Origin of the sequence: Streptomyces sp. NPDC098101, assembly GCF_044760185.1 — a bacterium.
Lineage (GTDB): Bacteria > Actinomycetota > Actinomycetes > Streptomycetales > Streptomycetaceae > Streptomyces.
In genome coordinates this window covers 954,476-1,012,146 of sequence record NZ_JBIWAS010000001.1, presented here as the reverse complement: position 1 = coordinate 1,012,146, position 57,671 = coordinate 954,476, and the positions used below count along the sequence as shown (strand labels likewise).

The following is a 57,671-nucleotide window of genomic DNA, read 5'->3' as shown; positions in this document are numbered from 1 at the left end:
ACACCCATGACACGATCGACCTGCGGACACGTGCTGAACGCGGCGCGCGCCGCCGTGCTGTCCCTCGCGCTGGTCCTGGGCCTGACGGGCCTGGGCCTGGCCGCCGCGCCCGAGGCCACCGCCCTGAACGGCAAGGGGACGGCCGGACCCTGCCCGACCGCCACCGGCGTCACCGTGGTCGTCGACTTCCAGGAGCTCGGCGGCGGCACGGTCGTCCGCTGCGCCCCCGGCGACCAGGCCACCGGTCTCGCCGCCCTGAAGAACGCGGGCTTCGAGATCGCCGGCACCCAGCGCTGGGGCGAGGCGTTCGTCTGCCGGATCGAGGGCAAGCCCACCGCCGCCACCGAGGCCTGCGTGAACACTCCCCCGGCCTCCGCCTACTGGTCGTACTGGCACGCGCCCAACGGCGGCACCTGGGGCTACAGCCAGTCCGGCGCCTCGGGCCGCAAGCCCGCGCAGGGCAGCTTCGAGGGCTGGTCGTTCTCGCTGAACAAGACCTCCTCGACCAACCCGGCGCCGCGCGTCGCCCCCGTCCGCCCGTAACGGACACCGGGTCCGGCGGACGAGGCGCCCTCCGGAGTGCCTCGTCCGTGCCGGGCAGACCCTAGGCTCGAACCATGCGCATCGTCTCCCTGCTGCCCGCAGCGACCGACATCGTGGCCGAACTCGGTCTGGCCGCCGACCTGGTGGGAAGGACCCACGAGTGCGACTGGCCACCGGAGGACGTGGCCGGGGTGCCGGTGGTGACCTCCGCCGAGTTCTCCTCGGACGACCTGACCAGCCGTGAGATCTCCGCCGCGGTCGGCGGCGCCGCGCACGGCGGCTCCTCGCTCTACACCCTGGACGCCGAAGCGCTCGGCGCCCTCGCGCCCGAGGTCGTGCTCACCCAGGACCTGTGCGACGTGTGCGCGGTCTCGTACGAGGCCGTCTCCCGCGCGGTGCGCGTCCTCGACGGCGGGCCCCGGGTCCTCAGCCTGGAGCCCCGCACCCTCGACGACGTGCTGGACTGCCTGGTCACGGTGGGCGAGCTGCTCGGCGTACGGGAGCGGGCCGAGCGGCGGCGGGCGAACCTGCTCGACCGGCTGGCGGTGGTACGGCGCCTCACGGCGGGGCGGACCCGGCCCCGGGTCGTGGCCGTCGAATGGCTCGACCCGCTGTGGCCCGCCGGGCACTGGGTCCCCGAGCAGATCGACGCCGCCGGGGGCGAGCCGCTCCTCGCGGCGCCGGGCGAGCACACCGGCCCGATGGCCTGGGAGGCCGTCCGCGCCGCCCGCCCCGACGTCCTGCTGGTCCTGCCGTGCGGCTTCCCGCCCGGGCGGACCCTCCGGGAGCGGGAACTGCTCACCTCCCTCCCCGGCTGGGAGGATCTGCCGGCCGTCCGCGCCGGAGCGGTCTGGGTGCTCGACGGACCCGCCCACTTCAACCGGCCCGGTCCCCGCGTGGTGCGCGGGGCGGAGGTCCTGGCGCACGTCCTGCACGGCGTCCGGGCCGGGCCGCCGGTGACGGAGGCCGAGGCCTTCCCACTGGGCTGACCCGCGAAGCCTCCGCGCCCGGCCGGTCCATCCGATCCACGACGTACCCGATTCAAGGAGCAGCACGGCGTTGAGCGACACGACCAGGCACATCACGGTCATCGGCATCGGATCCGGGGATCCCGGACAGCTGACCCTCGCGGCGGTGAGGGCCATGCGCGGGACCGACGTGTTCTTCCTCCTCGACAAGGGGCAGGAGAAGTCCTCCCTCGTCCGGCTCCGGCGGGACATGCTCGACGAGCACGTCACCGGGCCCTACCGGGTCGTCGAGGCGGAGGACCCGTGGCGCGACCGCTCCCTGAACGGGTCCGCCCCGTACGCGGAGGCCGTCCACGACTGGCGCAGGCGGCGCGCCGACGTCTGCGAGCGGCTGATCCGCGACGAGTTGGCCCCCGGGCAGCGCGGGGCGTTCCTGGTGTGGGGCGACCCGTCCCTGTACGACAGCACGCTGGCGATCCTGGAGGACATCACGGCCCGGGGGAACGTGACGTTCGCGTACGAGGTGGTCCCGGGGATCAGCAGCGTCTCCGCCCTCGCCGCACGTCACCGCATCGGCCTGAACCGGGTCGGCCGACCGGTCCGCATCACCCCCGGACGGCGGCTCACCGAGACCGCCGGCAACGAGGACGGCGACATCGTCGTCATGCTCGACGCCCACGAGTCCTTCCGGCACCTCTCCGGCGACTCCACGTGGATCTACTGGGGCGCCTACATCGGCACCCCGGACGAGATCCTGATCTCGGGCCCGCTGTCCGAGGTCGCCGACGAGATCCACCGCGCGCGGACGGAGGCCAGGGAGCAGCACGGCTGGATCATGGACACCTATCTGCTGCGTCCCCGCTCCGGGGACGACACCCCCTAGGGGGTGTCGTGCCGGGACCCTCCCGTGAGGTCGTCCCACAGGGCTCGTTCCCCGGGAGTCGGCGGGAGGTGGGGGCACAGGCGTTCCGGGTGGCCGGGGGGCGGGCCGGTGGAGGGTGGGGGGTCCGGGACGTGGACCCAGAGGTGGCCGAAGGAGATGAGGGACTCCCACAGGCCCCTCAGGCAGCGCAGGGCGAACGGTGGCATCCCCGCACTGTCGGGTGGGGCGCCAAAGCGGGGCCAAAGGCGGAGGCCGCGGGGCCGGTCGGCGGCCGGGCGGGCGGCGGATCGGGGGGCGCGCGGACGGCGGAACAGGGGGCGCGCGGGCGGCGGATCGGCGGCCGCGCGGGCGGTGGGTCAGGGTTCGCGCGGTACGTACGTACTTTCCCCGATGCGTGGACCCCGGTGCGGAGGTGACAGTGAATCACCGCTCTTCACCCACACGCCTGTTCCCCTACTGGACGAGGACTCGATGCGCTACGAACTCCTTGGGCCCCTCCGCGTTCGCCACGCCGGGCGGAGCCATTCGCTGTCCGCCCCGAAGGTGGAGACGACGCTGGCCACCCTGCTGATCGGGAGCGGCCGGGTCATCACCAAGGAACAGCTCGTCACGGAGCTGTGGGGGGACAGACCGCCGCGCAGGGCCTCGGCCGCGGTCCACGTGTACATATCCCAGCTGCGCAAGTTCCTGGCGGTTTCGGGGGCTCCGGAGGGCCGGGCCATCGTCACCCGGCCGCTCGGGTACGAACTGCGGCTGGACGGGGCCGGCTGGGACGTCGAGGAGTTCAAGTCGGCCATGCGGCTCGGCCGCGAGCTGCGGGCGGCCGGACGGCACGAGGAGGCGCTGGAGTGCTTCGAACGGGTCCTGGGGCTGTTCCGGGGCCCGGTGCTCGACGGGATCGCGGAGGGGCCGGTCCTCACCTCGTTCGCGACCTGGGCGGAGGAGGAGCGGCTGCAGAGCCTGGAGCTGTCGGTCGAGGCGCGCACGGCGCTCGGCCGGCACCGCGAGGTGATCGGGCTGCTGAGCACGCTGACCGCGCAGCATCCGCTGCGGGAGTCGTTCTACCGGCAGTTGATGCTGGTGCTGTACCGCTCGGAGCGGCAGGCCGAGGCACTGCAGGTCTACCGCTCGGCGCAGCGGGTGCTGCGGGCCGAGCTGGGGCTCGAACCGCACCGCTCGCTGCGCCGGCTGCACCAGGCGATCCTCACCTCCGACCGGGTGCTCGACCTGCCGACGGCGAGCTGAGGGCGCGCTCGGGCCGCGCTCAGGCCGCGCGTGCCATCAACCGGACCAGTGCGGCACGGGTGTGGACGCCGAGCTTGCTGTAGATCCGGGTGAGGTGGACGTCGACCGTGCGGGGGCTCACGAGGAGCCGGGCGGCGATGTCCCGGGTCTTCAGGCCCTCGCCCGCGAGCTCCGCGACCTGCCGCTCCCGCAGGGTGAGGTCGGCCAGCGCGTCGCCGTCCGGGCCCGTACGGGCGCAGGCCGCCACGGCGGCGGCGCGGGCGAGGTCGCGGGCGCGCATCCCCGCCGCCGTCTCGCCGAGCAGTCCGTACGCCTCGTCGTAGCAGCGCGCGGCCTGCTCCGGGAGCGAGCGCGCCCGCAGGTCGTGGCCCCGGGCCAGCAGGGCGTGGCCGCGCTGTTCGGCCACGTTGACCACGGCCGCGACGGACTCGGCGCGGTGCGCCCACTCGCCGGCCTCGGCGCCGGTGGCCGCGCAGGCCGCCGCGAGGAGTTCGTAGACGCGCGGCGCGAGGATGGCGGGCGGCTCGGGCATCCGCCGGGTGTCGGCCGGGAACAGCAGCGCCAGCGCGCCCGCGCCGTCGCCGGCCGCGAGCGCCGCCTCGGCGTGCAGCAGGGCGACGACGGAGGTCCGGGGCAGGTCGCCGCCCGGCGCGTCCGGCGGGGTGCGGCGCGACCGGAGGGGTCCGGTGTCCCCGAGCCAGGCCCAGGCGGCGGTCGTGACGGCGTCGGCGAGCGTCACGAGGTGGGGGCGGCCGGCGGCGAGGGCGACGGCGCGGGCCTCCTGCGCGGTCTCCAGCGCCTCGGCCATCCGTCCCGTCTGGTAGGTGACGTAGGCGAGGACGTTGAGCAGCGCGGGCAGCAGGGGGACGTCGCCGCGCAGCCGGGCGGCGGCGAGTGCCCGCTCCACGTGGGCCTGCGCGGGGCCGTACCAGCCCATCGCGGACTCGCCGCAGGCGAGGACGAGGAGGTAGCCGGCGAAGGCGTCGGGGGCGTCGTGGGTCCCCGGTTCGAGGCCGTCGAGGAGTTGGGCGCTGGCGTCCAGGGCGCTCTCGGCGGCGTTCAGGTCCCCGGCGAAGACGGTGCTCAGTCCCTGGAGGGCCAGCGCGCCGCCGGCGGTGAGCGGGGTGGCCTCCCCCATGTGCCGGGTCAGCGCCTCCACGTCCGCGCGGGGCGGGAGCTGTCCGGCGAGCACCCACAGGAGCTGGGACTGGACGTGCAGCGCGGCCTCCTGCTCCGGGTTCGCGTGGCGGGCCGAGAGCAGCGGGGTGAGCAGGGCCTGCGCCTCCTCGACCAGGCCCGCGGCGGCCTGGGCGAGGGCGAGCGGGACGGCGGCGGGCACCCGGTCGGCGGCGGGCCGGTCGGCGAACGCCGCGAGGATCTCGCGGGCCACGCAGCGCAGCCGGGTGACGTCGCCCCCGGCCGCCAGGGCGCGGACGACGGGCAGCCACACGTCGCGTCCGACGAGGTCGGGCCCGGATCCGTGCGGCGCGGCCCGCTGGAGGCGCAGGGCGAAGGTCGTCCACCGGGCCGCGCGGGCCGCGCGTCCGGCGGGCAGGGCGTCCTTGGCGGCGGCGACGAGGACGGTCCGGTCCTCGGGGGTGGCGAGGGCGCCGGAGCGCACGACGTGCGGGGCGAGGTCCACCGGCGGGGCGCCGCGGAGGGTGAGGTGGGCGAGGGCGCGGCGGTGCGCGGCCACCCGCCAGCAGGCGTCGGCCTCGGCGTACAGGAAGTCCCGCAGCAGGGTGTCGCGGAAGGCCAGGGTGCCGGGGCGGCGGGCGGTGCGGACGAGGTCGCGGGCTTCGAGGGTGCCGAGGGCACGGCAGACGCCGGTGTGGGGCGACCGGGTGACGGCGGCGATCGATTCGACGTCGAAGGCCTCGCCGAGGACGGCCGCGGCGTGCGCGACGAGGCGTTCCTCCTCGGTCAGGGGGGCGCATTCGGCGAGCAGCCGGGTCTCCAGGTCCCGGCGGACGTCGAGGTGGACGGGGTCGTCGGGTCCGCCGTCGGCGGCGGCGAGGGCGATGAGGCGGAGCGGGTTGCCGCCGCTGCGGGTGTGGAGCCGGCGCAGTCGCGGCGTGTCGGGCGCGGCGCCCAGGAGTTCGGCGCTCTGGGCGGGGGTGAGGGGGCCGAGGCCGACCTCGTCGACGGTGCCGAGTTCCACGCCGTGCCGGACCGCGAGGCGCAGTCCGACGGAGGCCTGGCGCGGGCGGTGGGCGACGACGGTGACGAGCCCGCCGCCCACGGGCCTGCGGATGAGGGTCTCCAGGAGGCGTACGGAGCAGGGGTCGGCCCAGTGGAAGTCGTCGAGGACCAGCAGGAGTCCGCGCGGCGCGGCGGCCACGCAGTCGGCGAGCAGGCCGCGCAGTTCGGCGTAGTACCGGCAGTCGGAGGTGGGTCCGTCGCCGGCCGGGACGGGGGCGTCGGGGTCCCGGGGCGGCCGGGCGAGCCGGTGCAGCAGGCGGGTGATGGCCGGCGGGGGGCCGTCGGCGCCGAGCGCGCCCGGGGAGTCCAGGCCGCCGAGGGCCTCCGTGAACGGTCCGAAGGACGTCGGTTCCCCGGCGTTCGCGACGCAGAGGCCGCGCAGGGTCACGAGGCCTTCGCGCCGGGCGTCCGCGGCGAGGGCGGCGAGCAGGGCCGTCTTGCCCGAGCCGGGGTCGCCGGTGAGCTCCACGACGGTGTCGCGGCCGATCGCGGCCGACCGGACGAGCTGCCTGAGGGCGTCCCGTTCGGTGTGGCGGACGGTGGTGCGGGTGTGTCTCGATTCGGGGGCGGTGACCATGGCGGCCGGTCTCCTTCCGCGGTCTGAACTGCGGTCCGGACGCCCCGCGGGGCGGCTGGAAACCGCGGGGCGGACAGCAGCATAGGAGAGCACGGGGAGGGAGGTTTGTCCCGCAACAAAACCTTCATGCAACTGCGTGGGGGCGGGCCGGCGGGCCGGGAGGGTAAAGTCCCGGCCCGCCGGTGGGCGGTTCACGCCCCGGTTCGCGCCCCGGTTCAGATCGCGGTTCAGGCCTCGGTTCGCTCCTCGGTCCGCTCCTCGGGCGCGGTGGCCGTTTTCCGTGCCCCCGGGCCGTACCAGAAGAGGACGGCGACGAGCAGCGCGAGGACGGTCAGCGCCGAGGCCCAGACGAACACGGAGGAGATCGTGTCGGCGACCACGCCGTTCCCGGCGGTGAAGGGGACGAGCAGCACCGCGAGGCCGACCGAGCCACCGATGGTCAGGGCGGTCTGGAGGACTCCGGCGGTCACTCCGGCGTACTCGGGCGGGGCCGTCGTCAGGATGATCAGGTTGAACGGGATGATGGCCACGCCGACCCCGACGCCGATGAGCACGATCTGCGGCAGGACTCCGGTGACGTACGCGCTGTCGCCGTCGAGCAGGCTCAGCCAGGCCACTCCGGCGAGGACGACGACCAGGCCGCCGATCGCGCGGAGCTTGAGGTCGATCGCGGCGAGGCGCTTGGTGAGGACCTGGGTGGTGAACAGCAGGGCGGCGCCGAAGGGAAGGATGGCGAGGCCGCTCTGCAGGGCGTTCAGGCCGAGCACGTTCTGCAGGTACTGGACCAGGTAGATCAGGTAGCTGGTGAGGACGGCGGCGAGCAGCAGCAGGTTGAGGAAGGATCCGGCGCGCACCCGGTCGGTGAAGATCCGGGCGGGCAGGAGGGGTTCGGCGCTGCGGGTGTCGACGGCGAGCAGCGCGATCCACAGCACGGCGGAGACGGCGAGCGGGACGACGGTCCCGGTGTCGCCCCAGCCCTTCTCGGCGGCGTGCACGAATCCGTACACGAGGGTGGTCACGGCTCCGCCGACGAGGACGGCGCTGGGCAGGCCGAGGGAGCGGCGCCGCGTGGGGCCGTCGTCGGTGCCGAGCGCCTTGACGGCGACGAGCACGAGGGCGAGGCCGACGGGGACGTTGACGAGGAGGCTCCAGCGCCAGTCCCCGACCCAGGTCAGGAGGCCGCCGAGGACCATGCCGGCGGAGGCGCCGAGGCCGGTGACGGTGGAGTAGAGGCCGAAGGCGCGCTGGCGGCGTTCGCCCTCGAAGACGAGGGCGAGGAGGGCGAGTCCGGTCGGTCCGGCGACGGCGGCGCCGGCGCCCTGGAGGGCGCGTCCGACCAGCAGGACCTCCAGGTTGGGAGCGAGGCCGGCGATCAGGGAGGCCGCGACGACGAGCAGGATGCCGCCGAGGAAGACCTTGCGGTGGCCGAGGACGTCGCCGAGCCGGCCGGCCAGGAGCAGCAGGCCGCCGAAGGCGAGGAGGAAGGCGTTGGGCACCCAGGAGGCCGCGGCGACGCCGACGTCGAGGTCCTCCTGGAGGGCGGGCAGGGCGACGTTCACGATGGTGCCGTCGAGCTGGAGCATGAACTCGGCGCCGACGATGGCGGTGAGGGCGAGGCCCCAGGGGGCGCGTGCGGGGGCGGCGTCCTTCGGGATGCCGTCGGGGACGGTTTCTGCGGTCACGGGTGGGTCCTCCACGGTCGGCGACCGTCCGCCGGGATGCGGATCGGGCGGGACGGGTCGGGTGGGACGGGTCGGGTGGGACGGGTCGGGTGGGACGGGTCGGGGCGGGTGAGATGGGTCGCGCGGGGGTGATCGGGCGGTGCGGGTCGGGCCCGTACGGGCCGGGCTGATCGGGCGGTGCAGATCGGACCGATCGGGCAGGGCCGGACTGACGGGGCAGGCTGACGGGGCGGTACGGATCGGAGCGGGCCGGGCCGATAGGGCGGTACGGGTCGGGCCGGGCCGACCGCGCGGGCGGGGCCGCCGGGTCGACCGGGCGGTACGGGTCGAGTGCTGCGGGTCGGATCGAGCGGTACGGGTCGGGCCGGGCCGATCGGCGGTGCGGGGCGGGCGGTACGGGGCGAGCGGTACGGACCGGGCGCGGCGGTGCCGCCCGGAGCGGAACGTCCGGCGGGGTCGCCGGAGTGGTGGAGCCGTCGGTGCGCGGTCGACCGGCTCGGGCTACTATCGTGAGACAGCCTCAGGTTAACTGGCCGCAGTTAACCTGAGGCGACCTCAGGTAGTCAAGTGGAGGCCCCGTGGCAGACAACCCGCCCTACATCGCGCAGCGCCCGAAGCGGGCCGACGGCGCCCGCAACTACGACGCGATCCTGGCCTCGGCGCGCAAGGCCTTCGAGGCGGAGGGCGCCGACGCCTCCCTGGAGGACATCGCCGCCCGGGCCGGCGTCGCGATCGGCACCCTCTACCGGCACTTCCCGACCCGCGCCGCGCTGGTCGAGGCGGCCACCCGGGACGGCCTCGCCGACCTGGTCGCGCGCGCCGAGAGCCTGGCCGGGGACGGCGATCCGCTGGAGGCCCTGGCCGCGTGGATGAGCCGGGCCGTCCGGCACTTCAGCACGTTCCGCGGCCTGGTCGGCATCCTCACCCGGAGCATGTACGACGAGGGCACGCCCTCGCACGCCGCGTGCGCCGCGATGCACAGCGGCGGCGCGGACCTGCTGCGCGCCGCCCAGCGGTCCGGGCAGGTGCGCCCCGACGTCACGCCCGACGAGCTGTTCGACCTGCTCAGCGGGGCGGCCTGGGTGCGGGAGAACGCGCTGCCCGACGGAGCGGACCGCGGCGAGCGGTACCTCCGGCTGGTCCTGGAGGGCATCGTGGCACACCCCGGGGCGGGGTGAGTCCGGGGCGGGCGGCCCCGCCCCGCCCCCTTTAGCGCCGCTTGAGCGGGCCCTCCTAGCGTCGGCGGGAATCGGCACATCCCGCATCTGGAGGGCTCATCGTGGTGCTGCAGGTCCTGTCCGACTGGCTCACGCCGCTGGTCGCCACACCCCCGAAGACCGTCTCCCCGGAGGTCGGCGCACTCCGCGACACCGGAAGGTCCCTGATCCTGCGCGACCTCACCGAGAAGGTCGTCGCGTACGAGTCGAACAACCCGGACCCCACCGGCACCACGCCCACCGAGAAGGACTTCGCCACCGTACGGCTGGAGATCTTCGGCCCCGACGGCACCCGGATCGGGCGGACCGAGGGCGCCGGCCGGATGCTCTACCGCCAGGAGGAGGACGGCCACTTCATCGCGTACTTCGGCGAGGAGATCACGCTCGACGACGGCAACGTCGTCCGGGCGGGCGGGCTCGTCGACGACGCCCGGCTGACCGCCGGCGAGTACGCGACGTTCCCCGCCGTCGTGGTCGGCGGGCCGCTGCGCGGCGCGATCGGCTTCCGGCAGTTCCGTCCCCTGGCCAAGGAGTCGCACACCACGTACGAGTCCTCGATCGTCCTGTACCGGAGGTGACGCGCGCCATGCCACCGGCCTCCGCCGCGCGCCCCGCCGTCCCCCCGGCCGCTCCCCCGGCGCCGCTGCCCACCCGCCGCGTCGGCTCGCTGACGGTGGGCGCCCAGGGGCTCGGCTGCCTGGGCCTGTCCGAGTTCTACGGTCCGGTCGCCCCCGACACCGCGGTCGCCACGATCCGCCGCGCCCTCGACCTGGGCGTCACCCTCCTCGACACCGCCGACGTGTACGGGCACGGCGCGAACGAGGAGCTGGTCGGCCGGGCGGTCGCCGGGCGCCGCGACGAGGCGGTGATCTCCACGAAGTTCGGCGTCGTCCGGCCCGGTCCGGGCGTCGGCACGGGCATCCGGGGCGACGCGGCCCACGTCCGGGAGAGCTGCGAGGCCTCGCTGCGCCGGCTCGGCGTCGACCACATCGACCTGTTCACGCTCACCCGCCTCGACCGGAACGTCCCCGTCGAGGAGACCGTCGGGGCCCTGGCCGAGCTGCAGAAGGCGGGGAAGATACGGGAGTTCGGGCTGAGCGAGGCGGGGCCCCGGACCCTGGAGCGGGCGCACGCCGTCGCCCCGGTGGCCGCGCTGCAGACCGAGTGGTCGCTGTGGTCGCGGGGCATCGAGCGCGAGGTGGTGGAGGTGTGCCGGCGGCTCGGCATCGCGATCGTCCCGTACGCGCCGCTCGGACGCGGGTTCCTGACCGGCACGGTCCGCTCCGCCGACGCGTTCGGCGAGGGCGACTTCCGCGGCTTCGGGCTGCCCCGGTTCACCCGGGACAACCTCGCCGCGAACCTGCCGCTGGCCGACCGGCTGACCGCGCTCGCGGCGGAGTTCGGCACGACGGCGGCCCGGTTGGCGCTGGCCTGGCTGCACCACCGGGGTCCGGACGTCGTCCCCGTCCCCGGGACCGGTGACCCGGAGCACCTGGCGGAGAACGCCTCGGCGGTCGGCCTCCGGCTCACCCCGTCCCAGCTCGCGGCGATCGAGGCGGCGGTCCCGGCGGACGAGGTCCACGGCGCCCGCTGGAACGAGCAGAGCCTGGCGTACGTCGAGGAATGACGGACGGGACGGGTCCCGGGCGTTCCGGGGCGCGCACGGCGAAGCGGGGCGGCCTCCCTGGTCAGGGGGGCCGCCCCGCCGCCTTTCGCGTGGCGCCGTATGCGGTGGTGTCCGTACGGAGCGGCGCCCGTACGGAATGGCGCCCGTACGGAGTGGCGCCCGTGCGCCGCGGCGCCCGCCCGTTACCGGAGGGCCTCCTCGTCCCGCGACAGCGACAGCGCGCGGGACGGGCAGAGGTCCACGGCCAGTTCGAGCTCCTCCAGGAAGTCCTCGCCCGGCTTCTCGTCCACGACCACCACCAGGCCGTCGTCGCCGTGGTCGAAGACCCCGGGGACGGTGACCGCGCAGTGTCCGGCCGCCATGCAGCGGTTCCGGTCGGCGTGCACCCGCATCGTCGTCCCCTCCCTCACCACTCGACCGGCAGGCGGTGCACGCCCTGCATGGTTCCGCCGCTGCGGGACGGGAGTTCGGCGACCGGGGTCGCCGTCCGCAGTCCCGGTATCCGGGCGAAAAGGGTGGTGAAGGCCACCTCCAGCTCCATCCGCGCGAGGTTCTGGCCCAGGCACTGGTGGATGCCGAAGCCGAACGTGAGGTGCTGCCGGGCCGACGCGGCGCCACCGCGGCCGTCGGACCGGTGGATGTCGAAGGCGTACGGGTCCTCGTAGACCGCGGGGTCGCGGTTGGTCATCGAGGAGGAGACCAGTACGCCCTCCCCCGCCCTGATGACCTCGCCGTCGACCTCGATGTCCTCCTTCGCGACCCGGACCCCGGAGACGTCCGTCACCGAGACCATCCGCAGCAGCTCGTCCACGGCCGCCGGCACCGCTTCCGGCGGCGCCGCGCGGAACGCGGCCAGCTGGTCCGGGTGTTCGAGGAGGGTGACCACGCCGAGGGCGATCATCTGCGAGGTCGTGTCGTGGCCGCCGATCAGCAGGGCCAGCGCGATCCGCAGCAGGTCCTCCCGGGTGAGGTCCTCGCCGTCGACCCGGCCGGCGAGCCGGCCGAGCACGCCGTCCCCGCCGCCCGGCGTGCGCTCCTTCGCGGTGATGAGCTCGTCGAGGTAGTCCCACAGCGCCCGGCCCGCGGCCTCGGCGCCCTCGGCGTCCTTCGCCTGGAGCAGGCCCACGGTCTTCTCCTCGAAGAAGGCGTGGTCCTCGTACGGGACGCCGAGGAGCTGGGAGATCACCATCGACGGGATCGGCAGGGCGAAGTCCTCGACCAGGTCCGCGGGCGGCCCCTTGCGGAGGATGTCGTCCACCAGCTTCCCGGCCAGCTCCTCGACCCCGGGGCGCATCTCGCGGACGTGCTTGAGGCTGAAGTCGGGGGCGAGCAGGCGCCGGTGCACGTCGTGGACCGGCGGGTCGAAGCCGATGATGGCGATCGGTTTGAAGATGGGCGCCTCGAAGCGCGGCAGCACCACGGGGAAGTCGTCCCGGGACCGGTCGGCGGAGAGCCTCGGGTCGGCGAGGAGCTTCCGTCCGGTGGCGTGTCCGGTGACCATCCAGAGGGACGAGCCGTCCCACAGGGTCACCCGGTGCAGCGGTCCGCCGCGCCCGAGCTCCTGGTAGCCCGGGGAGGGTTGGTAGGGGCAGGTCCTGTCCTGGGGATAGGAGAGCGCCATACGGGTTCCTTCCGTCGTGTCGGGTCAGTCCGACGCCGCCGGCGCGGTGGGCGCCGCCGGGGTCCTTCCGTCCGCCGCGGCCGACGGCGGGACGGCGTGCGGGACGGCGTGCGGGGCGGGGAGCGGCTTCGGGCGCCCCCAGCGGCGCATTCCCGGTTCCTCCACCAGCCGGTACAGCGCCCAGGCGAGCAGGGTGGTGACGGCGAACAGTGCGGCCAGCAGGGCGGTGGCCGGCACCGCGTCCCAGGTCCGGCCCGCGCCGAGGACCGTGTGGCCGTACACCAGGACCAGGAAGTGCACGAGGTACGAGGCGTACGAGACGGCTCCCAGCCACTGCAGGACGCGTCCCCGGAACGGCGAGAAGCCGCCGCGCACGTCCGCCGTGGCCACCGCCGGGATCAGCAGGGCGAGCGGCGCCACGATCGGCGCGGTGAGGCTGTAGACGCCGGGGAACTGGGAGACCTGGACGGCGAAGCCGAGGACGAGCAGGGCCAGCGCCGGCACCGGACCGAAACGGATCCAGCCGCCGGTGCGGACGATCCGGGCCATGACGATGCCGAGCGTGAAGTCCAGCGCGCGCACCGGCGGGAAGGAGACCAGGAGCCAGTTCTGGGTGAGCGTCATGTCCTGCCCCGGCAGCTTCGGCTCGCCCGGGAGCCAGGCCTGCGCGACGGCGGGCAGCAGCATGATCACCGCGACGACGGCGGCCGCGGCCCACCACAGGCGACGGGCCGGGATGCGCCGGACGAGGGCGTACAGCAGCGGGAACGCGAGGTAGAACAGCAGGTCGCAGGCGAGGGACCAGGTGACCACGTTGAGCGACAGGATGACGTCGAGCCGCGGGTACCAGGTGTGCACCAGGAACAGGCTCGGCAGCAGTTTCACCAGGTCGAGCGTCTGGCCGGCCCAGAGCGCGAGGGCGAGGGCGGCGAACCAGGTGACGACGTGGTTCGGGTAGACCTTGGCGAGCCGGCGGCGCCAGAAGCGGCGGGCCGGCTGCCCCTCCCGCACCGACCAGGTGAGGACGAAGCCGCTGAGGACGAAGAAGAACTCCACCCCGAGCCACCCGATCGCGAAGGCGTAGGGCCGCAGGACCGCCTCGGTCTCCGGATGGTAGAAGCCGAGGACGAAGGAGTGGCAGAGGAAGACCAGGAAGGCCGCGGCGAAGCGCATTCCGGTGAGCGAGGGGAGTCTGGAGGGCTCCGTCGGCTGGGAGGACATGTGTCTCTTCTCGTCGGGGGTTCTCGTGCGGGGGCTCGCGTGGGGGCGCCCGTACGGGGGCTCGTGCGGGGGGCCGTACGGAGGCTCGTGCGGGGGCTCGTGCGACTGGGGGCCGTCGCCGGGTCAGTGCGGGGACGGGCGTTCGGTGACGTCGATGGCCCGCGCCGGGCACAGGTAGGCGGCCTTGCGGGCGCGGTCGTGGTGCTCGGGGGCGGGCTCCGGGGTCAGGAGGACGACGATGCCCTCGTCGTCCTGGTCGAAGACCTCGGGGAGGGTGGCCATGCAGCGGCCGCCGCTGATGCAGGACTCCCGGTCGGCGTGCAGCAGCATGGCGGTCACCACTCGACGGGCAGGGACAGCACGCGCTGCACCGTGCCCGCGCCGAGGATCGGCAGCTCGTCCACGCCGACGGCCAGCCGCATGTCGGGGATGCGGGTGAGCAGCTCCCGGAAGGCGACCTCCAGTTCGAGGCGGGCGAGGTTCTGGCCGAGGCACTGGTGGATGCCGAAGCCGAAGGTGACGTGGTGGGTGTCGGAGCGCAGGACGTCGAACTCGTCGGGCCGCTCGTGGAAGTTCTCGTCGCGGTTGGCGAGGGTCCCGGAGACGAGGACGCCCTCGCCCGCGCGGATGAGGTGGCCGGCGATCTCGATGTCGCCCTTGGCGATCCGGGTGGCGACGAGGTCGGTGGTGGCGATGAAGCGCAGCAGCTCCTCGACGGCGCCGGGCAGCCGGCTGCGGTCCTCGTGGAGCCTGGCGAGCTGGTCGGGGTGTTCGAGGAGGGTGATGAGGCCGAGGGCCAGGGACGAGGAGGTGGTCTCGTGGGCGGCGATGAGGAGGACGAGCGCGATGGAGACGAGCTCCTCGTGGCCGATGTCGCCGGTGAGCACCCGCTCGGTGACGAGCTGTCCGAGCAGGCCGTCCGTGGGGGACTTGATCTGCTCGGTGACCAGGCCGTCGATGTAGTCGACGAGGTTCTGCGCGGCGGTCGCCGACTCCTCCTCGGTGCCCAGCATGACCTTGCCGCTGGCGTCCTGGAAGAACTCGTGGTCCTCGTAGGGGACGCCGAGGTGGCGGCAGATGACGAGGGACGGCAGCGGCACGGCGAGCAGCGGCACCAGGTCCGCCGGCGGGCCGTGGGCGATGATCCGGTCGACGAAGCCGGAGACGATCTTCTCGATCTCCGGCCGCATCCGCCGGACCTGCTTGAGGCTGAAGTGCGGGTTGAGGTAGCGCCGGTAGATGTCGTGCTCCGGCGGGTCCATCGCGATCAGGGCGAGGCTGCGGGCGATGGCGGACCGGAAGCGGGGCGCGACGATGGGGAAGTCGGGGTGGGTGCGCAGCGAGGAGAGGTTCGGGTGGGTGAGGATCTCCCGGGACTCCTTGTAGCCGGTGACCATCCAGGCCTCGCGGCCGTCGAACAGGGTCACCTTGAGGACCGGTCCCGCCTCGCCGATCGCGCGGTATCCGGCGGGCGGCTGGTAGGGGCACGTGCGCGGCTGCGGGTACGGCGGTGCTTCTGCCATTGCCTTCTCGTCCTTCGAACGGGGGCGGAACGCCGGGGTGCGGGTGACGGGGCGGCCCCGTGGACCGGGGCCGGAATCGGGAGGCGCCGGCCTCGGGGCCCCGGGGGGCCGGAGAGCGACCCGGGTGCCGGGGACCGAAGCCGGGGCTGTCGAGCTGTCGAGCCGTCCGGCCCCCGGGACCGGAGCCGCAGGAGCCAGGGCCGTGGGGCCCTGGGGCCGTGAGCCGTGGATCCTGGGACGGTCGGACCGTCGGGGCCGGAGTCGTAGGAGCCGGACGTGTACGGAGCGGACGTGTACGGACCGGACTTGTAGGGACCGGAGCCGTAAGGACCGGAACCGTCGGGATCCGGTCGTCGGGAGGGGTGCCGCCGTGGAGGCTTCGGCACCGTGCACGGTGACGCTATTGAGCCGCGGGACGCCGGGCAAGCGCGGTTAAGCGCCGCTTCAGAACCCCTTTCGTCCGGTGCCGGGCGGACGCGGTACGGCCGCCAGGAGGGCGCGGGTGTAGGGGTGTTCGGGAGCCCGGAGGACCCGCTCGGCCGTACCGGACTCGACGACCCGTCCGTCCTTCATGACGGCGACCCGGTGGCTCAGCCGCCGCACCACGCCCAGGTCGTGCGAGACGAACACGTAGGCCACGCCCAGGCGTTCCTGGACGCGGATCAGGACGTCGAGGACCTGGGCCTGGACGGAGGCGTCGAGGGCGGAGACCGGCTCGTCGCAGACGACGACGTCGGGGCCCGGCGCGAAGGCGCGGGCGATCGCGAGGCGCTGCGCCTGGCCGCCGGACAGGTCGCGGGCCCGGCGGTCCAGGACGTCGGGCCCGAGGTCGACGTGCTCCAGGAGCTCGGCGACGCGGGCCGCGCGGGCCTCCCGGGGGGTGCCGATCGCCCGCAGCGGCTCCTCGAGGAGCTGCCGGGCGGTGTAGCGGGGGTCGAAGGAGCCGAGCGGGTACTGGTGGATCATCTGGACGCGCCGGCGGGCCGCGCGGCGTTCGGCGCGGGTGCGTTCGGTCCAGGTGCGCCCGTCGAGCTCCACGCGGCCCGCGTCGGGCGCGACGACCCCCAGCAGCATCCGGCCCACGGTGGTCTTGCCGGAGCCGGACTCGCCGACGACGCCGAGGGTCTCCCCGGCCCGTACGGTGAGCGACACCCCGTCGACGGCGGTGAGTTCGGGCCGGCCGGGCAGCCGGTAGCGCTTCACCAGCCCCTCGGCGCGCAGCAGGACGGGCCCGGGTTCGGGCGCGGCCCTGGTCTCCTCGCCGGGGACGGCCGCGACCAGGGCCCGGGTGTACGGGTGGCGGGGCGCGGACAGGATCCGCCCGGCGGGGCTCTCCTCGACGAACCGTCCGTCCTTCATGACGTGGACGCGGTCGGCCAGTTCGCCCACGACGCCGAGGTCGTGGCTGATGAGCAGGACGGCGGTGCCGTCGCGGGCGCGGGCGCGCAGCAGCCGGAGGATCTGCTGCTGCACGGTGGCGTCGAGGGCGGTGGTGGGCTCGTCGGCGATGAGCAGGTCGGGGCGGGCGGCGAGCGCGGAGGCGATCAGGGCGCGCTGGCGCAGGCCGCCGGAGAGCTGGTGGGGGTACTGGGCGGCCCGGGCCCGGGGGTCGGGGACGCCCGCCGCTTCGAGCAGCCGTTCCGTCTCGTCCCGGATCCGCGGGGGCGGGACGGTCCGGTGGGTGCGCAGGGGTTCGGCGACCTCCGCGCCGACGCGGCGGAGCGGGTCGAGCGAGCCGAGCGCGTCCTGGAGGACGAAGCCGATGCGCCGGCCGCGCAGCGCGCGCAGCCGGCGGCCGTCGAGTCCGCGCAGGTCGACGCCGTCGAAGGTCAGCGCGGCGGCCCGTACGTCGGCCCCGTCGCCGGCCAGGCCGACGAGGCTGCGGGCCGTGACGCTCTTGCCGGAGCCGGACTCGCCGACGACGGCGACGATCTCCCCCGGCCGTACGGTGAACGACACCCCGCGCACCGCCTCGACCCGGCGGCGGCCGCGGCCGAAGGAGATGGTCAGGTCCTCCACCCGGACCAGCTCGCGCGCGGCCGGTCCTTCGGAGGTCTTCGGGGCCGAGGCCGGTGCCGTGCGGGACTCGGTGCTCATGCGGTGCTCCCGTCGACGGTGCGCTGGAGGTGGCGGCCGACCGTCGTGATCGCGAGGACGGCGAGGGTGATGGCCGCGCCCGGGAAGGCGGCGGGCCACCAGGCGAGGGCGAGGAAGTCGCGGCTGCCGGCCAGCATCGCGCCCCACTCGGCGGTGGGCGGCTGGGGGCCGAGTCCGACGAAGCTCAGGCTGGAGCTGGCGACGATCATCGCGCCGAGGGAGACGGTGGCGAGCGCGAGGACCGGCCCGAGCGCGTTGGGCAGGACATGCCGCAGGACCACCTGGGGGCGGGTCCAGCCGAAGCCGTACGCGGCCTCGACGTACGTACGGCCGCGCAGCGAGATCACCTCGGCGCGGGTGACCCGGGCGAAGCCGGGCAGCGCGCCGACGGCGAGGCCGACGGTGGCGGCGCCCGCGCCGGGGCCGAGGACGGCGACGACGAGGAAGACGAGGAGGAGGCCGGGCACGGAGAGCAGGACGTCGAGGAACCGGCCGATGGCCTGGTCGGCGAAGCGGCCGAGCTGGGCGGCGGCGACGCCGACGAGGGCGCCGCCGACGAGGGCCAGGACGACCGCGCCGACGCCGATGAGCAGCGACGGCCGGGCTCCGTACACGATCCGCGCGTACAGGTCGCGGCCGTTCTGGTCGGTGCCGAGCCAGTGCCCGCCGCCGGGCGGGCGCAGCAGGGCGTCGACGTCGGCCGCGTCGGGGTCGACGGAGGTGAAGAGGCCGGGGAAGGCGGCCATGGCGGTGAGCACGGCGAGGACCGCCACGCCGGTCCAGAGGCCGATGCGGGGACGGGTCACGCGGGCCTCCCGGTGTCGCGGATCCGGGGGTCGACGAGCCACTGGAGGGCGTCGACGAGGAGGTTGACGAGGACGAACACGGCGGCGGCGAGCAGCACGACGGCCATGACGACGGGCATGTCCTTGTTCTGGACCGCCGACAGCACCAGCCGGCCGACGCCCTGCCGGGAGAAGACGATCTCGACGATCACGGCCCCGCCGATCAGAGAGCCCGCGATCCAGCCCAGGAGCGTCGTCGCGGGCAGCAGGGCGTGCCGGAGCACGTGCCGGAGGCGGAGGCCGAGTTCGCCGATGCCGCGGGCGCGGGCGGTCACCACGAAGGGTTCGCCGAGGGCGCGGAGCAGTCCTTCGCGGAGCACCTGGGCAACCACGGCGGTGGGGGCGGCGGCGAGCGCGAGCGTCGGCAGGACCAGTCCGCTCGCGCCGGGCGCGCCGACGGTCGGGAACCAGCCCAGGCCGAAGGAGAAGAAGGTCAGCAGGAGCAGGCCGAGCCAGAACGGCGGCAGGGCGACGACGACGGACTCGGCGGCGGCGAAGAGGCTCCGCACCCAGTGGTGGCGGTGCGCCCCGAGGACGGCGAGGACGACCGAGCCGACGGCGGTGACGAGGAGGGTGGAGCCGATCAGGGTGAGGGTGGCGGGGAGCTGGGAGCCGACGGCCTCCCACACGGGTTGGCGCAGCACGTACGAGTCCCCGAAGTCGCCGCGGAGGATCCGGGCGAGGTGGTCGAGGTACTGGGTGAACAGCGGGTCGTCCAGGTGGTGTTCGGCGATGATCTCGGCGCGGACGCGGGGCGGGACGCTGGACCGGGCGAGCAGCACGTCCACGGTGCTGCCCGGCATGATCCGGAGGACCACGAAGGCGAGGGTGACCGCGCCCCACAGGACGACGACGGCGCCGGCCGCGCGGCCGAGGACGAGCCGGAGGAGGCGGACGGGACGGGCCCGCTCCCGGGCGGTGTCGCCGGGAGCGGGCCCGTCGCCGGTCAGGAGGCCAGCCATGTCGCGTAGAAGCCCGCGGAGCCGTCGGCGGTGAAGCCGGTGCCGCGCACCGCGTCGCGGGTGGCGAGGGTGGAGACGGGCGAGTAGATCGGCAGGACGGCGGCGTCCTCGGTGATCCGCCGCTGCACCTCGCGGTAGATCCGGAACTGTTCCTTCTGGTCGGTGGCGCGCTGTGCGTCGGCGAACAGCTTCTGCACGTCCGGGGCGTCGTAGCGGGCCATGTTGTTGCTGATGCCGCGGGTGGGGGTGGGGATGTTCTCCTTGCTGAACAGGACGCGCAGGACGTCGGGTCCGGGCGAGGAGAAGCTGGTGTCGATGATCTCGTAGTCGCCGGCGAGCAGCCGCTCGACGAAGGTGCCGCCGTCGACGTTCTCCTCGACGAACTCGACGCCGAGCTTCTTGCCGGCGGCCTGGATCTGCACGGCGAGGTTGGTGATGGACGGGTCGGACCACAGGTGCCGGACGCGCAGCCGCTTGCCGTCCTTGGTGCGGTAGCCCTGGGCGTCGCGGGCGGTCCAGCCCGCCCGGTCGAGGAGCCGGCCCGCCTCTTCGGGGTCGTGGGCGTAGGCGGCGGCGAGGGAGGCGTCGTGGCCGGGGGTGGTCGCGGAGAGGGGGCCCTCGGCGGAGGGGTACTGGCCGAAGTGGACGCGCTGGGCGATGGTGGACCAGTCGATGCCGGCGCGCAGCGCCTTGCGGACGGCGGCGTCGGCGAGCGGGCCCTTGGCGGTGTTCGGCCAGTAGCTGTAGTTGGCGCCGGGGAAGCTGGTGCTGTGGAGCGTGAAGCCGGGGGTCTCGCGGAGCCGGCGGGTGCTGGTGGGGTCGAGTCCGGTGGCGGCGTCGACCTGGCCGCTGGTGAGCGCGCCGAAGCGGGAGGCGTTGTCCGGGACGACCTGGACCCGGATGCCGTCGAGGTGGGCCGGGCCGGAGTGGCCGGCGGACTTGGGGGCCCAGGCGTGGTCGGGGTTCCGGGTGTAGTCGATGCCCTTCTGCGCGACGAGTCCGGTGGCGGTGCGGAACGGGCCGGTGCCGACGATCTTCTTGCAGAGCGCGGCGGTGGATCCCTTGAGGCCGGCCGGGGACTCGATGCCGAGGTTGGGCAGCGCGAGGGCGCCGAGGAAGCCGGAGTCGGGCTGTTTCAGGGTGATCTCGACCGTGTGGGGGTCGACGGCCCGGGAGGACTTGTAGGCGGAGATGAGGCTGGAGGCGAGCAGGGACTTGGTCGCGGGGTCGGCGACGTGGTCGAGGTTGGCGACCACGGCCGCCGCGTCGAAGCGGGCGCCGTCGGTGAAGGTGACGTCGTCGCGGAGGGCGAAGGTGTAGGTCCGTCCGTCGGGCGACAGCGTCCAGCTCTTGGCCAGCCAGGGCTCGAAGGCGCCCTTGGGGGTCTGGTGGACCAGGGAGTCCAGGATCGGCCGGGAGAGCAGCCGGGCGGCCTCGGTGGGGCTCTGGTGGGGGTCGAGGCACTCGGGTTCCTTGGCGATGGCGACCCGCAGGGTGCCCCCGTCGCGGGGCGGGCCGCCGGCGGGGCCGCCGCCGGTCCCGGTCTCCGCGGAGCACGCGGTCACCAGTGCCGTCAGGAGGGCGGTCCCCGCCGCCAGGGTGGCGGATCTCTTCGTCCGTGTCCGTGTACCCGAGTGCATACTCGTCGTCCTCATCGCTTGTGCCGTGACGTTCGGTGAGTCACGGTGCACGGCCTGCCTAAAGCCGGTCTGAAAGCGGGCGGAGGACGGGTGCGCGGGGCGGCCGGGGGCGGGCCGGTCAGAGGGAGGCGGCGATCTTCGCGACGAGTTCGTACGAGCGGATCCGGGCCTCGTGGTCGGGGACCTGGGTGAGGACGAAGAGTTCGTCGGCGCGGGTGCGGGCGACGAACTCGGCGAGGCGGGGCGCGACGCGGTCCGGGGAGCCGACGAACTGGGGGTCGACGCGCGAGCGGAGGAAGTCCCGTTCGGCGGAGGTGTAGGTGTGCGCGGCGGCCTCCTCCTCGGTGGGCAGGACGCCCTCCGGGTCGACGGTGCGCATGAGGATCTGGCCGTACACGAAGGCCTCGGCGAGCCGGTGGGCGCGCGCGTCGCTGTCGGCGGCGACCGCTATCACCGCGACGCAGGCGTGCGGTTCGGGGCGGTTCGGGGCGGGCCGGAACGCCTCGCGGTAGGCGTCCAGGGCCTCGGGGGCGCCGCCGCCGACGATGGCGTGGGCGTAGACGTACGGCAGTCCGGCCCGTCCGGCGTGGACGGCGCTGCCGATGCTGGAGCCGACGAGCCAGAACCGGGGCGGGACCTCGGGCTCGGGGACCGCCCGCACGCCCTGGTGGCCTCCGGCGAAGTAGCCGCGCAGCTCGTCGAACTGGGCGTCGAAGCCGAGTCTGCGGGGGTCGCCGAGGCGGGCGGCGGAGGCGGGCGAGCCGCCGGTGGCCCGGCCGAGTCCGAGGTCGACGCGGCCGGGGTAGAGGCTGGCGAGCACGCCGAACTGTTCGGCGACGGCGAGGGCGGAGTGGTTGGGCAGCAGGACCGCTCCGGACCCGACGGTGAGGGTGCGGGTGGCCTGGAGCAGGGGTCCGGCGAGGACGGCGGGGCTGGACGTGGCGAGGGCGGGGGTGCTGTGGTGCTCCGCCACCCAGTAGCGGCGGTAGCCGAAGCCCTCCACCGCCGCGGCCAGGTCGACGGAGCGGCGCAGCGCGTCGCCGGGCGTGTCGCCCCGCCAGACCGGGACCGTGTCGTGCACCGAAATAGCGATTCCCTCGGCCACCGGGTTCTCCTCCTGCTGCTGGGTGGTCACCGGTCTCGCGGACGCGATCCTGAGGCGACCTCATGTTGTCGTCCCGGGCAGTTAAGTCGAGTACGCCTCAGGTTGTCAATGCCGGGGCGCCGGGGGCCGGGAGCAGGTCTTCGGCCACGTCCAGGGCCAGGTGGCCGGGCACCTCGGGCCGCCGGTCGAGGCGGTGCACGAAGACGGTCCCGGCCGAGCCGCCCGTGTCACCGGTTCCGCTCGGGTCGGGGCCGAGCTCCTCGAACCCGTAATGGGCGTAGAGGCCGGCGACCTTGGCGTTCTTCGCGGTCGGCCGGTACGTCCCGCGCACCTCGGCGAACCCGGCCCCGGCGGCCCGGTCCAGGAGCGCCGCCAGGCAGGCCTGTTCGATGCCCCGGGCGAACACCCGGCAGCTGAGCAGCAGGTTCTCGATGTGCAGGACCTTCTCCTCGGCGCGCAGGAACACCGCGCCGACGAGCCCGTTGCTCCCGAACCGGTCCCCCGCCGTCAGCCCGAGGACGGCGGTGTCCGGACCCGCGGCCCCGGCCCGCACCTCCTCGGCCGACAGCCTCCGCGTCGTGAGGTTGAACTGGTTGGTGCGCAGGGTGAGCTGGGACAGCCGGGGGATCTCCGCCGGGGCCGCCGGGGCCAGCCGCACGGTCACGCCGAGCCCGGCGAGGAACTCCTCGGCACCGCCCGCGGCGGACAGGAAGTCCGCCCGCGCCGCCTCCTCGCGGTAGCGGCGGGTGCGGACCCGGTCCTCGGACGTCACCTCCGTCGTCGTGAACCAGCCGTCCGCGAGCAGCCGCGTCACGTGCAGCGCCGGATCGCCGTCCAGCGGAACCACCGTCGTCTCCGGGAGCTCCGCGCCCACCGCCGCGCACTCGCTCGGGTTGTCGTCGGCGAACACCACGCTGTCGCCGCCCAGGTTGAGGCCCTCGGCCAGGGCGCGCAGCGACTCCGGCTTGGGCTGCCAGCCGGCGAGGATCCGTACGAAGTCCTCCTCCCGCACCCGCAGGTCGGGATGGTCGCGGAGGGCCGCCACCACGGCGTCCCGGTCGTTCTTGCTGACCGCCGCGAGGAGCACCCCCTGCGACTGGAGCTGCTTCACGACCCCCTGGACCCGGTGGAAGGCCTCGCCCCGGCGGCCGTGCGCCACCTCGATCCCCTCCACGCCGTCGTCGCCCAGGACGCCGCCCCACAGGGTCTCGTCGAGGTCCACGGCCAGCACCTTCTTCGTCCGGCCGGTCACCGCCCGGACGAGGTGGCCCAGTTCGCGGGCGTACGCGGCGAGGAACGCGTCGGAGAACCGGGCGCCCGCGTACGCGTCGAAGCGGGCGTCGGCGAGCGCGACGGGCTCGCCGAGCAGCGGGTCGACGTCGAGCACGACGACCCGGCCGGACCCCTCGCCGGAACCGAACCCGAGGAGGTCCGCGTTGGCGGTCCGCCAGACCGCGCCGAGCCGCGCGCGGGACGGCAGGTCGAGCAGCTGCGCCTGCTGGTTCCTGGGCAGCGGCAGCGTGTTGAGGACGAGGGTGCCGGAGGAGCGGGCGGCGAACCCGGTCGCCAGCCCCCGCCACAGCGCCAGCTTGCGCCGCAGGGCGTCGTCGACGTCCTCCGCCGTGAACGGCACCGGCACCTCGTCGAAGACGGTCGCGTGGTCCAGGACGCACACGGTCACGTCGGCGGGCTCCGTGTGCAGGGAGCTCGCGGGGTCGCCGAGTTCGTGCACGTACGAGCCGAAGCCGGTGAGCCGCACCTCGGGCAGGAAGCCGTGGCGGGCGAGCTCGGCGAGCAGCGCCGTCCGCAGCGCGTCCAGGGTGCCGCCGCCGGTCAGCGCGACCGTGACGGAGGGCAGCCCGGGGTGGTGGGCGCGGGCCCGCGCCGGGTCGACGCGGGCGAGGAGGCGGGCCGCGCGGGCGAGGTCCGGCCGGTCGAGCGCGGCGAGCAGCGCGGGCACGCGGTCGAAGTGGCGGTCCAGGCCGCCGTCGCGGTGCAGGGCCCGCAGGGCGTCGAGGGCGGCGGACGAGGAGGCGGGTGCGGGGTCGGTCGTCATCGGACGGTCTCCGGGGTGCGGGGGGCGAGCGACGCGAGGAGGTGTGCGGCCAGGTCGTGCGCGGTGCGGTGCTCCAGGACGACGGAGGGGCGGACCTCCGCCCCGGTCTCCCGGTTCAGCCGGGCGGCGATCTCCAGCGAGCCGAAGGAGGTGATGCCGATCCCGGTGAGGTCGGCGGCCGGGTCGACCTCACCGGGCGCGTAGCCGAGGGCCTCTGCGACGGCGTCGAGGACGCGGGCGAGCACGACGCCCTCCCGCTCCTCCTCGGGCACCTCGTCCAGCGCCAGGACGGGCGGCTCCGCCCGCTCGGCGGCGAACGCCGTCGTGTCGGGGACGGGGCCGGGTGCGGGGGCGGGGGCGGTCCGGTGGAGCCAGTACGAGCGGTGCTGGAACGGGTAGACGGGCACGAGCGCCGGGTCGGCGGCCGGTCCCGCGCCGAGCAGCCGGTCCCAGTCGACGCGGACGCCCCGGCAGTGCGCCTGGGCGACGGCCCGGACGACCGAGGCGGCCTCCGCGGCCGGACGGCGGACCAGCGGGATCACGGCGGCCTCGTCCCGCCGGTCGGCGAGGCAGTCGGCGACCAGGCCGGTCATGGTGGTGTCGGGGCCGATCTCGACGAAGGTGTCGACGCCGAGGCCGCGCAGGGCCGTCACGCCGTCGTGGAAGCGGACCGCGTCGCGCACCTGGGCCGACCAGCGGCCCGGCGCGGCGAGTTCGGCGGCGTCGGCGACCTCGCCGGTGCGGTTGGCCACCAGGGGGACCCTCGGCCGCGCGACGGCGAGTCCGGCCGCCGCCGCGTCGACCGCGGCGAGCGCGGGCTCCATGTGCGGGGAGTGGAAGGCGTGGCCGACCTTGAGCGCCTTGGTCCGTACGCCCTCCGCCCGCCAGAGGGCCGCGAGCCGGCGCACGGCGTCGGCGTCGCCGGACACCACGGTGGACCGGGGGCCGTTCACGGCGGCGACGGCCACCGCTCCCCCGGCCCGCGCGAGCGACTCCCGGACCTCGGCCTCGGAGGCCCGGATCGCGACCATCCCGCCGCCGCCGGGGGCGGCCTGCATGGCGCGGGCCCGGGCGACGACGAGCCGGGCGGCGCCGTCCAGGGTCAGGGCGCCGCCGACGTGGGCGGCCGTGAGCTCGCCGATCGAGTGGCCGAGGAGCGCGGCCGGGACCAGCCCGAAGGACTCCGCGAGCCGGGCGAGCGCCGTCTGCACGGCGAACAGCGCCGGCTGGGCGTACTCGGTCCGCTCCAGGAGCGCCGCCCGCGGGCTGCCGGGCGCAGCCAGGACCACGTCCCGCAGGGCGGGTCCCCTGTCCGGGCCCCGGGCCGCGTCGAGGGCGGCGCACACGGCGTCGAAGGCCTCGGCGTACACCGGGAAGCGGTCGAGGAGTCCGGCGCCCATGCCGGGCCGCTGGGTGCCCTGCCCGCTGAACACGAAGGCGATCCGGGGCTCGGGGCCGGCGCTCGTGACGGGCGCGGAGGGGGCCGCGAGCGCGTCGAGCTCCCGGCCGAGTCCGGTCGCGTCGGCGCCCTGGACGGCGGCCCGGTACCGGAAGGGCGTACGGCGGGTGGCCAGCGTCCGCGCGACGGCGCCGAGATCGGTGTCCGGCCGGTCCCGCAGCAGCGCCCGCAGCCGGCCCGCCTGGGCCCGCACCGCCTCGGGCGACCGCCCGGACAGCGCCCAGACGACGTCCGTCCCGAGGGCGCCGGGGTCCGGGGCGGGGGCTTCGGCCGGGGCTCCGGCGGTGGGCTCCGGGGTCGGCGCTTCGGCCGGTGCTCCGGCGGTGGGCTCCGGGGTCGGCGCTTCGGCGGTGGGCTCCGGAGCCGGCGCGTACTCCTCCACGATGACGTGGGCGTTGGTGCCGCTGATGCCGAACGAGGAGACGCCCGCCCGGCGCGGGCGGTCCCCGGCGGCGGGCCAGGGGCGGGCCTCGCTGAGGACGGCCACGCGTCCGGAGGGCCAGTCGACGAACTCGGACCACTCGTCGGCGTGCAGGGTCGCCGGCAGGACGCCGTGCCGCAGGGCCTGGACCGTCTTGATCACTCCGGCCACGCCGGCCGCCGCCTGGGTGTGGCCGAGGTTCGACTTCACCGAGCCGATGTAGAGCGGGGCCGTACGGCCGGGGTCCTCGCCGTACGCGGCGATGAGGGCGGCCGCCTCGATCGGGTCGCCGAGGGCCGTCCCGGTGCCGTGCGCCTCGACCGCGTCGACGGCGGAGGCCGGGATCCCCGCCGCGCGCAGGGCCGCCTCGACGACCTTGCGCTGGGCGGGCCCGCTCGGCGCGGTGAGCCCGTTGCTCGCCCCGTCGGAGTTGACCGCCGAGCCGGGCAGCAGGGCCAGTACGGGATGCCCGTTGCGGCGGGCGTCGGAGAGCCGCTCCAGGACCAGGAGCCCGGCCCCCTCGCCGAAGCCCGTGCCGTCCGCCCCCTTGCCGAAGGCCTTGCAGCGGCCGTCGGCGGCGAGCCCGCCCTGGGCCGCGAAGTCGGTGAAGACCCGGGGCGTCGACATCACGGTCACCCCGCCCGCCAGCGCCAGGTCGCACTCGGCCCGGCGCAGCGACTCGGCGGCCAGGTGCAGGGCGACCAGCGACGACGAGCAGGCGGTGTCGACGGTCAGGGCGGGACCCTCGAAGCCGAAGGTGTGCGCGAGCCGCCCCGAGACGATGCTGGCCGCGTTGCCGGTCATCAGATGGCCCTCGACGTCCGGGGGGACGGTGCCGGGCGGCGGCGCGTACTCCTGGTAGATCGCCCCGGCGAAGACGCCCGTACGGCTGCCGCGCAGGTCGCCCGGCAGGATCCCGGCCCGCTCGAGGGCCTCCCAGGACAGTTCGAGGAGCTGCCGGTGCTGCGGGTCCATCGCCAGGGCCTCCGTGGGGCCGATGCCGAAGAACCCGGGGTCGAAGCCGGCCGCGTCGTCGAGGAAGCCGCCGGCCCGCGCGTGCTCCAGGGCGGCCGGGTCCCAGCCTCGGTCCTTCGGCGGGTCCCCGACGGTGTCCGCGCCCCGCGCGACGACCTCCCAGAGGTCCTCGGGCGAGCGGACCCCGCCGGGATAGCGGCAGGCCATGGAGACCACGGCCACCGGCTCGCGGAACGCGGCGAGCCGCGCCGCGTGCTCGGCCAGTTCCTTCTTGGTCCTGGCGAGTTCCTTCGTCATCCACTGGAGGTACTCGACCAGGGTCTTCTCGTCGGCCATGACTGCGGCCTCCTCTCGTCGGCGGGGTCAGGAACGGAACTCGGAGTCGATGAAGCGGAGCAGCTCCTCCGCCGTCGCCGGGGCGGCGGCCGCGTCCGGGTCCGCCGCCGGTGCGGGGGCCAGCCGGTCCAGGAGGTGGTCGGCGAGCGCCTCGGGCGTCGGGTGGTCGAAGACCAGGGTCGCCGGGAGCCGCAGGCCGGTGGCCCGGCCGAGCCGGTTGCGCAGCTCGACCGCGGTGAGCGAGTCGAAGCCGAGCTCCTTGAAGGTCCGGCCGTCGGCGCCGCCGTCGGCGCCGGGCGCGGACCCGAGGACGGTGGCGATGTGCCGGAACACGGTGTCGGCCACCAGTTCCCGGCGCCGCGCGGGCTCGGCCGCCGCGAGCCGCTCGGGCAGTCCGTCGCCGGCCGGCGCCTCCTCGGCGGCGGCCGTGCCGGTCCTCGGGCGGACCAGCGAGCGCAGCGGCGGCGCGAGTTCCGTCTCCGCCGCGAGCCGGGCCGCGTCGAGCCGTACGGCGGCGAGCGCGGGTTCGCCCGCCTCCAGGGCCGCGTCCAGGAGGGCGAGGCCGTGTGCCGGGGACAGCGGCAGGAGGCCGCCTCGGTCCATCCTGGCCCGGTCGGCGCGGGACAGCGTGCCGGTCATGGCGCTGTCGGACCGCCACAGGCCCCAGGCCACGGAGGTGGCCGGGAGGCCCGCCCGGGCCCTGGCCGTCGCCAGGGCGTCCAGATGGACGTTGGCGGCGGCGTACGCGCCCTGGCCCGCGCTGCCGACGAGGCCGGCCGCCGAGGAGAACAGGACGAACGCGGCGAGGTCGGCGTCCCTCGTGAGCCGGTCCAGGTGCCGGGCGCCGTCGGCCTTGGGCCGCAGCACCGCGTCGAGGCGGGCCGGGTCGAGGGTGCGCAGGGTCGCGTCGTCGAGGACGCCCGCGGCGTGCACGACCGCCGTCAGCGGGTGCGCGGCCGGGATGCCGGCGAGCAGGGCGGCGACCCGCTCCTCGTCGCCGACGTCCGCGGCGACGGAGGTCACCTCGGCGCCGAGGGCGGCGAGTTCGTCGTGCAGGGCGCGGTCCTCCTCGGTGTGCGCGCCGCGCCGGCCCACGAGGAGCAGGTGCCGGGCGCCGTGCCGGGCGGCGAGGTGGCGGGCGACGAGCCGGCCGACGCCGCCGTACGCGCCGGTGACCAGGGTGGTGCCGTCCGGGTCGAGGGGCCTCGGGACGCGCAGCGCCACCTTGCCGGTGTGCCGGGCGAGGCTGAGGTGGCGCAGGGCCCGGGGGGCCTGGGCCACGTCCCACGCGGTCACCGGCAGCGGCGTGAGGACGCCGGTCCGCAGCAGTTCGACGAGGTCGGCGAGCATCTCCCCGATGCGGTCGGGGCCGGCCTCCATGAGGTCGAAGGAGCGGTAGCCGACGCCGTGTTCGGCCCGGACGCGGAAGGCGTCGCGCAGGTCGGTCTTGCCCATCTCGACGAACAGTCCGCCGGGGGCGAGCAGTTCGAGGGAGGCGTCGACGAACTCTCCCGCGAGGGAGTTGAGGACGATGTCGACGCCGCGTCCGCCGGTGGCGGCGCGGACGGCGGGGACGAAGGACAGGTCGCGGGAGTTGCCGATGCGGTCGGCGGGCAGTCCGGCGGCCTCGGCGGCGGGGTGTTTGGCGGGGCTGGCGGTGCCGAAGACGCGCAGGCCCCAGTGGCGGGCGAGCTGGATCGCGGCGCCGCCGACGCCTCCGGCGGCGGAGTGGACGAGCAGCCACTGCCCGGGTTTCGCGTCGGCCAGGTCGCTCAGGGCGTAGTACGCGGTGAGGAAGACGGCGGGCACGGTGGCGGCCCGCGCGAAGTCGATCCCCTCGGGGACCGGGGCGAGCAGCCGGTGGTCGGTGACGGCGACCGGGCCGATGCCGCCGGACACCAGGCCCATGACCCGGTCGCCCGGGGCGAGTCCGACGACGCCGTCGCCCGTTTCGAGGACCACGCCGGCGGCCTCGGTGCCGAGTTCGGCCTCGCCCGGGTACATGCCGAGGGCGAGCATCGCGTCGCGGAAGTTCAGCCCGGCGGCGCGGACGGCGATCCGCACCTCGTGGTGGCCGAGGGGCCGGGCGGGCACCGGGCGGCGCACGAGGTCGTCGGCGGAGCCGCTGCCGCCGGTGGCGAGGCGCCAGTTCCCGTCCCGGTCGGCGGCCGGGGCGAGCACCGGCCGGTGCGGGCGGAGCCGGGGCACCAGGAGTTCCGTGCCGCGCAGCGCGAACTGGTTCTCGTCGCCGGCCAGGACCCTCGGCGGCACGTCCCGGCCGGGACCGTCCGCGTCGACCAGGACGACACGGCCGGGTTCCTCGGTCTGCACGCTGCGGACCAGGCCCCAGACGGCGCCGCCGACCGGGCCCGCGACGCCCTCGCCGGGCACGGCCTCGACGGCGTGCCGGGTCCGTACGACGAGGCGGACGGGGTCCAGGCGGGGTGCGGCGAGTCCGGCCCGCAGGGTGCCGACGAGCGCCTCCAGGGTGCCGCGCAGGGTCTCCGGGCGGTCGTCGCCGGGGTCCGGGACGGGCAGGACGAGGGCCCCGGGCGGCGGGGCGCCCGCGTCGAGCGCCGCCAGTGCGGCGGCGAGGTCGGGGTGCTCCGGCGAGCCGAGCTCCCACACCGCCGGTACGGCGGCGACGGGACCGTCCGTGCCGGGGGCCGTCTCCCAGCCGAGGGCGTACAGGGAGTCCGCCCCGACGGGCTCGGCGACCCGGAAGGCCACGGCGTCGAGGTCCGCCACGGGGGCGCCGTCGGCGTCGGTCAGCGCCACGGACACGGTGTCGCCCTCGCCTCGGCGCAGGTGCGCGCGCACCCGGTCCGGCACGTCGCCGTACCGCCGCAGGCCGCGCCAGCTGAAGGGGAGCCGGACGGCCCCGTCGTCGGGGAAGAGCCCGGCGACGCCCGCGACGTGGAGGGCGGAGTCGAGCAGCGTCGGCGCGATCCGGAACCCCGCCGCCGGGCCGGTCGTGGACAGCTCGGCGTACGCCTCGCCGTCCGACCGCCACGCGGCACGGACGCCGCGGAAGGCGGGGCCGTACTGGTAGCCCTTGAGCGCCAGGTCGTCGTACAGCGCCTCGACGTCGACCGGCTCGGCACCGGCCGGGGGCCAGGGGGCGGGGTGTTCCTCAATGGGGGTCCCGGGGTGCCTCCGGGCGGGTGCGAGGGTCCCGGTCGCGTGGGCGGTCCACGGCGCGCCGAGCGGATCGGCGTCGGCACCGGCCTCGTCGGTCCGGGGGTCGGCGGGCCGGGCGTGCACGGTCAGGGGCCGTACGCCGTCCCGCTCCGGGGGTCCGACGGCCACCTGGATCTCGACCGCGCCGCCGTCGGGCGCGTCCGCCGCGAGCACCAGCGGCTCCCGCAGGACCAGTTCCTCCAGCTGTCCGGCGTCCGTCAGGCCGCCCGCGTACAGGGCGAGTTCGGCGAGGACGGCGCCGGGGACGAGGACCGTGCCGTCCACCGCGTGGTCGTCGAGCCACGGCTGCTCGTGCGGGGAGAGCCGGCCGAGGAGCAGCAGTCCGTCGGTCCCGGCGGTGCGGACCGCGCCGGTGAGCAGCGGGTGGCCGGCCGGGCGGAGGCCGGCGGGCGCCGGTCCGGTCGCGGGCGCGGGGGCGGCCGGGTCGAGCCAGTGCCTCCGCCGGTCGAAGGCGTACGTGGGCAGGGGCGGAAGGCCCGGCGTCCGGGCCCCGGTGTGGGCGGTCCAGTCGACGGGCACGCCCTGGACCCAGGCCTCCGCGACGGAGCGCAGCACCCGGTCGAGGCCGCCCTCGTCCCGGCGGAGCGTGCCGAGCACGGCGGTGGCGTCGCCGCCGGGCGCGGCGTCGAGGACGTCCTGGACGCCGACGCCGAGCACCGGGTGCGGGCTGATCTCGACGAAGACCTCGTGGCCCGCCGCCAGGGCGGCTTCCACGGCCGTCCGCAGCCGCACGGTCTCGCGCAGGTTCCGGTACCAGTAGGCGGGCCGGCCGAACTCGGGGTCGCCGGGTGCGACGGGTTCGCCGGTCACGGTCGAGAAGATCTCGGCCGTGAAGGCGTCGCGGAGCTCCGTCTCCGGGAGCACGGCGAGGAGTTCCGCCTCCAGGGACGCCACCTGGGCGGAGTGCGAGGCGTAGTCGACGTCGATGAGCCGGACGCGGACGCCCTGCTCGTCGAAGGCGCGGCGGACCCGTTCGACCTGCTCCGGTGCGCCCGCGACGACGGTGGAGCGGGGTCCGTTGACGGCGGCGACGCCCGCCGTCGCGCCCGTCGCGTCGAGCACCTTCCGGACCTCGGTCTCGTCGGCGGCCACCGACAGCATCGCGCCGCTGCCCGCGAGGGCGCGCAGGGTCCTGCTGCGCAGGGCGGCGACGGCGGCCGCGTCCGCGAGGGACAGCGCCCCGGCGGTCGGGGCCGCGGCGATCTCGCCCTGCGAGTGTCCTATGACGGCCGCCGGGCGCACCCCGAACGACTCCCACAGCGCGGTGAGTCCGGTCATGGTCGCCCAGAGGACCGGCTGGACGACGTCCACCCGGGTCAGGTCGGCGTCGCCGCGCAGCGCGTCGAGGAGGGACCAGCCGGTGAGCGGGTCGAGGACGGCCGCGGCCTCGGCGATCCGCTCGGCGAACGCGGGCGAGCGGTCCAGGAGTTCGCGGGCCATGCCGGGCCACTGGGCGCCCTGGCCCGGGTAGAGGAAGACCGGGGCGCGGTCGGCGGGGGCGTGGCCGGTGACGGCGTGCGGGGACGGGGTGTCGTCCGCGACGGCGGCCAGTCCGGCGAGGGCCTCGGCGCGGTCCCCGGCGACGACGACCGCGCGGTGCGCGAACGCGCCCCGGGCGCCCGCGAGTTCGGCGGCGACGGCGCGCAGCGCGGTGTCCGGGCGGGCCTCCAGGTGGGCCAGCAGGCGCCGGGCCTCGCCCCTGAGGGCGCCCGCCGACTTCGCGGACAGGACCAGGGTGTACGGGGCGCCGCCGCCCGGCTCGTGGCCGGGTCCGTCCTCCGGGCGGTCCGGCGCGGGGGCCTCCTCGATGACGACGTGCGCGTTGGTGCCGCTCATCCCGAACGCCGAGACGCCGAAGCGGCGCGGTCGTTCGCCCGCGGGCCAGGGGGTGTTCTCGGTGAGCAGGGCCAGTCCGCCCCGCTCCCAGTCGACGTGCCGGGTCGGCGCGTCGACGTGGAGGGTGCGCGGCAGCGTCTCGTGGTGGAGCGCCTGGACCATCTTGATGATCCCGCCGACGCCCGCCGCGGCCTGGGTGTGCCCGATGTTCGACTTGAGCGAGCCGAGCCGGAGCGGGGGCCGGCCGTCCCGGCCCGCGCCGTACGCGTCGAGGAGCGCCTGTGCCTCGACCGGGTCGCCGAGGGTGGTGCCGGTGCCGTGGGCCTCGACGGCGTCGACGTCCGAGGGGGTGAGCCCGGCGTTGCGCAGCGCCTCCTCGATGACCCGCTGCTGGGAGGGGCCGTTCGGGGCGGTGAGGCCGTTGCTGGCGCCGTCCTGGTTGGTGGCGGAGCCCCGGAGCACGGCCAGGACGGGGTGGCCGTTGCGCCGCGCGTCCGACAGCCGCTCCACGAGGAGCAGTCCGACGCCCTCGCTGAAGCCGGTGCCGTCGGCGGCGTCCGCGAAGGCGCGGCAGCGGCCGTCCGGGGAGAGGCCGCGCTGCCGGCTGAACTCGACGAAGGTGGCGGGCGTCGCCATCAGCGTCGCGCCGCCGACGAGCGCGAGGTCGCACTCCCCGGAGCGCAGTCCCTGCGCCGCCAGGTGGAGGGCGACGAGCGAGGAGGAGCAGGCGGTGTCGACGGTGACGGCCGGGCCCTCCAGGCCGTACGTGTACGAGATCCGGCCGGAGGCGACGCTGCCGGCGCTGCCGGTGCCGAGGTAGCCGCCGTGCTCGCGCGGGTCGGCCTGGGCCCGGCCGCCGTACTCGGTGTAGATCAGGCCCACGTACACGCCGGTGCGCGAGCCGCGCAGGCCGGCCGGGTCGATGCCGGCGCGCTGGAACGCCTCCCAGGAGGTCTCCAGGAGGAGGCGCTGCTGGGGGTCGGCGGCCCGGGCCTCGCGCGGGGACATCTCGAAGAAGTCGGCGTCGAAGTCGGCGGCGTCGTGGAGGAAGCCGCCGCGCCGGACGTAGGAGGTGCCGGGGTGGTCGGGGTCGTCGTGGAAGAGGCGGTCCAGGTCCCAGCCCCGGTCCCCGGGGAAGTCCCCGATGGCCTCGCCGCCGCGTTCCAGGAGCTCCCAGAGCGCCTCGGGGCTGTCGGCGCCGCCCGGATAGCGGCAGCTCATGGAGACGATGGCGATCGGGTCGTCGTCGGTCCGCGCGGCGGCACCGGTACGGTTCCGCTCCCGGTCGGCCGGGGCCGCCCCGGCGGCCAGGTACGCGGCGACGGCGCGGGGCGTGGGGTGGTCGAACACGAGGGTGGCGGGAAGGCGGCGCCCGACGACCCTGCCGAGGTGGTCGCGGAGCTGCACGGCCGTCATCGAGTCGATGCCGAGGTCGCGGAACGGCCGGTCGGGGCGGACGTCCCGGGGCGAGTCGTAGCCGAGGATGCCCGCGACCGCCCTGGAGACCGTGGCGAGCAGGTCCGCCGGGTCGGCCGGCCGGTCGGCGGCCGGTCCGGCCGGGTCGACGACGCCCAGGCGGCGGCCCGGCGCGGGGGCGGCGGGCGGGGCCTCGGGCAGGGGGCCGTCCAGGGTGCGCAGCCGGATGGCCCCGACGGTGAGGACGAGGCGTCCGTCGGCGTCGACGGCGGTGGCCGCGAGTTCCTCGGGGCCGCGCCGGGTGACGGCGATCCGGGCCACGGGGGTGCCGGGGGCGTGCACGTGGACGTCGGTCCAGGCGAAGGGGACGGTGACGGCGGTGGTGGCGGCGGCGGTGTCCGCCTCGGCGCCGCCGGTCGTGTCGTCGTTCGTGCCGCCGGTCGTACTGTCGGGCGTGTCCCCGTCCGTGCCACCGGTCGTGTCGTCGTTCGTGCCGCCGGTGGTGAGTCCGGCCAGGAAGGACGCCTGGAGCGCGGCGTCGAGGACGGTCGGGTGGATCGCGTACCCCGGCCCCGGGGTGCCGGGGACGACGTCGGCGACGGCGGTGACGCCGTCCGTGCGGACCGCGCGCACCGAGCGGAGGGCGGGCTCGTAGTGCACGCCCCGCTCGGCGAGGGCCGCGTACCCGGCGGCCGGGTCGACGGGCTCGCCGCCGTCCGGGAACGCGGCGGCGCCCTCCCCTTCCGTCCCGTCCGTGCGCGCGGTGAGCACTCCGGTGGCGTGCAGCAGCCACGGCGCGTCCGGGGCCTCGTCGTCGCGCCGCGCGTGCACGGTGACCGTCGCGTCGCCGTCGTCCTGGGCGTGGACGGACACCTGGAGCCGTACGGGCGCGTCCTCGGGGACGTCGACGGGGGCGAGCAGGGTCAGCTCGCGCACCCGGGGCAGGCCGACGCGCTCCCCCGCCGCGAGGGCGAGTTCGGTCAGCGCGCCGGAGACGAGGAGCGTGCGGTCCCCGAGGCGGTGTCCACGCGTCCAGTTCCGTTCCGTGCCGGTCGCGGGGACGGCGCCAGTGAACAGCACGCCCGTGCCGTCGGCGCGTTCGACGGCGGGGCCGAGCAGCGGGTGGCCGCCGGGGTCGGCCGGGGCGGGCGCGTCCCCGCCGGTGCGGGTGTCGAGCCAGTAGCGGCGCTCCTGGAAGGCGTACGTGGGCAGGGGCACCGTCCGGCCGCCGGTGGCCGGACGGCGGACCTCCGCGCCGGCGACGTACAGCTCGGCGGCGGCGGTGAGCAGTTGGTCGAGGCCTCCGTTGTCGCGGCGGAGCGTCCCGGAGACGTGGACGGGCGCCTCCTCGTCCGGGCGGGCGTCCTCGGCCGTGTCGGTGAGGGCGGCGACGAGCACCGGGTGGGCGCTGACCTCCAGGAAGTGGCGGTGGCCCGCGTCGATCAGCGCGCGCACGGTGGCGTCGAGCAGGACCGGCTCGCGGAGGTTGGCGTACCAGTAGGCGGCGTCGAGCCCGGTGGTGTCGCTCGCCCCGGGCCCGGCCGTCACCGTGGAGTGGAAGGGGACGGTGGAGGCGCGCGGGCGCAGCCCGGCGAACTCGGCCAGGAGGGCGTCCCGCAACGGTTCGACGGCGTGGGAGTGGGAGGCGTAGTCGACCGGGATCGGGCGGGCCCGCAGTCCGTCGTCGCGGGCGGCGGCGACGAACGCCGCGACGGCGTCGGCCTCCCCGGACACGACGGTGGAGCGGGGTCCGTTGACGGCCGCGACGCCGAGGTCCGTACGGTCGCCGACGCGGCGCCGCACATCGTCGGCCGACAGTTCGACGGAGGCCATGGCGCCGGTGCCCGCGAGGGCGAGGAGGGCCTTGCTGCGCCGGGCCACGAGCGCGGCGGCCTCGTCGAGGGAGAGGGCTCCGGCGACGTACGCGGCGGCGATCTCGCCCTGCGAGTGGCCGACGACGGCGGCGGGTTCGACGCCGAGGGCGCGCCAGGCGGCGGCCAGCGACACCATGACCGCGAAGAGGGCGGGCTGGACGACGTCGACGCGGGCGAGCTCGGGGGCGTCGTCCCGGGAGACGACGTCGAGCAGGTCCCAGTCGGTGTGCGGCGCGAGGGCCTCGGCGCAGCGGGTCAGCTCGGTGCGGAACGGCTCGGAGGAGGCGAGGAGGTCGCGGGCCATGCCGGCCCACTGGGAGCCCTGGCCGGGGAACACGAAGACGGGGCGGGCGGCGGCGCGGGCCTCGCCGCGCGCGGTGCGGCGGGAGGGCACGCCGTCCGCGAGGGCCGCGAGTTCGCGGGCGAAGTCGTCCGGGGTGCGGCCGACGGCCACGGCGCGGTGCGGCAGGGCGGCGCGTCCGGAGCGCAGGGTGTGCGCGACGTCGGCCGGGGCGAGTCCGGGGTGGGCGTCGAGGTGGGCGCGCAGCCGGGCGATCTGGTCGTCCAGCGCCCGCTCGGTGTGGCCGGACAGCTCCCAGGCGACGGGCGGGGGCGCGTCCGCCGGATCGGGGACCCCTGGCGCGTCCGCCGCATCGGGGACCCCTGGCTCGGGCGCGGGCGCGGGTTCCGGGGGTGCCTCGATGACGACGTGCGCGTTGGTGCCGCTGATCCCGAAGGAGGACACGGCGGCGCGGCGCGGCCGGTCCCGCTCGGGCCAGGGGCGCTCCTCGGTGAGGAGTTCGACGCCGCTGTCTTCCCAGGCGACGTGCGGGGACGGCGCGTCGACGTGGAGGGTGGCCGGCAGTACGCCGTGCCGCATCGCCTCGGCCATCTTGATGACGCCCCCGATGCCGGCGGCGGCCTGGGTGTGTCCGATGTTGGACTTCAGCGAGCCCAGCCACAGCGGATCGCCGGCCGTGCGCTCGCCGCCGTACACGGCGATCAGCGCGGCGGCCTCGATCGGGTCGCCGAGGCCCGTGCCGGTGCCGTGGCCCTCGACGGCGTCCACGTCGGCCGCGTCGAGCCCCGCGTCGTCGAGCGCGGCCCGGACGACCCGCTGCTGGGCGGAGCCGTTCGGGGCGGAGAGCTGGGTGCTGGCGCCGTCGGAGTTGACGGCGCTGCCGCGCAGCACGGCGACGACGGGGTGGCCCGCGGCGAGCGCGTCGGAGAGCCGTTCGACCAGGACGAGTCCGGCGCCCTCGGCCCAGCCGGTGCCGTCCGCGCCGGCCGCGTACGCCTTGCAGCGGCCGTCCGGGGAGAGGCCGCGCTGTCGGCTGAACTCCACGAAGGTCGCCGGGGTGGCCATCACCGTCGCCCCGCCGGCCAGGGCCATCCGGCAGTCGCCCCGGCGCACCGCCTGGGCGGCGTAGTGCAGGGCGACGAGCGACGAGGAGCAGGCGGTGTCGACGGTGACGGCGGGGCCTTCGAGTCCGAAGGTGTACGCGACCCGGCCGGAGGCGACGCTGCCGGCGCTGCCGGTGCCGATGAACCCCTCGAAGCCCTCGGGGGCGCGGGCGTGGCGGGAGCCGTAGTCGCCGTACATGACGCCGGCGAAGACCCCGATGGACTGACCGGACAGGGAGCGCGGGTCGATGCCCGCGCGTTCGAAGGCCTCCCAGGCGGTCTGGAGCAGCAGTCGCTGCTGCGGGTCGACGGTGAGGGCGTGGCGGGGGCTGATGCCGAACAGTTCGGCGTCGAAGTCCGCGGCGTCGTGGAGGAAGCCGCCCTGGTCGGCGTAGGTGGTGCCCTCCTTGGCCGGGTCGGGGTCGACGAGCCGGTCGAGCGGCCAGCCCCGGTCGCGCGGGAAGGGGCCGATCGCGTCGGTCCGCGACGCGACCAGCCGCCAGAGGTCCTCGGGCGACCGGACGCCTCCGGGGTAGCGGCAGGCCATGCCGACGATCGCCAGGGGTTCGCCGGCGGCCTGCTCGACCTCGTCGAGCCGCGCGCGGGTGCGCAGCAGGTCGGCGGTGGTCCGCCTGAGGTAGTCGCGGAGCTTGTCTTCGTTCGCCATCGATAAACCGCTCTCCGAAGCTCGGTCGGTGCTCAGTCGTTCAGTTCTCGGTCCAGCAGCCCGAAGAGCTCATCATCGGAAGCTGAATCCATTCCAAAGGCGGTCGCCGGGTCGCCGTCGTCCGGGCCGGTGAGGCGGCCCAGGGCGGACTTGAGGGCCCGGACGAGTCCGGCGCGCCGGTCGTCCTCGGTGCCGAGGCCGGACGCCGCGGCCACCCAGCCGCCCAGCGCGTCCGCGTCGAACACCGTCCGTTCCCCGGCGGCGCGTTCCAGCAGGTGGGCGGTGAGGTCCCGGACGGTGGGGTGGTCGAAGAGGACGGTGGCCGGGAGCCGTGTGCCGGCCTCCGTACCGAGCCGGTTGCGCAGCTCGATCGCGGTCAGGGAGTCGAGCCCCAGGTCGAACAGGCCCCGGTCGTCGGGGACGCGGACGCTCCCGGGCAGGCCGAGCACCTCGGTGACGCACGCCCTGACGACGCCGAGGACGAGGACGCGCGCGGCCTCGGGCGCGAGGTCCGCGACCCGTTCGGCGAGCGGGACGACCGCCGGGCCGCGCCCGGCCGCCGTCGTGCGCCGCGCGGGGACGAGGTCGGCGAGCAGCGGGGGCGGGCCTCCGGGCCGGCGCGCGAGGGCCGCCGTGTCGAACCGCGCCGGGACGAGCAGGGCGGGCGCCTTGTCCCCGAGGGCGAGCGCGGCGTCGAGCAGGTCGAGGCCCTCGGCGGTCGACAGGGGGCGGATGCCGAGCCGGTCGATCCTGGCCCGGGCGGCGGTGTCGAGCGAGCCCGCCATCCCGGACGTGTCGTCGGTCTCCCACAGGCCCCAGGCCAGCGAGGTGCCGGGGAGCCCGGCCGAGGTCCGGCGCTGGGCGAGGGCGTCCAGGTGGGCGTTGGCGGCGGCGTAGCCGGCCTGGCCCGCGTTGCCGAGGACGCCGGCGACGGAGGAGAACAGCACGAACGCGGCGAGGGGCAGTCCCTCGGTGGCGCGGTGGAGGTGCGCGGCCGCGTCGGCCTTGGGCCGCAGGACGCGGTCGAGGCGCTCGTCGGTCAGGTTGGCGAGGACGGCGTCGTCGAGCGTGCCCGCCGCGTGGAACACCCCGGTGAGCGGGCGGGCGGGATCGACGCTCGCGACCAGCCGGTCGACCGCCGCCGCGTCGGCGAGGTCGCACGCCTCGGCGCGGACCTCGACGGTCCCGTTCCCGGCGGTGCGCAGTTCCTCGGCGAGGGCGCGCAGGACGGGGTCGGCGTCGCCGCGCCGGCTCGCGAGGAGCAGGCCGCGGACGCCGTGCCGGGCGGCGAGGTGGCGGGCGACGGCCGAGCCGAGGGCGCCGCCCGCCCCGGTGACGAGCACGGTGCCGTCGCCGAACGCGGGCGCGGTGCCCAAGGGCTGGGTGACGGGGGCGAGCCGGGGCCGGTGGGCGGTGCCGCGCCGGAGGGCCGTCTGGTCGGCCCCGGCGGCGATCGCGCGGGGCAGTACGGCGGTGGAGTCGGCGTGGCCGTCGGTGTCGACGAGGGCGATCCGGCCGGGGTGTTCGTGCAGGGCCGAGCGGACGAGCCCCCAGAGCGAGGCCTGGGCGAGTCCGGTGACGGCGTCGGCCGGGTCGGCCGCGACGGCGTCCCGGGTCAGGACGACCAGACGGGTGTGCTCGGGCAGGGCGAGGATCAGCTCGCGCACCGCGCCCAGGTTGGCGCGCACGTCGTCGTGCGCGGCGACGGCGACCACGGTGTCCTCGGTGCCGTCGGGCGCGGCCACCACCGGGAACGGCAGTTCCCCGGCGGCGTCCGGGTCGCCCAGGACGAGGGCGACCGTGCGGTCCGCCGGTCCCTCGGGGTCGAGCGGGACCGGCCGCCAGACGACCTCGTGCAGCGGGACGCCGCCTTCCCGCCGGCCGGCGCCCAGCGCGGACACCGGGACCGGGCGGAGCCGGACCTCGTCGACGCCGAGCACGGGCCGGCCCAGGTCGTCGGTGACGTCCAGGGCGAAGGCCGCGTCGCCGAGGCGGCGGATCCGGGAGCGCAGCGGCCCGGACGGCTCGGCGTACGCGCGGATCCCGTGCCAGCTGTACGGCACGTTCACGGCGTCGCGGTCGTCGCCGTCGGTCCCGTCGGTGCGGCGCGGTTCGTCCGCGATCCACGGGTGGAGGGCGGCGTCGAGCAGGCCCGCGGCGAGGGGGTCGCCGGTGTCCACGTCCGCGTAGAGGGCGTCCCCGTCGGACCACAGGGCGCGCAGCCCACGGAAAGCGGGCCCGTAGTCGTATCCGCGTGCGGCGAACTCCTCGTACACGTCCCCGAGTTCGACGGGTCGCGCGCCGCGTGGTCGGTCGCCGGTCCAGGCTTCCGGGACGGCGTCCCCGGCGTCTCCCGTGCCGAGGAGGGCTTCCGCGTGGAGGGTCCAGGGCGCGTCTCCGGTCCTGGCGTGGACGCGGACGGCGTCCTCGGCCACGGTGACGCGCAGCCGGGTCTCGGTGTCGGGGCCGATGACGAGCGGGGCGTGCAGGGTGAGTTCGGCGAGGCCGTCCGCGTCGTGCCGCCGCGCGAGCCGGGTCAGCAGGTCGACGAGGGCGGCGGCGGGCAGCAGCGGCGAGCCGTGCAGGGCGTGGTCGGCGAGCCACGGCTGCCTGCGGTGCGACAGGACGCCGGTGTACGCGGTCCGGCCGCCGTCGGGGTCGGTGAGCGCGGCGGACAGCAGCGGGTGGCCGGGGTCGTCCGCGCCGATGCCCGTCGCGGTGCCGTCGCCGCCGGCCGGGGGCAGCAGCCACAGGCGTTCCCGGGCGAACGGGTACGTCGGGAGCGGGACGGTCACGGCGTCGGGGCCGAGCAGGGCGCGCCAGTCCCAGGCGACGCCGGCCACGTGGGCGGCGGCCACGAAGGTCCAGAGCGCCGTGAGGTCGTCCTTCCGCCGGTCCAGGGACGGCACGGCCACGGCGGGGCCGAGGTCGGACTGTCCGGCCGCCGCCGTGAGGGCGGCGTCCGGGCCGAGCTCCAGGAAGCGGGTGGCGCCGAGGGCGCGCAGCCGGTCGAGGGCCTCGGCGAAGCGGACGGTGCCGCGCACCTGGTCGGCCCAGTGCGCCGGGGAGCCGAGGACATCGGCCCCGGCCTCGCGCGCGGTGAGCGTGGAGACCACGGTGGCGGCGGGTTCCGTGGCGGCCAGGGCGGCCAGCCGGTCCCGGAGGGCGTCGAGCATCGGCTCCATCCGGGCGGAGTGGAAGGCGTGGCTGACCGTCAGCCGCTTGGTGCGGTGGCCGCGTCCGGCGAGGAGTTCGGTGAGCGCGGTGACGGGTTCGGCGTCGCCGGAGAGGACGACGGAGCCGGGCGCGTTGACGGCGGCGAGGTCCACCCGCAGGCCGGTCTCCGCCAGGGCGGCCTCGACCGTGGCGGGATCCGCCTGGACCGCGGCCATCAGGCCGCCCTCGGGCAGTTCGCCCATGAGCCGGCCCCGGTGGACGACCAGGTGGGCGGCGGCGTCGAGGCTCAGCGCCCCGGCCGCGTGGGCCGCCGCGATCTCGCCGACGGAGTGGCCGGCGACGAGCGGCGCGGCCAGGCCCCAGGAGGCGAGCAGCCGGTACAGGGCGACCTCGACCGCGAACAGGGCGGGCTGGGTGTTCTCCGTACGGTCCAGGTCCAGGTCCAGGTCCGATCCGGGCACGGAGTCGGTGTCGGCGGTGTCGGTGTCGGTGTCGGTGGTGTCCGCACCGGCGGTGTCGGGTCCCGTGACGAGGGCGGCGACGTCGGGGCCGCCCGCGCGGCGCACCGCCTCGGCGGCCTCGTCGAAGGCTCGCGCGTAGGCGGGGAACGCCGCGTGGAGCGCGGTGCCCATGCCGACCCGCTGGCTGCCCTGGCCGGTGAAGAGCAGGGCGGTCTCGCCCCGCACCGGGGTCCCGGTGACGACGAGGGGGAAGCCCGCGGGCTCCGGCTTCGTGCCCGCCGCGAGGTGGTCGAGTCCGGCGAGGAGTTCGGTCAGGTCGCGGCCGAGTACGACGGCCCGGTGCTCGAAGGCGGTCCGGGTGGTCGCCAGGGAGAGCGCCACGTCGGCGGGGCGCGGGGCCGGCCCGTCCAGGACGCGCCGGCGCAGCCGTACGGCCTGTTCCCGCAGCCCCTCCTCGGTGCGGGCGCTGAGCGCCCAGGGCACGACGCGCGGGGCGGCGCCGTCCGCCGGGGCTTCGGCGGCGGGCGGCGGGGCGGGGTCCTCGCCCTGCTCCAGGATCACGTGGGCGTTGGTGCCGCCGATGCCGAACGAGGAGACGGCGGCGCGGCGCGGTCCGTCGCCCCCGGGCCACGGGGTGGAGCGGGTGGGGACCCGTACCTCGCCCTCGGTCCAGTCGACGTGCTCGTTCAGCCGCTCCAGGTGGAGCGTGCCGGGGACCTGGCCGTGCCGCATGGCGAGGACCGACTTGATGATCCCGGCGACGCCTGCCGCGGCCTGCGTGTGGCCGAGGTTGGACTTCACGGAGCCCATGAGGAGGGGGCCGTTCCCGGCGCGTTCGCGGCCGTAGGTGCGCAGGACGGCGCCCGCTTCCACGGGGTCGCCGAGCCGGGTGCCGGTGCCGTGCGCCTCCAGGACGTGGACGTCGCCGGGGCGCAGTCCCGCGGAGGCCAGGGCGCTGCGGATGACGCGCTCCTGGGCGGGGCCGTTGGGGGCGGTGAGCCCGTTGCTGGCGCCGTCCTGGTTGACGGCGGAGCCGCGCAGGACGGCGTGGACGCGGTGGCCGGCGCGGCGGGCGTCCGACAGGCGTTCCAGGACGAGGAGGCCGGCGCCCTCGGCCCAGGCGGTGCCGTCGGCCTCGGCCGAGAAGGGCTTGCAGCGGCCGTCGGGGGCGAGCCCGCGCTGACGGCTGAACTCGACGAAGGTGGCGGGGCTGGCCATCACGGTCGCGCCGCCCGCGAGGGCGAGCGAGCACTCGCCGAGCCGCAGGGCCTGGGCGGCCTGGTGGACGGCGACGAGCGAGGAGGAGCAGGCCGTGTCGACGGTCACCGCGGGCCCCTGGAGGCCCAGGGTGTACGAGACGCGGCCGGAGGCGACGCTGCCCGCGCTGCCGCTGACGAGGTAGCCCTCCAGGTCGGCGGCGGCGCCCCGGTGCTGGTGGACCCGGGCGCCGTAGTCCGCGTACATGACGCCGACGAACACGCCGCTGTCGGTGCCGCGCAGGCTCGCGGGGTCGATGCCCGCGTCCTCGGCCGCCTCCCAGGCGGTCTGGAGCAGCAGGCGTTGCTGCGGGTCGACGGCCAGGGCCTCGCGGTGGCTGATGCCGAAGAACGCGGGGTCGAACTCGGCGGCGTCGTGCAGGAAGCCGCCGTGCCGGGTGGAGGAGGTGCCGGGGTGGTCGGGGTCGGGGTCGAAGAGGTCGGGGTCCCAGCCCCGGTCGTCCGGGAACTCGGTGATGGCGTCGGTGCCGGAGGCGAGCAGCTCCCACAGTTCGGCGGGGGTGCGGACGCCGCCGGGGAAGCGGCAGGCCATGCCGACGATCGCGATGGGGTCGTCGTCCGGGACGGCGGCGGGCACCGGTTCCGGGTCGGCGCCCGGGGCGTCCGGGGCGTCGGCCGGGTCCGTCAGGAGGGCGGTGGCGTGGCCGATCAGGGCGGCCGGTGTGGGGTGGTCGAAGACGACGGTGCCGGGCAGCCGGACGCCGAGGCCGGTGGTGAGCCGGTTGCGCAGTTCGACAGCGGTGAGGGAGTCGAAGCCGAGGTCGGTGAAGGGGCGGTCGGGGTCGAGGGCGGTATCCGGCGCGTGTCCGAGCACCTCGGCGACGGCGTCGAGCACGATCCGGGCCACGCCGGCTCCGGCGGCCCGCGCGCCCGGGTCGGCGTCCCGGGCCTGCGGCCGGGGGGCGGCGGGGAGCGGGCGCGGTCCGGTCGCGCGGGCGTCGAGCGCGGCGGCCGTCACCACGGGCGGGTCCGCGCGCAGGGCGCGGTCGAGCAGCGCGAGCGCGTCGGTGACGGGCAGGGGCCTGATCCCGGCGCGTGCCAGGCGGGTGACGTCCCGTGCGCCGAGGTCCCCGGCGAGGCCGCCGTCGGCGTCCCACAGGCCCCAGTGGACGGTGAGCGCCGTCCGGCCGGCGCGCCGCCGTCCGTGCGCGACGGCGTCGAGCGCGGCGTTGGCGGCGCCGTAGCCGCTCTGGCCCGCGGTGCCGAGGACTCCGGCGACCGATCCGAAGAGCACGAAGGCGTCGAGTCCGGCGTCGCCGGTGAGTTCGTCGAGGTGGCGGGCGGCGAGCGCCTTCGGCGCGAACACGCGGCGCAGCGCCTCGGGGGTGAGCCGTTCGGCGACGGCGTCCTCGGCGATCCCGGCGGTGTGCACGACGGCGGACAGCGGGGCGTCGAGTCCGGCGAGCAGGGCCGCGAGCGCGTCGCGGTCGGCGGTGTCGCAGGCCCGGACCTCGGCCCGCGCGCCGAGCGCGGCCAGTTCGGCGACGGCCGCGTCCGCGTCCGGGTGCTCGGGGCCGCGCCGGGAGACGAGGAGCAGGCTGCGGGCCCCGTAGCGGGTGACCAGGTGGCGGGCGGTGGCCCGGCCGAGCGCCCCGGTCCCTCCCGTGACGAGGACGGTGCCGCCTGCGGCGGTGCGCGGCCAGGGGGCCGGTGCGGCGTCCGGGGCGTCGGGCACGGGCGTCAGGCGGGAAACGTACGGGACGCCGTCGCGGACAGCGGCCTGCGGCAGCCGGGCCGCGACGGCGGCGAGCAGGGCGTCGTCGTGGCTTCCGTCGGTGTCGACCAGGGTGAACCGGCCGGGGTGTTCGGCCTGGGCAGCGCGGACGAGGCCCCATATGGCGGCCGTCCCGGCGCGGGCGGGTTCGCCGTCGGTGACGGCGAGGCCCCGGGTGAGGAGGACCAGCGGGCCCCCGGCGTCCGTGGCGAGCCGCTCGGCGACGGCGGCCCGTGCCGCGTCGGCGGCGGCGAGCGGGTCGTCGCCGTCCGGCGTCGCGCCGACGGCGAGTAGGTCGACGGCAGGCGCGTCGAGGACGAGCACGTCGACGGCGGGCGCGTCGGGAGTGCCGGACGGGACGGGAAGCGGTCCGGCCGGTTCCCACGCCGTCCGGTACAGGTCGGATCCGGTGGGCAGCGGGCGCAGCGTCAGGCGTTCCACGGTGAGGACGGGCCGGCCGTCCGGGGTGGTCAGGTCGAGCCGGTGGGCGCCGGGCCCCACGGGCGTCAGGCGGGCCGTCGCCCGGGAGGCGCCGCGCTCGTGCAGCCGGACGCCGTCGAGGGCGTACGGGACGAGCCGGGGGCCGTCGGGCGCGTGCAGCGGCAGGACGTGCAGGGCCGCGTCGAGCAGCGCCGGGTGGATCCCGAAGGAGCCGGCGGCGCCGTGGAGGGCTGCCGGGAGTTCGGCTTCGGCCCGCAGCGCGCCGGTGGGATCGCGGTGGGCGGCGGCCAGGCCCTGGAAGGCGGGGCCGTAGCCGTAGCCGGCGTCGTCGAGCAGCCGGTAGGTCGCGGCGCGGTCGCCCGTGTCGATCCGCTCTCCGGCGGGCGCGTCCGGGTCGATCCGGTCTCCGGCGGGGACGGGGTCGTCGGTGAGCCGGGCGGTGGCGTACGCGGTCCACGTCCCGTCGGCGGCCCTGGCCCGTACGGTGAGCTCTCCGGCGGCGTCGACGGCGACTTGGAGCGGTGCGTCGGCGGCGGGGTCGAGCTCCAGCGGGGACCGGACGAGGAAGTCGCGGAGCGTGGGCAGGCCGAGGGCGCGGCCGGCCGCCAGGGCGAGTTCGGCGAGCACCGCCGCGGGGACCAGGGTCCGGCCGTCGATCCGGTGCTCGGCCAGCCAAGGCCGCCGCCTCGGTGACAACGAACCGGTGAACAGCGTTCCCCCGTCCGGCAGTTCGACCGCTCCGGCGAGGAGCGGATGCCGGGCGTCGTCGAGGCCGTACGCGTCGGCGCCGCCGTTCTCCTCGGGCGCGTCGAGCCAGTAGCGGCGGGTCTCGAAGGGGTACGAGGGGAGGTCGACGATCCCGGCGCCGGGAAGGTCCGGTACGAGGTCGACGCCGACGCCCGCGACGTGCAGGCGGCCCAGCGCGGCCCGTACGGTGGCGTGCTCGGGGGCGCCGGGGCGCAGCAGGGGCACGGCCACGACGCGGTCCGCCCCGGCTTCCTGGGCGAGGGCGGTCAGGGTGCCGTCGGGGCCGAGTTCCGCGAACCGGGTCACGCCGAGTGCGGTGGCGGTGCGGACGGCGTCGGCGAACCGCACGGGGCGCCGGATCTGGCGCACCCAGTAGTCGGGGGCGGTCAGTTCGAGCGGGTCGGCGGCCTCGCCGGTGACGGTGGAGACGACCGGGATGCGCGGGGCGGAGAAGGAGAGCGCGGTGACGGCGGCGCGGAACTCGTCGAGGACGTCGTCCATGTGCGCCGAGTGGAAGGCGTGGCCGACCTTGAGCCGGGTCGCCTTGCGCCCGGTCTTCTTCCAGTGCCGGACGAGCCGGTCGACGGCGTCGGCGTCGCCGGACAGGACGACGGACTCCGGTCCGTTGACGGCGGCGAGCCCGACCGCGCCGTCCGAGGCGGCGACGAGCCCGGCCGCCTGCTCCTCCGTCGCGGCGAAGGCGGCCATGGCCCCGCCCTCCCGGGCGGACTGCATGAGCCGGCCGCGCGCGGCCACGAGGGCGGCCGCGTCGGGCAGGTCGAGCACTCCGGCGACGTGCGCGGCGGCGAGTTCGCCGACCGAGTGGCCGATGAGGAAGTCCGGTCGCAGGCCGTGGGACTCGGCGAGCCGGAAGAGCGCGACCTCGACGGCGAACAGCGCGGGCTGGGCGTGGCGCGTCTCCCGCAGCGCCTCCCCGTCCCCTCCGGTGACCAGGTCGCGCAGGGCGACGCCGAGCAGCGGGTCGAGGTGGGCGGCGACGGCGTCGAACGCGGCGGCGTACACCGGGGAGGCGGCGAGCAGTTCGGCGCCCATGCCGACGCGCTGGGAGCCCTGCCCGGAGAAGAGGAACGCGAGCCGGCTGTCGGGCTCGGCGCGGCCGGTGACCGCCCCGGGGTGCCGCCGGCCGTCCCGTACGGCCGCGAGCGCGGCCAGGACGTCTCCGTCCGCGTCCACGACGGCCCGGTGGTCGAACCGGGTCCGGCGGGCGAGCGTGTGGACGACGTCGACCGCTCGCGGCGCGGTGTCCCGCGCGAGGACGTCGTGCAGCGCGGCGGCCTGGGCGCGCAGCGCGGTCTCGGTCCGCGCGCTCAGGACGAGCGGCGCGGCGGGGACGGAGTCGGGATCGACCAATCCGGCGTTCTCGGGGGCCTGTTCGAGGATGACGTGGCTGTTGGTGCCGCTGATCCCGAAGGAGGAGACTCCGGCCCGGCGAGGGCGGCCACGATCGGGCCACGCTTCCTGGTTCCCCAGCAGCCGGACCCCAGAGCCTTCCCACTCCACGAACGGCGACGGCTCCTGCGCGTGCAGGGTCTTGGGCAGGACCCCGGCCCGCAACGCCATCACGGTCTTGATCACACCACCCACACCGGCAGCGGCCTGAGCGTGCCCGATGTTGGACTTCAACGACCCCAGCAGCAGGGGAACTTCGCGCTCTCCGCCGTACGCGGAGATCAAGGCCTGCGCCTCGATCGGATCACCCAACCGCGTCCCCGTCCCGTGCGCCTCCACCGCGTCCACGTCCGACGGAGCCAGACCCGCGTCCGCCAGCGCCCGGCCGATCACCTCTTCCTGTGCGCGCCCGTTCGGTGCCGTCAGACCGTTCGACGCACCGTCCTGATTCACCGCCGAACCCGCCACCACGGCGAGCACCCGATGACCCTCGCGCCGCGCCTTCGACAAGCGCTCGACGACGAGGATTCCCGCTCCCTCCGCCCAGCCGGTGCCGTCGGCGTCCGCGCCGAAGGCGCGGCACCGGCCGTCGGCGGACAGGCCGCGCTGCCGGGAGAACTCCACGAAGGTCCCCGGCGTGGCCATGACGGCGACGCCTCCGGCGAGCGCGGTCGAGCACTCGCCGGACCGCACCGCCCGGACCGCCAGGTCCAGCGCCACCAGCGACGACGAGCACGCCGTGTCCACCGTCAGCGCAGGCCCCCGCAGACCGAGCACGTACGCGATCCGGCCCGAGGCCACGCTGGACTGGTTGCCCGCCAGGAGCAGGCCCTCGACGTCCTCGGGGGCCGTGCGCAGACGGGCCGCGTAGTCGTCGTACATGGCGCCGATGAAGACGCCGGTGTCGGAGTCCTTGAGACCGTGCGGATCGATGCCCGCCCGCTCAAGCGCCTCCCAGGTGATCTGGAGCAGCAGCCGCTGCTGCGGGTCGGTGGCCAGCGCCTCGCGCGGGCTCATCCCGAAGAAGTCGGCGTCGAACTCGGCGGCGTCGTACAGGAATCCGCCGCGCCGGGTGTACGTGGTGCCCTTGTGGTCGGGATCGGGGTCGTACAGCTTCTCCAGGTCCCAGCCCCGGTCCTCGGGGAAGCCGCCGGTCGCGTCGACGCCGTCGGCGACCAGGCGCCACAGGTCCTCCGGCGAGGCCACGCCTCCCGGGAACCGGCAGCCCATCCCCACGACAACCACCGGATCGTCCACGTCCCGCTCCCTGACCACGGCCACGGCTTCCGCCGGGGCGTCGGCGGTGAGCGAGTCGTGCAGGTGGCCGGCGAGTCCGGCGATCGTGGGGTACTCGAAGACGACGGTGGCGGGCAGGGCGAGGCCGGTGAGCCGGCCGAGCCGGTTGCGGAGTTCGACGGCGGTCAGCGAGTCGAAGCCGAGGTCCTTGAAGGGCCGGTCCGCTCCGATGCCGTCGCCCTCGTCGTGTCCGAGGACGAGCGCCGCCTGTTCGCGCAGCAGGGCGGTGACCGTGCGCAGCCGCTCGTGGTCCGGGACGGCGGCGAGCCGGTCGGCCCACGCGCCGCCGCCGGTCCCGGCCGTGCGCCGGGCGGCGGCCGCGGGCCTACGGACCAGGGCGCCGAAGACCGGGCGGAGCCGGCCGGCCGCCGCCTCTTCGCGCAGCAGGCCCTCGTCGAGCGGGGAGACGATCGTGTGGGGCCGTTCCGCCGCGAACAGGGCGTCGAGACCGGCCTCGGTCGCGACGGGTCCCACGCCGTACCGGGCGAGCCGGGTCCGGTCGGCGGCGCCGAGGTGCCCGGTCATGGCCCCGGTCTCCTCCCACAGGCCCCACGCGAGGGAGACGGCGGGCAGGCCGAGGGCGCGGCGGTGGGCGGCGAGGGCGTCGAGGAAGGCGTTGCCCGCCGCGTAGTTCGCCTGGCCGGGCACTCCGGCGACGGCCACGGCCGAGGAGAACAGGACGAACGCGTCGAGCGGCAGATCCTCGGTGAGTTCGTGCAGCAGCCAGGCCGCGTCGACCTTGGGCCGCAGCGCGGCGGCCAGCCGCTCGGGGGTGAGTGCGGTGACGGTGGCGTCGGCGAGGACGCCGGCCGTGTGGACGACCGCGCGCAGCGGGCGGTCGGCGGGAACGTCGGCGAGCAGCCGCGCCAGGGCGTCGCGGTCCGTCACGTCGCAGGCGGCGACGGTCGCCCCGGCTCCGGCCGCGCGGAGCTCGGCGGCCAGGTCGGCCGCGCCGGGCGCGTCCGGTCCCGTACGGCTGACCAGCAGCAGGTGCGGGGGGTTCGGCCGCGTCGCGAGCCTCCGGGCGACGAGGGCGCCGAGGGCTCCCGTACCGCCCGTGACGAGCACCGTGCCGGCTCCGTCCCCTGCGGGCGGGGAGGCGGGGGCGAGGTCGTGGACGGCGAGGCGGGGCACGTGGACCCGGCCGTCGCGGAGCGCGGACTCGGGTTCGCCGTGGTCGCCCGCGAGCTGTGCGGCCGGAGCGGGCCCGTCGGTCTCGACGAGCGCGAAACGGCCGGGGTGTTCGGCGGCGGCGGTGCGCAGGAGGCCGCGTACGGGGGCGGCGGCCAGGTCCCCGGTCCTGATCACGACGTGCAGGGGGACCTCGTGCAGGTCCGGTGTGGCGATCCAGTGCTGGAGGAGGGCGAGGACGGCGGCGGTGAGCTCGTGGGCACGGGCGGGGACGGGGACGGGGGTAGGGATGGGGATGGCGCGGGGGTCCGGGTCGGTGCCGTCGGGGGTGCCGGAGCCTTCGGTGCCGGAGCCTTCGGTACTGGTGACGGGGACGAGGACGGCCGTGGGCGGGGTGGCGCGGTGCAGCAGCGCCCCGGTGTCCGGGACGGTCTCCGCGTCGGTGACGAGCGCGGTGTCCCCGAGTCCGGCGAGGACGAGGGGGGTGCCGGTGGCCGGTCCCGCGAGCGGCAGTTCGGGCCAGTCGAGGTGGTGGGCGGTGGCCCCGACCGCCGGGCGGCCGGCGAGTTCGGCGCGGTCGACCGGGCGGAAGGCCAGCGAGGCGATCTCCGCGACCGGGTTCCCGTGCGCGTCGGCCAGGTTGAGGCGGAAGCGGGTCCCGGCGAGCGGTTCGATCCGTACGCGCAGCCGGTCGGCGGTCGCGGCCGCGCCGGTGATCCGCAGTCCTTCGAACGCGAAGGGCAGCAGGGGCCGTTCCGGATCCGTGGCGTGCGTCCCGACGAGCCCGGCGACCACCGGGTGCAGGGCGGCGTCGAGCAGGGCCGGGTGGAGCGCGAAGCCCGCGCCGGGCGCGTCGCCGTCCCCGCCGGACAGGCCGGGGTCGAGTTCGGCGTGGAGCACCCCGTCGGGGGTACGGCGGGCGGCCGCGAGGCCCTGGAAGGCGGGGCCGTAGTCGTAGCCGAGGCGGAACAGGCCGGCGTAGACGTCGTCGAGGGCGACGGGCTCGGCGTCGGCGGGCGGGGACACGGGGACGGCCGGTGTCGCGGCCGGGTCGGCCGCGCGCAGGGTCGCCGAGGCGTGCAGGGTCCACGGGGCGGTGTCGTCGGGCCGCGCGTGCACGGTCAGCTCGCGCGCGCCGGTGGCGTCGGCGGGCGCGACGCGGACCTGGAGTGCCGTGGGGCGGTCCGGAGCGGGGACGAGGGGGGCGCGGACGGTCAGGTCCGCCACCGTCGGCAGGTCCACGGCGGCCCCCGCGTGGAGGGCCAGTTCCGCGAAGGCGGTGCCCGGGACGAGGACGGTGCCGAAGACGCTGTGGTCCGTGAGCCACGGCAGTGCGCGCAGGTCGATCCGGCCGGTGAACAGCGCTGTCCCGTCCGCGAGTTCGACCCGGGCGCCGAGCAGCGGGTGGGTGTCGGCGGTGAGCCCCGGCAGGGTCGCGGCGGCGGGTCCGCCGGTCGGGACGAGCCAGTGGCGGTCGGCGGCGAAGCGGTACGTCAGCGGGAGGTCCGGCGCGGTCGCGGGGACGTCCCAGGCGACGGGCGCGCCGCCGAGGTGCGCGGCGGCCAGGGAGCGCCGGAACGCGTCCGGGCCGCCGTGGTCGCGGCGCAGGGTGCCGCCGGTGAACGCGGCGACGCCGCGCCCGGCGAGGATCTCCTCGACGGCGAAGGTGAGGACGGGGTGCGGGCTGACCTCGACGAAGCGGCGGTGCCCGGAGGCGACCAGGCTGTCGACGGCGTCCTCGAACCGCACGGTCTCGCGCAGGTTCCGGTACCAGTATCCGGCGTCGAGGGCGTCCGTGGCGACGGGGCCTCCGGTCACGGCGGAGTAGAACGCGGTCCCGGCCGTGCCCGGTGTCAGACCGGCCCCGAGCTCCAGCAGGTGGTCGCGCAGCGGCTCGACGTACCGGGTGTGCGAGGCGTAGTCGACGGGGATGCGGCGGGCGCGCACCCCGCGCTCCTCGCACCAGGCCAGGAGGGCGCCGAGGGCGGTGTCGCCGCCGGCGACCACGGTGGCGCGGGGCCCGTTGCGCACGGCGATCTCCAGCTCGTCCGGGTGCTCGGCGAGCACGGGGGCGAGGGCGTCGGCGTCGAGGGCGACGGAGACCATGCCGCTGTCGCCCGCGATGCCGGTCAGGGCGCGGCTGCGCAGGGCGACGAGCTTGGCCGCGTCCGCGAGGGAGAGCGCGCCCGCGACGTACGCGGCGGCGATCTCGCCCTGGGAGTGTCCGACGACGGCGTCGGGCACGACGCCGGCCGACCGCCACAGCCCGGCGAGGGAGACCATGACGGCGAAGAGCACCGGCTGGACGACGTCGACCCGGTCGAGGCCGGGGGCGTCGGGCGCGCCGCGCAGCACGTCGAGCAGGGACCAGTCGGTGTGCGGGGCGAGCGCGTCGGCGCAGGCCTCGATCTCGGCGCGGAACACGGGGCTGGAGTCGAGGAGTTCGCGGGCCATGCCGCTCCATTGGGAGCCCTGCCCGGGGAAGACGAACACGGTCCGGCCCGTGGCCCGTTCGCCGGTGATCAGGGCGTCGTGGACCTCCCCGTCGGCGAGCGCGCGGAGCGCGGCGGCGAGCCGACCCGGGCCGCCGTTGCCGTCCCCGGCCCCGTTTCCGGCTCCGTCCCCGTTTCCGTCTCCGTTTCCGCCTCCGCCGATCGGGATCGCCGCGCCGTGGGCGTGGCGGGCGCGCCGGGCGAGGGCGGCGGCGAGCGCGTGCGCGTCGGTGTCGGGGTGGGCGTGCAGGTGGTCGGCGAGCGCGGCGGCCTGGCGGCGCAACGCGGCCGGGGTGTTGCCGGAGAGCAGGACGGGCGGGGCCGGACGGTCGACGGCGGGACCGGACTCGGCGGGGCCGACGCGTTCGCCGTCTTCCGGGGCCTGTTCGAGGATGACGTGACTGTTGGTGCCGCTGATCCCGAAAGAGGACACACCGGCCCGGCGCGGACGCCCCCGCTCGGGCCACACCACCTCCTCCCCCAGCAGCCGAACCCCGGAGCCCTCCCACTCCACGAACGGCGACGGCTCCTGCGCGTGCAGCGTCCGGGGAAGTACTCCTTCCCGCAACGCCATCACCATCTTGATCACACCGCCCACACCGGCAGCGGCCTGAGCGTGTCCGATGTTGGACTTCAACGACCCCAGCAGCAAAGGAACTTCACGGTCCCTGCCGTACGCGGAGATCAACGCCTGCGCCTCGATCGGATCGCCCAACCGCGTCCCCGTCCCGTGCGCCTCCACCGCGTCCACATCTGCCGGAGCCAGGCCCGCGTCCGCCAGCGCCCGGCCGATCACCTCCTCCTGCGCGCGCCCGTTCGGCGCCGTCAGACCGTTCGACGCACCGTCCTGATTCACCGCCGAACCCGCCACCACCGCGAGCACCCGATGACCCTCGCGCCGCGCCTTCGACAACCGCTCGACGACGAGGACGCCGACGCCCTCCGCCCAGCCGGTGCCGCCGGCTCCGGACGCGAAGGCACGGCACCGGCCGTCCGGTGACAGACCGCGCTGTCGGGAAAACTCCACGAACATCCCGGGCGACGCCATGACGGCGACGCCTCCGGCGAGGGCCGTCGAGCACTCCCCCGAGCGCACCGCCCGGACCGCCAGGTCCAGCGCCACCAGCGACGACGAGCACGCCGTGTCCACCGTCAGCGCCGGGCCCCGCAGACCGAGCACGTACGCGATCCGGCCCGACGCCACGCTGATGGTGGAGCCGGTGAGGAGGTAGCCGTCGGAGCCCGCGCCGCCCTCGTGGAGCCGGGGCGCGTAGTCGGAGGCGGTCGCCCCGATGAAGACGCCGGTGTCGGAGTCCTTGAGACCGTGCGGATCGATGCCCGCCCGCTCCAGGGCCTCCCAGGAGGTCTGGAGCAGCAGCCGCTGCTGCGGGTCGAGGGCGAGCGCCTCGCGCGGGCTGATGCCGAAGAACTCGGCGTCGAACTCGGCGACCGTGTCGAGGAACCCGCCGTGCCGGGTGATGGACGTGCCGGGGCGGTCGGGGTCGTCCGCGAAGAGGGAGTCGAGGTTCCAGCCCCGGTCGGTGGGGAACGGGCCGATGGCGTCGACGCCGTCGGCGACCAGGCGCCACAGGTCCTCCGGCGAGGCCACGCCCCCCGGGAACCGGCAGCCCATCCCCACGATGACCACCGGATCGTCCACGTCCCGCTCCCGGACCACGGCCACGGACTTCTCCGGGGCGTCGGCGCGGAGCAGGTCGAGCAGGGCCTCGGTCGTCGGGTGGGCGAACAGGGTCGCGGCGGGCAGGTCCGTGCCCAGGACGGCGCTGAGCCGGTCGCGGAGCTCGACCAGGCCGAGCGAGTCGATGCCGAGGTCCTTGAAGGTGGCGGTGCGGTCGAGGCGCGCCGGGTCGGCGAAGCCGAGCACGGCGGCGACCTCGTCGACGACCCGCTGTTCGAGCAGGGAGTCGGCGGCGGCTCCGGACGGTGGCGTGGGCGCCGGCTCCGGTACGGGGAGCACCTGTGCGGGGGCCGCGACCTCCGGGCCGACCTCCGGACCGGCGTCGAGCCAGTAACGCTCCCGCTGGAAGGGGTACGTGGGCAGTTCGGGGCGGGGGCCGCCGGGCGGGGCCACGGCGTTCCAGTCCGGGGTGGCCCCGGCGGTGAAGAGCCGTCCGAGGGCGGCGGCGGGCTCGCCGTCCTTGCCGAGGACGGGGACGTACGTCGCCGCGCGGCCGGTGATCTCCCGGCCGAGGGCGCTGAGCGTCGTCCCGGGGCCCGCCTCCAGGAGGACGGTCGCGCCGAGGGCGGTCAGCCGGCGGACGGCCGCGTCGTACCGGACCGGTCTGCGCGCGTGCTCCACCCAGTAGTCGGCGTCCGTGGTGGTGACGAGGTCGCCGGTCACCGTGGAGACGAAGGGGATGCGGGCGGGCCGGAAGTCGATCCCGGCCAGGGTGCGGCGGAACTCGTCCGCCATCGGGTCCATGAGCGGCGAGTGGAAGGCGTGGCTGACGTCGAGCCTGCGGTGGCGCAGGCCGCGTTCGGCCGCGCGCGCGGCGATCTCGTCGAGGGCGGCGGTCTCGCCCGAGAGGACCACCGACGCGGGGCCGTTGACGGCGGCGATCGTGACGGTCCCGGCGGTGTGCGCGAACAGCGCGGCGGCGTCCTCCTCGGTGGCGCCGACCGCGAGCATCCCGCCGCCCTCGGGGAGCGCGTCCATCAGCCTTCCGCGTACGGCGATGAGTTCGGCGGCGTGGCTCAGGTCGAGGACGTCCGCGACGTGCGCGGCGGCGACCTCGCCGATCGAGTGGCCGGCGACGAAGGCGGGTGCGAGGCCCACCGAGGCCAGCCAGCGGAGGGTCGCGACCTCGACGGCGAACAGGGCGGGCTGGGTGAAGGCGGTGCGGCCGAGGAGGGCCGCCTCCTCCGTGCCCGGTTCCGCCCAGATCACGTCCTCGATGCGGCGCGGGAGGTGCGGGGCGAGCGCCTCGGCGGCCTCGTCGAACGCGGCCCGCCAGACCGGGGACTCGGCGTGGGCGCGGCGGCCCATGCCGAGCCGCTGGCTGCCCTGGCCGGGGAAGAGGACGGCCGGGCCCGTGGCGGCGGATCCGGCGTCCGGCGCGGCGGTGGTGCCGGTGACGACGCCCGTGGAGGCGCGTCCGGCGGCGAGCGCGGCGAGCCCGGCGCGGACGTCTCCGGTGACGGCGGCCCGGTGTTCGAAGGCGGTACGGGTGGTGGCGAGGGCACGGGCCAGGCCGGGCGGCACGCCTCCTTCGCGGTCGATCAGCGCGGCGGTCCGGGCGGCCTGTTCGCGCAGCGCGGCCGGGGTGCGGGCGCTGAGCACCAGCGGCAGGACCGGCGCGGCGTCGGACGCCTCCGAGGTGTCGGGCGCCCCCGGGGCAACGGTCCCCCGGGCCTCCGTACCAGTGGCGGCGGGTGCCCCCGTCGGTACGGTCGTCCCGTCGGCCGGTGCCGGTGGTTCGGCGACCACGACGTGGCAGTTGGTGCCGCCCATGCCGAAGGAGCTGACGCCCGCGAGGAGCCGTTCGTCGGCGCGCGGCCAGGCGCCGGGCTCGGTGCGGACGGCGAGGCGCAGCCCGTCCAGGTCGATGTCGGGGTGGGGTTCGGCGTGGTTGAGGGTGGCGGGCAGTTCGCGGCGCGCGACCCCGAGGACCGTCTTGAGCAGTCCCGCGATGCCGGCCGCGCCCTCCAGGTGGCCGATGTTGGTCTTGACCGAGCCGACCTCCAGGACCGGCCGGTCTTCGGCGCCGTCCCGCGCGAGGCCGAGGCCCCGGGCCTCCAGCGGGTCGCCCACGGGGGTCCCGGTGCCGTGGAGTTCGACGTACTGGAGTTCCTCGGGCGCCACCCCGGCGGCGGCGCAGGCGCGCCGGACCACGTCGGCCTGCGCCTCGGGGCTGGGCACGGTGAGGCCGTCGGTCGTGCCGTCGTTGTTGACGGCGCTCCCGAGGAGGACGGCGTGGACGCGGTCGCCGTCCGCGAGGGCGGCGTCGAGCGGTTTGAGCAGGACGAGTCCGGCGCCCTCGCCGCGCACGTAGCCGTTGGCGCGGCGGTCGAAGGTGTAGCAGTGGCCGTCCGGCGAGAGGCCGCCGAAGCGGGCGACGGCCGCGGTGGAGGCGGGGTCCACGATCAGGTTGACGCCGCCGGCGAGGGCGAGCGCCGACTCGCCGCGCCGCAGGCTCTCGCAGGCGAGGTGGACGGCGACGAGGGAGGAGGACTGCGCGGTGTCGACTGCGATGCTGGGTCCGCGCAGCCCGAGCGCGTAGGAGACGCGGTTGGCGAGGATGCCCCGGGTGGTGCCGGTCAGGGTGTGGCGGCCGGGCCCGGTGCGGCGGGCGAGGGCGGCGTACTCGTCGGCGAGCGAGCCGACGAAGACGCCGGTGGCGGTGGAGCGCAGCGCGGCGGGCAGGACGCCGGCGTGTTCCAGGGCCTCCCAGGCCAGTTCGAGGACGAGGCGCTGCTGCGGGTCCATGGCGGTCGCCTCGCGCGGCGAGATGCCGAAGAAGGCGGGGTCGAAGCCGTCGACGGCCTCCAGGTACCCGCCGTACCGGATGCCGGGGTGGCCGCCCGCCAGCTCGGTGACGGAGCCCGGTCCGGACGCCGGTCCCGCGCGGTCCTCGGGCACGTCCCGGACGGCGCTGCGTCCTTCGCGCAGGAGCCGCCAGAAGGCCTCGGGGTCGGGGGCCCCGGGCATCCGGCAGGCCAGGCCGATCACCGCGATCGGGGCGACCGGCCCGGCCGGGGCGGTCGTGGCCCGCGGGGCTTCCTGCGTGTCGTTGCCCTTGCCGCTCAACTACAGCCTCACTCTCGGTCAGGACAGTTCCGCGAGCACCGTGCGTACGGTGTCCGCCACGTCCGTCAGCCGCGGATTCAGATAGAAGTGGTCGCCCGGGAGCACCCGGAGCCGGAAGGGGCCCGTGGTGTGGTCCCGCCAGCGCCGCGCGTCGGCGACCGGCACCAGCGGGTCGCCGTCGCCGACGAGCGCCCGGACGGGGCAGCGCAGGCGGGCGGCGGGATCGGGGACGTAGGACTGGAGCGCCCGGTAGTCGGCGCGCAGCGCGGGCAGGAACAGCTCGCGCAGGTCGGGGTCGTCCAGGACGGTCCGGTCGGTGCCGCCGAGCAGCAGGACCTCCTCGACGAGGGAGTCGTCGCTGCGCAGGATCGCCGGGTCCACGCGGGTCAGGTCCGGGGCGCGGCCGCCGGACGCGAGGAGCGCGGCGGGGGCGGGTCCGGAGCCGCGTTCTCCGAGCAGGGCGGCCTCGAAGGCGACGAGCGAGCCCATGCTGTGCCCGAAGAGGACGAGCGGGGCGGTCCCGTCGCCCGCCGGGGTGCCCGCGACGGCCTCGGCGACGGCCGCGAGCGCGTGCCCGGCGAGCTCCCGGACGTTCTCGGCGGGCGGTTCGGCACGGCGTTCGACCCGCCCGGGGTACTGGACGGCCAGGACCCGGACGGCGGGAGCGAGGGCGCGGGCCAGCGGGGCGAAGAACCCGGCCGACCCGCCGGCGTGCGGGAAGGCCACCAGGCAGGGGGCCCCGGCGTCGGCGGGGGCGTACTGCCGGAGCCAGTCGGCCGCGGTGGCGGTACGCGCGGTGGACGCGGTGGCGGGGGTGCCGGCCGCGGTCGCGGTGGTCGCCGTGCTCCCCGTCGGGCTCATCGCGCCGCCCCCGCGTCCTGCACCGCGTCCCGCGCCGCGTCCCGCGCCGCCGCGAGGGCCGCCGCGAGGCGTTCCGTGATCGCCGGGTCGGCGTCCGGTCGCATCTCCTGGACGGCGAGCAGGCTCCACGCCTTCGTCTCGGCGAGGTGGGCGGGGGCCCCGTGCACGTCGTCGTGTTCCAGGAGCCGCAGGTCGGCGATGTTCCGGCGGAGCCGTTCGGCGTCGGCGGGCGGCACGATCTCGTCCCGGCGGGCCGCCACCGCCGCGAACGGGACGGCGAGGGAGCGGAGTTC

The 57,671-nt window shown here is 76.3% G+C and carries 26 protein-coding genes (1 of these 26 cut by a window edge); 7 read left to right on the top strand and 19 right to left on the bottom strand.

Going from position 1 to position 57,671, the window contains the following annotated elements; all coding sequences use genetic code 11:
* Positions 1-6 precede the first annotated feature (6 nt).
* From ACIQVI_RS04070 to cobF, 3 genes are all read left to right on the top strand, one after another.
* On the top strand, positions 7-543 hold the full coding sequence (locus ACIQVI_RS04070) for a flagellar hook-length control protein FliK (protein ID WP_351972984.1): 537 nt from the start codon (positions 7-9) through the stop codon (positions 541-543).
* A 74-nt stretch (positions 544-617) separates the two neighbouring features.
* On the top strand, positions 618-1,532 hold the full coding sequence (locus tag ACIQVI_RS04065) for a cobalamin-binding protein (protein WP_403590737.1): 915 nt from the start codon (positions 618-620) through the stop codon (positions 1,530-1,532).
* A gap of 70 nt (positions 1,533-1,602) precedes the next feature.
* A complete protein-coding gene (cobF, locus tag ACIQVI_RS04060; RefSeq protein ID WP_403590734.1) occupies positions 1,603-2,394 on the top strand; it encodes a precorrin-6A synthase (deacetylating) in 792 nt (263 codons plus the stop codon).
* Here cobF and ACIQVI_RS04055 read toward each other — a convergent pair.
* Positions 2,391-2,600: a DUF6059 family protein gene (locus ACIQVI_RS04055; RefSeq protein ID WP_403590731.1), complete on the bottom strand. Its 210-nt coding sequence runs from the start codon at positions 2,598-2,600 to the stop codon at positions 2,391-2,393. The genes cobF and ACIQVI_RS04055 overlap by 4 nt on opposite strands.
* Positions 2,601-2,937: 337 nt before the next feature.
* Between ACIQVI_RS04055 and ACIQVI_RS04050 the strand changes: the two genes are divergently transcribed.
* Positions 2,938-3,639, top strand: a complete 702-nt coding sequence (locus tag ACIQVI_RS04050) for an AfsR/SARP family transcriptional regulator (RefSeq protein WP_351972981.1) — start codon at positions 2,938-2,940, stop codon at positions 3,637-3,639.
* A 19-nt stretch (positions 3,640-3,658) separates the two neighbouring features.
* Here ACIQVI_RS04050 and ACIQVI_RS04045 read toward each other — a convergent pair whose 3' ends face one another.
* On the bottom strand, positions 3,659-6,418 hold the full coding sequence (locus ACIQVI_RS04045) for an AAA family ATPase (RefSeq protein ID WP_403590728.1): 2,760 nt from the start codon (positions 6,416-6,418) through the stop codon (positions 3,659-3,661).
* A gap of 227 nt (positions 6,419-6,645) precedes the next feature.
* Entirely contained in the window at positions 6,646-8,100 is a 1,455-nt protein-coding gene (locus ACIQVI_RS04040) for an MFS transporter (protein ID WP_403590725.1), read from the bottom strand.
* Positions 8,101-8,678: 578 nt separating this feature from the next.
* On the opposite strand from ACIQVI_RS04040, the gene ACIQVI_RS04035 reads away from it, so the two are divergent.
* The 3 genes from ACIQVI_RS04035 to ACIQVI_RS04025 all read left to right on the top strand — a co-directional run bounded on the left by ACIQVI_RS04035 (position 8,679) and on the right by ACIQVI_RS04025 (position 10,944).
* The gene (locus tag ACIQVI_RS04035; protein WP_403590722.1) at positions 8,679-9,278 is read left to right on the top strand and encodes a TetR/AcrR family transcriptional regulator; all 600 of its coding nucleotides are present in this window, start codon (positions 8,679-8,681) and stop codon (positions 9,276-9,278) included.
* Between the two features lie 101 nt (positions 9,279-9,379).
* Positions 9,380-9,895, top strand: coding sequence for an allene oxide cyclase barrel-like domain-containing protein (locus ACIQVI_RS04030; RefSeq protein WP_161373967.1), 516 nt, complete (start codon positions 9,380-9,382; stop codon positions 9,893-9,895).
* Positions 9,896-9,903: 8 nt separating this feature from the next.
* The gene (locus tag ACIQVI_RS04025) at positions 9,904-10,944 is read left to right on the top strand and encodes an aldo/keto reductase (protein ID WP_403590719.1); all 1,041 of its coding nucleotides are present in this window, start codon (positions 9,904-9,906) and stop codon (positions 10,942-10,944) included.
* 182 nt (positions 10,945-11,126) lie between these two features.
* On the opposite strand, the gene ACIQVI_RS04020 is transcribed toward ACIQVI_RS04025, so the two are convergent.
* The 16 genes from ACIQVI_RS04020 to ACIQVI_RS03945 form a co-directional block, all read right to left on the bottom strand.
* Positions 11,127-11,336: a ferredoxin gene (locus ACIQVI_RS04020; protein ID WP_161373969.1), complete on the bottom strand. Its 210-nt coding sequence runs from the start codon at positions 11,334-11,336 to the stop codon at positions 11,127-11,129.
* Positions 11,337-11,350: 14 nt separating this feature from the next.
* On the bottom strand, positions 11,351-12,565 hold the full coding sequence (locus tag ACIQVI_RS04015; protein ID WP_403590716.1) for a cytochrome P450: 1,215 nt from the start codon (positions 12,563-12,565) through the stop codon (positions 11,351-11,353).
* Between the two features lie 24 nt (positions 12,566-12,589).
* Positions 12,590-13,786 carry an acyltransferase family protein gene (locus tag ACIQVI_RS04010; RefSeq protein WP_403590713.1) on the bottom strand — a complete coding sequence of 399 codons (1,197 nt, stop codon included), beginning with the start codon at positions 13,784-13,786 and terminating at the stop codon, positions 12,590-12,592.
* 123 nt (positions 13,787-13,909) lie between these two features.
* A complete protein-coding gene (locus tag ACIQVI_RS04005; protein ID WP_351973211.1) occupies positions 13,910-14,116 on the bottom strand; it encodes a ferredoxin in 207 nt (68 codons plus the stop codon).
* Between the two features lie 5 nt (positions 14,117-14,121).
* Positions 14,122-15,309 (bottom strand): cytochrome P450, encoded by a 1,188-nt coding sequence (locus ACIQVI_RS04000; protein ID WP_351973210.1) that lies wholly within the window; start codon positions 15,307-15,309, stop codon positions 14,122-14,124.
* A gap of 444 nt (positions 15,310-15,753) precedes the next feature.
* Positions 15,754-17,406: a dipeptide ABC transporter ATP-binding protein gene (locus ACIQVI_RS03995; RefSeq protein WP_403590709.1), complete on the bottom strand. Its 1,653-nt coding sequence runs from the start codon at positions 17,404-17,406 to the stop codon at positions 15,754-15,756.
* Positions 17,403-18,212, bottom strand: coding sequence for an ABC transporter permease (locus tag ACIQVI_RS03990; RefSeq protein ID WP_351973208.1), 810 nt, complete (start codon positions 18,210-18,212; stop codon positions 17,403-17,405). Before ACIQVI_RS03990 ends, ACIQVI_RS03995 begins: the two co-directional genes overlap by 4 nt.
* Positions 18,209-19,213, bottom strand: a complete 1,005-nt coding sequence (locus tag ACIQVI_RS03985; protein ID WP_403590705.1) for an ABC transporter permease — start codon at positions 19,211-19,213, stop codon at positions 18,209-18,211. Before ACIQVI_RS03985 ends, ACIQVI_RS03990 begins: the two co-directional genes overlap by 4 nt.
* A complete protein-coding gene (locus ACIQVI_RS03980) occupies positions 19,198-20,853 on the bottom strand; it encodes an ABC transporter substrate-binding protein (RefSeq protein WP_403590702.1) in 1,656 nt (551 codons plus the stop codon). The genes ACIQVI_RS03985 and ACIQVI_RS03980 overlap by 16 nt, the downstream gene beginning before the upstream one ends.
* Positions 20,854-20,971: 118 nt before the next feature.
* The gene (locus ACIQVI_RS03975; protein ID WP_403590699.1) at positions 20,972-21,988 is read right to left on the bottom strand and encodes an LLM class flavin-dependent oxidoreductase; all 1,017 of its coding nucleotides are present in this window, start codon (positions 21,986-21,988) and stop codon (positions 20,972-20,974) included.
* 67 nt (positions 21,989-22,055) lie between these two features.
* The gene (locus ACIQVI_RS03970; RefSeq protein WP_403590696.1) at positions 22,056-24,014 is read right to left on the bottom strand and encodes an HAD-IIIC family phosphatase; all 1,959 of its coding nucleotides are present in this window, start codon (positions 24,012-24,014) and stop codon (positions 22,056-22,058) included.
* Positions 24,011-27,205 carry a type I polyketide synthase gene (locus ACIQVI_RS03965; RefSeq protein WP_403590693.1) on the bottom strand — a complete coding sequence of 1,065 codons (3,195 nt, stop codon included), beginning with the start codon at positions 27,203-27,205 and terminating at the stop codon, positions 24,011-24,013. The genes ACIQVI_RS03970 and ACIQVI_RS03965 overlap by 4 nt, the downstream gene beginning before the upstream one ends.
* Before the next feature lie 27 nt (positions 27,206-27,232).
* The gene (locus tag ACIQVI_RS03960; protein ID WP_403590690.1) at positions 27,233-37,603 is read right to left on the bottom strand and encodes an SDR family NAD(P)-dependent oxidoreductase; all 10,371 of its coding nucleotides are present in this window, start codon (positions 37,601-37,603) and stop codon (positions 27,233-27,235) included.
* 32 nt (positions 37,604-37,635) lie between these two features.
* Entirely contained in the window at positions 37,636-56,517 is an 18,882-nt protein-coding gene (locus tag ACIQVI_RS03955) for an SDR family NAD(P)-dependent oxidoreductase (protein ID WP_403590687.1), read from the bottom strand.
* An 18-nt stretch (positions 56,518-56,535) separates the two neighbouring features.
* Positions 56,536-57,378, bottom strand: coding sequence for a thioesterase II family protein (locus ACIQVI_RS03950; protein ID WP_403590684.1), 843 nt, complete (start codon positions 57,376-57,378; stop codon positions 56,536-56,538).
* Positions 57,375-57,671 carry the 3' end of an alpha/beta hydrolase gene (locus ACIQVI_RS03945; RefSeq protein WP_403590681.1) on the bottom strand. The gene runs 846 nt beyond the window's last position, so the window shows 297 of its 1,143 coding nt (coding positions 847-1,143); its start codon lies off the right edge, out of view — the gene reads right to left on this strand; the stop codon is at positions 57,375-57,377. The genes ACIQVI_RS03950 and ACIQVI_RS03945 overlap by 4 nt, the downstream gene beginning before the upstream one ends.

Bases quoted from the DNA above. Each gene is read 5' to 3' on its own strand.
- ACIQVI_RS04070 (WP_351972984.1), top strand. From the start codon at position 7: ATGACACGATCGACCTGCGGACACGTGCTGAACGCGGCGCGCGCCGCC.
- ACIQVI_RS04065 (WP_403590737.1), top strand. From the start codon at position 618: ATGCGCATCGTCTCCCTGCTGCCCGCAGCGACCGACATCGTGGCCGAA.
- ACIQVI_RS04055 (WP_403590731.1), bottom strand. From the start codon at position 2,600: ATGCCACCGTTCGCCCTGCGCTGCCTGAGGGGCCTGTGGGAGTCCCTC.
- ACIQVI_RS04045 (WP_403590728.1), bottom strand. From the start codon at position 6,418: ATGGTCACCGCCCCCGAATCGAGACACACCCGCACCACCGTCCGCCAC.
- ACIQVI_RS04025 (WP_403590719.1), top strand. From the start codon at position 9,904: ATGCCACCGGCCTCCGCCGCGCGCCCCGCCGTCCCCCCGGCCGCTCCC.
- ACIQVI_RS04020 (WP_161373969.1), bottom strand. From the start codon at position 11,336: ATGCGGGTGCACGCCGACCGGAACCGCTGCATGGCGGCCGGACACTGC.
- ACIQVI_RS04015 (WP_403590716.1), bottom strand. From the start codon at position 12,565: ATGGCGCTCTCCTATCCCCAGGACAGGACCTGCCCCTACCAACCCTCC.
- ACIQVI_RS04010 (WP_403590713.1), bottom strand. From the start codon at position 13,786: ATGTCCTCCCAGCCGACGGAGCCCTCCAGACTCCCCTCGCTCACCGGA.
- ACIQVI_RS04005 (WP_351973211.1), bottom strand. From the start codon at position 14,116: ATGCTGCTGCACGCCGACCGGGAGTCCTGCATCAGCGGCGGCCGCTGC.
- ACIQVI_RS04000 (WP_351973210.1), bottom strand. From the start codon at position 15,309: ATGGCAGAAGCACCGCCGTACCCGCAGCCGCGCACGTGCCCCTACCAG.
- ACIQVI_RS03995 (WP_403590709.1), bottom strand. From the start codon at position 17,406: ATGAGCACCGAGTCCCGCACGGCACCGGCCTCGGCCCCGAAGACCTCC.
- ACIQVI_RS03985 (WP_403590705.1), bottom strand. From the start codon at position 19,213: ATGGCTGGCCTCCTGACCGGCGACGGGCCCGCTCCCGGCGACACCGCC.
- ACIQVI_RS03980 (WP_403590702.1), bottom strand. From the start codon at position 20,853: ATGCACTCGGGTACACGGACACGGACGAAGAGATCCGCCACCCTGGCG.
- ACIQVI_RS03970 (WP_403590696.1), bottom strand. From the start codon at position 24,014: ATGACGACCGACCCCGCACCCGCCTCCTCGTCCGCCGCCCTCGACGCC.
- ACIQVI_RS03965 (WP_403590693.1), bottom strand. From the start codon at position 27,205: ATGGCCGACGAGAAGACCCTGGTCGAGTACCTCCAGTGGATGACGAAG.
- ACIQVI_RS03960 (WP_403590690.1), bottom strand. From the start codon at position 37,603: ATGGCGAACGAAGACAAGCTCCGCGACTACCTCAGGCGGACCACCGCC.
- ACIQVI_RS03950 (WP_403590684.1), bottom strand. From the start codon at position 57,378: ATGAGCCCGACGGGGAGCACGGCGACCACCGCGACCGCGGCCGGCACC.